The sequence below is a fragment of the Serratia sp. ME47 genome, from assembly GCF_903970925.1.
GTDB classification, from domain to species: Bacteria; Pseudomonadota; Gammaproteobacteria; order Enterobacterales; family Enterobacteriaceae; genus Serratia; species Serratia ureilytica.
On the sequence record NZ_CAJCKE010000005.1, the window covers coordinates 56838 to 114508 of the forward strand.

At 56.1% G+C, this 57671-nt stretch carries 44 protein-coding genes and 1 tRNA gene (1 of these 45 only partly in view); 26 read left to right on the forward strand and 19 right to left on the reverse strand.

The annotated features are described in order from the left end of the window. Nucleotides 1-510, reverse strand: the 5' portion of a protein-coding gene (locus H7A77_RS07485; protein ID WP_129993841.1) for an RNase A-like domain-containing protein. The gene continues 315 nt to the left of window position 1, outside the view; only the first 510 of its 825 coding nucleotides appear in the window; its start codon is at nt 508-510; its stop codon lies beyond the left edge, outside the window. 513 nt (nt 511-1023) lie between these two features. Between H7A77_RS07485 and H7A77_RS07490 the strand changes: the two genes are divergently transcribed. Continuing rightward, a complete protein-coding gene (locus H7A77_RS07490) occupies nt 1024-1332 on the forward strand; it encodes a hypothetical protein (RefSeq protein ID WP_129993842.1) in 309 nt (102 codons plus the stop codon). A 223-nt stretch (nt 1333-1555) separates the two neighbouring features. Further along, a complete protein-coding gene (locus H7A77_RS07495) occupies nt 1556-2680 on the forward strand; it encodes an HNH endonuclease (protein WP_370528310.1) in 1125 nt (374 codons plus the stop codon). 61 nt (nt 2681-2741) lie between these two features. On the opposite strand, the gene H7A77_RS07500 is transcribed toward H7A77_RS07495, so the two are convergent. From H7A77_RS07500 to H7A77_RS07520, 5 genes are all read right to left on the reverse strand, one after another. After that, nucleotides 2742-4028, reverse strand: a complete 1287-nt coding sequence (locus H7A77_RS07500) for an McrC family protein (RefSeq protein WP_182074003.1) — start codon at nt 4026-4028, stop codon at nt 2742-2744. Next, nucleotides 4021-6087: an McrB family protein gene (locus tag H7A77_RS07505; protein WP_182074004.1), complete on the reverse strand. Its 2067-nt coding sequence runs from the start codon at nt 6085-6087 to the stop codon at nt 4021-4023. The genes H7A77_RS07500 and H7A77_RS07505 overlap by 8 nt, the downstream gene beginning before the upstream one ends. A 71-nt stretch (nt 6088-6158) precedes the next feature. Beyond that, nucleotides 6159-9407, reverse strand: a complete 3249-nt coding sequence (locus H7A77_RS07510) for a type I restriction endonuclease subunit R (RefSeq protein ID WP_182074005.1) — start codon at nt 9405-9407, stop codon at nt 6159-6161. Then, nucleotides 9404-10750 carry a restriction endonuclease subunit S gene (locus H7A77_RS07515; RefSeq protein ID WP_182074006.1) on the reverse strand — a complete coding sequence of 449 codons (1347 nt, stop codon included), beginning with the start codon at nt 10748-10750 and terminating at the stop codon, nt 9404-9406. The genes H7A77_RS07510 and H7A77_RS07515 overlap by 4 nt, the downstream gene beginning before the upstream one ends. Further along, nucleotides 10750-13113, reverse strand: coding sequence for a class I SAM-dependent DNA methyltransferase (locus H7A77_RS07520; protein ID WP_182074007.1), 2364 nt, complete (start codon nt 13111-13113; stop codon nt 10750-10752). Before H7A77_RS07520 ends, H7A77_RS07515 begins: the two co-directional genes overlap by 1 nt. Before the next feature lie 455 nt (nt 13114-13568). On the opposite strand from H7A77_RS07520, the gene zorA2 reads away from it, so the two are divergent. Genes zorA2 through zorE form a run of 3 tightly spaced genes read left to right on the forward strand, consistent with a single transcriptional unit; the run spans nt 13569 to nt 17032 of the window. Beyond that, nucleotides 13569-15221 (forward strand): type II Zorya anti-phage system protein ZorA2, encoded by a 1653-nt coding sequence (gene zorA2, locus H7A77_RS07525; protein ID WP_182074008.1) that lies wholly within the window; start codon nt 13569-13571, stop codon nt 15219-15221. Nucleotides 15222-15227: 6 nt separating this feature from the next. Further along, complete coding sequence (gene zorB2 / locus H7A77_RS07530; RefSeq protein ID WP_182074009.1) at nt 15228-15935, forward strand: type II Zorya anti-phage system protein ZorB2; 708 nt, start codon at nt 15228-15230, stop codon at nt 15933-15935. Between the two features lie 5 nt (nt 15936-15940). After that, complete coding sequence (gene zorE, locus H7A77_RS07535; protein WP_182074010.1) at nt 15941-17032, forward strand: type II Zorya anti-phage system protein ZorE; 1092 nt, start codon at nt 15941-15943, stop codon at nt 17030-17032. A gap of 303 nt (nt 17033-17335) precedes the next feature. Here zorE and H7A77_RS07540 read toward each other — a convergent pair whose 3' ends face one another. From H7A77_RS07540 to lptF, 7 genes are all read right to left on the reverse strand, one after another. Further along, nucleotides 17336-17716, reverse strand: a complete 381-nt coding sequence (locus H7A77_RS07540) for a putative T6SS immunity periplasmic lipoprotein (RefSeq protein ID WP_182074011.1) — start codon at nt 17714-17716, stop codon at nt 17336-17338. Nucleotides 17717-17810: 94 nt separating this feature from the next. Then, nucleotides 17811-18191 (reverse strand): putative T6SS immunity periplasmic lipoprotein, encoded by a 381-nt coding sequence (locus H7A77_RS07545; protein ID WP_182074012.1) that lies wholly within the window; start codon nt 18189-18191, stop codon nt 17811-17813. Further along, on the reverse strand, nt 18188-18712 hold the full coding sequence (locus H7A77_RS07550; protein ID WP_182074013.1) for a type IV secretion protein Rhs: 525 nt from the start codon (nt 18710-18712) through the stop codon (nt 18188-18190). The genes H7A77_RS07545 and H7A77_RS07550 overlap by 4 nt, the downstream gene beginning before the upstream one ends. 214 nt (nt 18713-18926) lie before the next feature. After that, nucleotides 18927-19011 (reverse strand) — tRNA-Leu (locus tag H7A77_RS07555). Nucleotides 19012-20003: 992 nt separating this feature from the next. Continuing rightward, on the reverse strand, nt 20004-20723 hold the full coding sequence (locus tag H7A77_RS07560; protein ID WP_033641699.1) for a LuxR family transcriptional regulator: 720 nt from the start codon (nt 20721-20723) through the stop codon (nt 20004-20006). A gap of 151 nt (nt 20724-20874) precedes the next feature. Beyond that, entirely contained in the window at nt 20875-21945 is a 1071-nt protein-coding gene (gene lptG / locus H7A77_RS07565) for an LPS export ABC transporter permease LptG (protein WP_033641698.1), read from the reverse strand. Beyond that, entirely contained in the window at nt 21945-23039 is a 1095-nt protein-coding gene (gene lptF / locus H7A77_RS07570) for an LPS export ABC transporter permease LptF (protein WP_033641697.1), read from the reverse strand. The genes lptG and lptF overlap by 1 nt, the downstream gene beginning before the upstream one ends. A gap of 282 nt (nt 23040-23321) precedes the next feature. On the opposite strand from lptF, the gene pepA reads away from it, so the two are divergent. The 5 genes from pepA to H7A77_RS07595 all read left to right on the forward strand — a co-directional run bounded on the left by pepA (nt 23322) and on the right by H7A77_RS07595 (nt 30792). Beyond that, a complete protein-coding gene (pepA, locus tag H7A77_RS07575) occupies nt 23322-24833 on the forward strand; it encodes a leucyl aminopeptidase (protein WP_004933352.1) in 1512 nt (503 codons plus the stop codon). Between the two features lie 84 nt (nt 24834-24917). Then, nucleotides 24918-25367, forward strand: a complete 450-nt coding sequence (locus H7A77_RS07580) for a DNA polymerase III subunit chi (RefSeq protein ID WP_025305119.1) — start codon at nt 24918-24920, stop codon at nt 25365-25367. A 12-nt stretch (nt 25368-25379) separates the two neighbouring features. Continuing rightward, nucleotides 25380-28256: a valine--tRNA ligase gene (locus H7A77_RS07585; protein WP_170852959.1), complete on the forward strand. Its 2877-nt coding sequence runs from the start codon at nt 25380-25382 to the stop codon at nt 28254-28256. Nucleotides 28257-28456: 200 nt separating this feature from the next. Next, entirely contained in the window at nt 28457-28960 is a 504-nt protein-coding gene (locus H7A77_RS07590) for a GNAT family N-acetyltransferase (protein ID WP_033636872.1), read from the forward strand. A 224-nt stretch (nt 28961-29184) separates the two neighbouring features. Next, nucleotides 29185-30792, forward strand: a complete 1608-nt coding sequence (locus H7A77_RS07595) for a GMC family oxidoreductase (RefSeq protein ID WP_182074014.1) — start codon at nt 29185-29187, stop codon at nt 30790-30792. Nucleotides 30793-30807: 15 nt separating this feature from the next. On the opposite strand, the gene miaE is transcribed toward H7A77_RS07595, so the two are convergent. Both miaE and rraB read right to left on the reverse strand, forming a co-directional pair. Next, a complete protein-coding gene (gene miaE, locus H7A77_RS07600; RefSeq protein ID WP_042783574.1) occupies nt 30808-31572 on the reverse strand; it encodes a tRNA isopentenyl-2-thiomethyl-A-37 hydroxylase MiaE in 765 nt (254 codons plus the stop codon). A 179-nt stretch (nt 31573-31751) separates the two neighbouring features. Beyond that, on the reverse strand, nt 31752-32177 hold the full coding sequence (rraB, locus tag H7A77_RS07605; protein WP_025305115.1) for a ribonuclease E inhibitor RraB: 426 nt from the start codon (nt 32175-32177) through the stop codon (nt 31752-31754). A gap of 162 nt (nt 32178-32339) precedes the next feature. On the opposite strand from rraB, the gene argF reads away from it, so the two are divergent. The 9 genes from argF to H7A77_RS07650 all read left to right on the forward strand — a co-directional run bounded on the left by argF (nt 32340) and on the right by H7A77_RS07650 (nt 41586). Beyond that, nucleotides 32340-33359, forward strand: a complete 1020-nt coding sequence (gene argF / locus H7A77_RS07610; protein ID WP_182074015.1) for an ornithine carbamoyltransferase — start codon at nt 32340-32342, stop codon at nt 33357-33359. Between the two features lie 198 nt (nt 33360-33557). Further along, complete coding sequence (locus tag H7A77_RS07615) at nt 33558-35126, forward strand: ABC transporter substrate-binding protein (protein WP_182074016.1); 1569 nt, start codon at nt 33558-33560, stop codon at nt 35124-35126. A gap of 289 nt (nt 35127-35415) precedes the next feature. After that, nucleotides 35416-36351, forward strand: a complete 936-nt coding sequence (pyrB, locus tag H7A77_RS07620) for an aspartate carbamoyltransferase (protein ID WP_004933375.1) — start codon at nt 35416-35418, stop codon at nt 36349-36351. Nucleotides 36352-36363: 12 nt separating this feature from the next. Next, on the forward strand, nt 36364-36828 hold the full coding sequence (gene pyrI / locus H7A77_RS07625; RefSeq protein ID WP_033641690.1) for an aspartate carbamoyltransferase regulatory subunit: 465 nt from the start codon (nt 36364-36366) through the stop codon (nt 36826-36828). A gap of 159 nt (nt 36829-36987) precedes the next feature. Continuing rightward, complete coding sequence (gene ridA, locus H7A77_RS07630) at nt 36988-37374, forward strand: 2-iminobutanoate/2-iminopropanoate deaminase (protein ID WP_033651447.1); 387 nt, start codon at nt 36988-36990, stop codon at nt 37372-37374. Between the two features lie 260 nt (nt 37375-37634). Continuing rightward, nucleotides 37635-39071, forward strand: a complete 1437-nt coding sequence (locus H7A77_RS07635; protein ID WP_004933380.1) for a circularly permuted type 2 ATP-grasp protein — start codon at nt 37635-37637, stop codon at nt 39069-39071. Then, nucleotides 39065-39991 carry an alpha-E domain-containing protein gene (locus H7A77_RS07640; RefSeq protein ID WP_004933382.1) on the forward strand — a complete coding sequence of 309 codons (927 nt, stop codon included), beginning with the start codon at nt 39065-39067 and terminating at the stop codon, nt 39989-39991. Before H7A77_RS07635 ends, H7A77_RS07640 begins: the two co-directional genes overlap by 7 nt. Then, nucleotides 39988-40782: a transglutaminase family protein gene (locus H7A77_RS07645; protein ID WP_004933384.1), complete on the forward strand. Its 795-nt coding sequence runs from the start codon at nt 39988-39990 to the stop codon at nt 40780-40782. The genes H7A77_RS07640 and H7A77_RS07645 overlap by 4 nt, the downstream gene beginning before the upstream one ends. A 75-nt stretch (nt 40783-40857) precedes the next feature. Further along, on the forward strand, nt 40858-41586 hold the full coding sequence (locus H7A77_RS07650) for a proteasome-type protease (RefSeq protein WP_015376453.1): 729 nt from the start codon (nt 40858-40860) through the stop codon (nt 41584-41586). Between the two features lie 29 nt (nt 41587-41615). Here the strand turns inward: H7A77_RS07650 and H7A77_RS07655 are convergent, their stop codons facing one another. Together H7A77_RS07655 and mgtA are read right to left on the reverse strand one after the other, a co-directional pair. Further along, nucleotides 41616-44006 carry a beta-N-acetylhexosaminidase gene (locus tag H7A77_RS07655; protein WP_182074017.1) on the reverse strand — a complete coding sequence of 797 codons (2391 nt, stop codon included), beginning with the start codon at nt 44004-44006 and terminating at the stop codon, nt 41616-41618. A gap of 211 nt (nt 44007-44217) precedes the next feature. Next, nucleotides 44218-46926: a magnesium-translocating P-type ATPase gene (mgtA, locus tag H7A77_RS07660; RefSeq protein ID WP_182074018.1), complete on the reverse strand. Its 2709-nt coding sequence runs from the start codon at nt 46924-46926 to the stop codon at nt 44218-44220. Nucleotides 46927-47350: 424 nt separating this feature from the next. Between mgtA and treR the strand changes: the two genes are divergently transcribed. The 3 genes from treR (at nt 47351) to treC (ending at nt 51583) form a co-directional block, all read left to right on the forward strand. Further along, nucleotides 47351-48298 (forward strand): trehalose operon repressor TreR, encoded by a 948-nt coding sequence (treR, locus tag H7A77_RS07665; protein ID WP_182074019.1) that lies wholly within the window; start codon nt 47351-47353, stop codon nt 48296-48298. Nucleotides 48299-48435: 137 nt separating this feature from the next. Continuing rightward, on the forward strand, nt 48436-49851 hold the full coding sequence (gene treB / locus H7A77_RS07670) for a PTS trehalose transporter subunit IIBC (RefSeq protein WP_033651452.1): 1416 nt from the start codon (nt 48436-48438) through the stop codon (nt 49849-49851). 67 nt (nt 49852-49918) lie between these two features. Further along, nucleotides 49919-51583, forward strand: coding sequence for an alpha,alpha-phosphotrehalase (gene treC, locus H7A77_RS07675; RefSeq protein ID WP_182074020.1), 1665 nt, complete (start codon nt 49919-49921; stop codon nt 51581-51583). Between the two features lie 28 nt (nt 51584-51611). Here the strand turns inward: treC and H7A77_RS07680 are convergent, their stop codons facing one another. After that, nucleotides 51612-52136 (reverse strand): NAD(P)H-dependent oxidoreductase, encoded by a 525-nt coding sequence (locus H7A77_RS07680; protein WP_042783555.1) that lies wholly within the window; start codon nt 52134-52136, stop codon nt 51612-51614. Between the two features lie 104 nt (nt 52137-52240). Between H7A77_RS07680 and H7A77_RS07685 the strand changes: the two genes are divergently transcribed. The 4 genes from H7A77_RS07685 (at nt 52241) to H7A77_RS07700 (ending at nt 57007) form a co-directional block, all read left to right on the forward strand. After that, entirely contained in the window at nt 52241-53155 is a 915-nt protein-coding gene (locus H7A77_RS07685; protein WP_108680106.1) for a LysR family transcriptional regulator, read from the forward strand. A gap of 244 nt (nt 53156-53399) precedes the next feature. Next, nucleotides 53400-55538: an anaerobic ribonucleoside-triphosphate reductase gene (gene nrdD / locus H7A77_RS07690; RefSeq protein WP_147838189.1), complete on the forward strand. Its 2139-nt coding sequence runs from the start codon at nt 53400-53402 to the stop codon at nt 55536-55538. A 167-nt stretch (nt 55539-55705) separates the two neighbouring features. Beyond that, a complete protein-coding gene (gene nrdG, locus H7A77_RS07695; RefSeq protein WP_147838190.1) occupies nt 55706-56170 on the forward strand; it encodes an anaerobic ribonucleoside-triphosphate reductase-activating protein in 465 nt (154 codons plus the stop codon). Nucleotides 56171-56422: 252 nt separating this feature from the next. Next, nucleotides 56423-57007: a helix-turn-helix domain-containing protein gene (locus H7A77_RS07700; RefSeq protein ID WP_147838191.1), complete on the forward strand. Its 585-nt coding sequence runs from the start codon at nt 56423-56425 to the stop codon at nt 57005-57007. A 19-nt stretch (nt 57008-57026) separates the two neighbouring features. Here the strand turns inward: H7A77_RS07700 and H7A77_RS07705 are convergent, their stop codons facing one another. Then, on the reverse strand, nt 57027-57470 hold the full coding sequence (locus H7A77_RS07705; RefSeq protein ID WP_147838192.1) for an acetyltransferase: 444 nt from the start codon (nt 57468-57470) through the stop codon (nt 57027-57029). Nucleotides 57471-57671: the final 201 nt, after the last annotated feature.

Sequence of the window (57671 nt, forward strand, 5' to 3'; positions counted from 1 at the left end):
CACCCCAACATGGCGTTTAATGGTATGCCCACCCGGTTTCATCCCCGTAGGGGACTCATGCTCAACCAGCTTTACCCGCCCCATGCGCACGGATACGACTCTGGCAGCGCCAACCGCTCCGGCAAAGACAAAAGGCACAGCAATATCGACCGTTAAACCGACGTTATAGGCCGTTTCCCGATCGGCACCCAATGCTTGCGCCAATAAAACGGCAGACTGATAAGTATCGGTAGTTGTTGGATGCCCGGTAATCATCTGATTGGAAGCGGCTTTGATGCTGTCCAGGCTATGCGTTCCCACCACCACGCACCCGACCTTGGTGATAAACGTCGGATCCGGCGCATAACACAACACCCCGGCCCCCATCAGCTCAACGACACCACCGGCAAGCCCCAAACCGCCAAGCAGACGGTTACTGAGCGTTTCACCTTCAGTGACGCTTTCATCAGATAGCACCGCCGCAAGCTGAACCGGCGACAGGGCAATGCGCAACTCATCTTCATTCGCCATGTTCGTTCATCCGTGAATTAGCAAAGCCGTATGATTAACATAAGCTCTAGAAAGGATAAATACTGGAACGGTTTACGCTTCGCAGCGTGAATAGAGGATTACTGTGCATAACATTCATTTAGGGAATGGAATGACATGAATTATATTCGCTACATTAGGCAACATTACAAATATAAAAGGCCACCATAAATAACTGCGAGCTGCATTCCAATCCTAAAAGCAAATAAACTGTAATTCTATACAGGTTATTTTTTCCTTTTACTGATAACGTTATAGTTTTTCCGCTGCGGCAAAATCCGCAGCCGGAGTTAGCGTTCCGAATCTGACATACTACCGCTGTATTATGTAATAATGCAGCAGCTTTAGTTCACTCCAAATAATGGTGGCTCAGGCGGGGGCTTCGCAAGAAGCGCCGGTTCGTATGTCCCGGTGACGCTAACCCCGTCTGGGCTACCACCCGAGTTTAGCGTCTCTGGTGATAGTCATTAACTAATGACATACGGAGATGCACCTATGACAAAGGTTCCCACTACAGAATCCGTTGCAAGCACCCTTACCCTTTACCGTCAACTGTTTAACCACCTCGATCTCAGCGCTTTCAATCCCTCAGAACTCTTAGACCTGGCCGCCCTCTCTGCCGAACAGGCGGAAGGTCTGTGCCACGGCCTGATGCTATTCGGCCATTTACTGCAAAAGCACCCACAGCTGGATACCGAAGGCTGGGAGCAGCTGAACCGCTATCTCAACGCTACAGCACATCTGGTTCCGGCTTTGTGTAACCTGTATGGGCGTGCGTTGCGGGAGATGGAAGCCTGCGGCTAACGTAAATGGCAATCAGGGCGATGCTCATCGCCCTTCCCAACCACGATTTCCAATAGATCTGACTGACATATCACAACAAAAACATTCATCAAGGTAGGCATTTCCTCCCCTACCTGGCATAGTTAACGCATTCGGTAAATCGATGAGTTAACTGCTGGGTATTGATGCATACTGCTCTCGTCAGCAAGCACATTGCTCAGAGCCAACTCGGCAATGTGAGGGAGTGGTTTTGGCAACTGCAATAGAAGCGTTATCTTCAAAAGAATCCGTTTTAAAAGCCATCGAAGAATATAAAAAACTTGGCCGAGATGAATTCTTAAAACAACATAAAATAAAACGATTTAAAAAATCCACCCTTATTTATAATGGCGAGAAGTACGACATCCGAGGCATTGCCGCTAGAGCATACAGTGAGCAACATGGCTATCCGTTTAAGGGAATCAACGCCGATAGCGGAACGGAAAAAGCCATTCAATTTCTCAAGGACCTCGGTTTTGAGATCGCCGAAACACCGCATCCTTTTGACTATTTAACCGAAGGCAAACTCTACACACGCAAAGCGCTTATCGAGCTCTACGGCGGACAGCTACAAGGCGGTATCTGGACACCGCGGGAATTCCCGGTGATCTTTATCTTCACCGGAGAAAGCGGCGAAACCTACGGCTACAAAGATGGATGGACAGCCGAAGGCAGCTTCTCTTATACGGGAGAAGGCCAAAAAGGCGATATGGAATTTATTCGAGGTAATAAATCCATCCGCGACCATAAAAAAGATGGCAAAGACATCTTCCTGTTCGAAGACAACAAGAAAGAAAAAGGCGTTCGCTATCTTGGCATGTTCGAGTGCGATTCTTGGGATCATATTCAGTGCTTAGACTTAGAAAATAACATGCGGCAAGGCATTACCTTTAACCTGTTCAAAGTCTCGTCACTGCACGCGGTTGAAGAAGATGCAGACACCGATGAAGCTGATACGCAGACAGAGACGCTCGAGCAGTTACGCAAGAAGGCATTGCAGTCCTCACAGCAATCAGGCCAGCGCCAACAAAGCGACAGCAAGAAATCCTGGTTCAAACGCAGCGAAGACGTAAAAAAATACGTACTCAAGCGCGCTAATGGCATCTGCGAAGCCTGCGATCAGCCGGCACCGTTCAAGAAAAGGAACGGCGATCCCTACCTTGAACCCCATCACACAAAACGCCTCGCCGATGAAGGCCCCGATCACCCGCAGTGGGTTGGCGCCATCTGCCCCACTTGCCATCGCCGGATTCATAGTGGGGTGGATGGGAAAGAGGTGAACAAGAAGCTGATGGTGAAGTTGGAATTGAAAGAGGCTACATATAAGTAGCGAGTATTATTACAGTACCTCTAGGACCGAAACACTCTCTGTAGCCTTTTAAAAGATAATCCTAGATAAAGGGATTATCTTTTCCCCACATCATTTTCTGCCCACTCTTTGCAGAGATCTGATACGGAACAACCCATAACCTGAGTGTGTCTGAAAATGCGAAATGCTGGTGTATTGGGTGATTGAAGTCATCGTGCGCAGGATAAATTAAATACATATCTCCTGAGCCACCAAGATACTTTTGGCCATAGGCAAACATTTGGTAGAGATCGGATTGAGCAATGCCATAGAGAGGTTTTTCCTGCGAGTTGTTATTAATCAGCTTCCATTTGGTATCTAGCACCATTTTGGTACTGACCGGATGACGTGATTGAATCAACAAATCTGGGCGCAGCTTAAAACAGTCTCTCTCACCATGTTTAACCAACGAATAGCTTGCAGCCTGCGGCTTCACCTTGAAACCATCCGGCAATTCGTCAGCAAGCGTTGACGCGACAAAGGACTCAAATACCGCCTCCATCGGGAACAAGAGTGACAACGCTTTAGCATCGCCCTGTAGAGCGCTGGGGCTCATACCCTGCAATATCAACTGCGCCCACGCCAAAGGCTCATGGTAATGAGCCATACCGCGTTCCAAACGCAAACTCGATATGTCACCTTTTATATCTCTACTCGACGGGATACCATCAAAAGCAAAGCGTAATTCCTGTAACCAACGTTGATTATCAGAGGACAGGCTCAGGTTACCCAACTGATAAAGTGCAGAATGTAATAGCCTATTGGCCGCACAATCAGGTAAATAATCATCGTAATCAAGATAGAATTTATGACGGTTCACTACGTTATGGCGTAACTGCGCTGACAGCATCAACTTGCCCTTCATAAAGGGCAAGTTAGCCTGTTCTTTCACGTAATCTGACCGCAGTCCCTGCTTAAGTAGCTGGCTAACGCTATGCAAAAACTGGTTGATAAAGATCTCCAGTAAAGGCATTCGTTGCGCATGAACTGAAGCCTGCTGGGTTTGAATATGCCTAAATCCAGACAGATGACTTAGCATAATCAGTAGCGTTTCGCGCGCTTGCCCCAACGTAAGGTTTTTGCCTATCTTGGGCAGGATCTCCAGTTGCAGGCCATAGGGGGTATAGAGTATCCCTGCGTAATTCTGTACCTGTAGCAATCGGCGCCCAGAACGTGAGGTGAGTTTAAGCAGCTGGCTTCCTTTCTCACTGGTTAGGCTAAGCGATTCTAAATAGTCAAAAACCTCAGGAGGAAGAGGAACAGCGCCAACCGGCGACTCTTTTTCAACGCCTAACAGGTCATACTCAAAAACAGAGATCACCTTACCCATTTTGTACAGCCTGAGTGGCTTCTTCAGGTTGATAGATCGCACGGTAAGCCTGTGGCAAATCCCAGACTTCATGCTCAAACGCTTTCAGTTCGTAGGCGGTTGATTGCTGATCGTGGCGCCGTAAACCATGATCGGCACCAAAAAGAATCTCCAGATCGTCGCTTTGCTCCATCACGAATTGGAGGCTGTCGTTTTGTTTCTGATTATCCGCCAATACCAAACGGATTTTGTTCCAGTCGTCAAAGAAGTATTCCTGCAATAAGGGGATGATCTTCTTCTGGAAGGCCGCTTTCAGCTGTTTAAATGCCAAGTCTTCATCCTTCGCATCACAGGCTTTTTTAACTGGCATAAAGAAGGCATGCCCTAAGGTATGCTCACGATCGTAGAGCGCCTCAATTCGGCTATTAATCTTCTCTAACAAAGACTCAAGCTCAATGCCCTTTACTTTCGCTCCGCTGAGCAATGAAAGATCCGGCATCATCTCAACAAAGTCGAACCGGCGACGCAATGCGGTATCCATCAGCGCTAACGAACGGTCCGCGGTGTTCATGGCACCAATAATGTCTACGTTGCCAGGAACGCTGAATACTTGGCCGCTGTAAGACAGCTGCAAACTCATTGCATTGCTCATCCCAGCCCGCTTGTCGGTTTCTATAAGAGAAATCAGCTCGCCGAAAATTTTGGAGATATTGCCACGATTGATCTCATCAATAAAAATGGCATAGCGATGCGCCGGATCGGCCTTGGCCCGCTGGCATAACCGCATGAAAATACCCGGCTCTATGGGGTAAGAAATATTCCCATTGTCATCTGCGCGAGCTCGCATCCCTTCAATAAACTCTTCGTAACCATAGGATTGGTGGAAGGTGACTGCGGCAAATCGCTGAATAGCCTCTGCGGTTTGTGGGCCTCGTTTTAACTCATCATAAAGCGAGATAAGGTCTTCCACTTGTTCTAGCTGCGGCTTAACCAGGAACCACTCACTCTCTGCCGTTTTATTGAAAATCGCGGGCTCACGGCGGCCTTTATATTCGACCGTAGTAGACTCTGGCACGGTAAAGGATTGCAGCGTTGCCCACGCAGTTTGCGATAGATTACTGCTGCGGCCATTCAATAGAGCTTTACGCTGGAACCAAGGGTGCTCAATCAGCAAACGAACTTTGGCTTTTCTATTAAGATCTAACAAAACTAACGCAGTCACCTGCATCCAGTTCAGCGTTTCGAGACGAGAATCTAACCAAGCATCATAGTCAGCGGAGGCCGCTTGGGTGGTGTACTCCTTCATCTTTTGCTGCAAGACGAAAGTCTTTCCGGTGCCCGGTGGACCAAAGTAGATAGCGTTCACAGGTGAGTGCTGCGGTATCTGCGGGCTCACGACTTTATGGCTTTCTACGGCAAGATGGTTAGCCACTTCCTGTTGCTTTTGTTCGCCATCGCGCTCACGTAGCAATTCGTAAAGATGCCAGATTGCCATGTTGGCATAGTAAGGGTCCGCATCTGGTAACCGTGCGTTAATCGCATTCTTCAGTTCATGGTTTTTTTGCAGCCAATTTCCGGTAAGCGTGAGCGCCAGGGAAAATCGATCATTCAGAAACGTCGCCGTTTTGGTGAATGCATTCTCGTCCACCGTACTGGTGCAGGTTGCCGGTGTAAACGCCGCAAAGACACGATTCCGCAAACTCCAATACATTCGCTTGAGCTGCCCGCTCTCCTTGGCTTGCTGCAAAGCGGCTTCTACATATTGGTAAGTTTGTTCATCAGGCTGGCGACGAATGCGCTCGGTCAGCTCTCTGAACAACGGCAGGCTTTGTTGGAATTCAGCCAACGATGGAACACCCTGCCGAATACTGGCAATCCCGTTATCACGCTCGTACCAAAGCCGTTTAACCAGATCATCCGTTTCGGGCTCAGAAAATGTCGGCGTTTGCTGAAGTGACGCCGTGAATTCACGGTAACGACGATCCCACTCTGAATGCGAATAGTCTTTATATTCGGCCAGAGAACCGATCACTTCATCGAGAGTCAGCTTGCCTGCTTCAATATCGGCAACGATATCCATCACGAAATTCCTATACTGTGACATTTTAGGGGGAAGCCCCCTATAACAACAAAGCCAAAGCGGCTCCCGTTTTAAGCACCTTTGAGCATATCAAACACCACACGGGCGAACCCCCTGGCGAGTTCAGGGTTGGACAGATACTGCACCATCATCTCATGCTGGGCTTCATTGCTGTCCATCACTGCATCATCGATCGCTTTCGGGAAATCACCCAGCATCGCCTGTTCACGCGTATTGTTAGCGATCTGCGTCATCACCGCCTGGTTTTCCGACAGTTTGTCACGCACGGTAAAGGCGTAGTTGATCATGTCTTTATCGCTAAGATTATCCGTAACAAACAGATCATTCAGGCGCGCCAGAATATTGGACAGAAACTCTTCTTTCTTGTCCTTTGGCTTCGCTGTACCCATATCGTTACCCGGTGTGATTTGGTATTCTTCCGCATCTTCCCGCAGCTTCAGATGTTGTTCATGAAGCTTCGACAAGCGGTAATGGCTCATATCCACATTACTTAAATCAATCTCATCGTCTTCAATACGCTGTTCATGCAGCAACGGGCGAAGATGCCGTGCGAACAGGCTCAGCTTCTCAAGGCTCTTGTCATCGTAATCTACGATCTGCGACATAAACTCATAAAAACGAACGAAGCTACCGAGATCTTTTTTGAAGATATCCAGCTTGTCTTTTTCCTGTTTGCACGTCTTGAAACTGTTTTCTGCATTAGTTATCAGCACCACATCGCCGGTCTTCTTGGTGCGTTCAAACATTTCTTTAGCCAACACATAGGCATCAATCGCTGAGGTATAACGGTGCTTCCAGCGTTCAACCGCCGGCTTGCAGATATTGCTTATCGCAGCATTGGATTTGTTCTTGGTGAAGAACGCCTCGCAGAATTGCTCCACTTCGTTCCACAGGAAAATGCCGCTGGTGCGAAGTTTTTCGAACAGCTCAAAGACTAACTGCGGATCGCTGACATCAGTCAGTTCTGCCGTTTGGTAGTAAGGCTGAAATGCCGCCAGAATGTCATCCGGCTCATTATAGAAATCGAGTACAAAGGTTCCCGACTCTTTTTTCCCTGGGTAAGTGCGGTTGAGCCGTGAAAGTGTCTGGACGCATTCCACGCCGCCCAGCGCTTTATCCACATACATGGCGCATAGCTTGGGTTGGTCAAAACCGGTCTGGAACTTATTCGCGACCAACATCACCTGGTAATCATCAGTCTCAAACGCTTTGCGCATGTCCCTGCCTTTCAACCCAGGGTTCATGTTGATTTCAGTAAACTTTTGGTTCAGTAACGCAAGGCTATTGTGGTCACTTTCATAGAATTCCACTTCACCGGAAAATGCCACCATGGCATTGATCTTCGGATAGTTGTTTTCAGCGATGTATTTATCAAAGGCCAGTTTGTAACGCACCGCGGCTTTACGAGAGCTGGTGACTACCATCGCCTTAGCCTGCCCCCCCAACAGATGCATCACATGTTTACGGTAGTGCTCAACAATCACCTTTACCTTCTGCGAAACATTATGCTCATGCAACGCAACCCACTGATTCAGTTTGACCTTTGCTTTATTGCTGTCGACTTCCCGATCGGGATCGTCCAGCTTCTGCAGAAGCTTATAGGCCACCTTATAGTTGGTGTAATTCTTCAGGACATCGAGAATGAAGCCCTCTTCAATCGCCTGGCGCATGGAGTAAACGTGAAATGCTTCCGGCTTATTGGTTTTTGATGCAGGTTCAAATGGGTTAGGACGACGGCCAAACAGCTCTAACGTTTTGGCTTTTGGCGTGGCGGTAAAAGCATAGTAGTTGAGATTGTTGCTGCCTTTACGTGCGGCGACGGTGGCATCGAGAATATCTTCCGAGGTCATCACCGCATCGTCATCCGTCTCCTCCGTCATCAATACTTCTTTCAACTGACGCGCCGTGGAACCGCTCTGAGAAGAGTGCGCTTCATCAGCAATCACCGCATATTTACGCTGCTTCAGGCTGACGCTGTTTTCAATCGCCTTCAGCACATGCGGGAAGGTTTGAATGGTAACGATAATAATTGGCTGCGAGTTTTCCAGCGCACTAGCCAGCTTCTCTGACTTTGAGCCGTCACCTTCTTTATTGTTGATACGGCCGACCACGCCATCCTGATGCTCAAACTGGTAGATGGTGTCTTGGAGCTGATCGTCCAGCACGGTACGGTCCGTCACCACAATTACCGAGTGGAACTGCTTCTCACCTTGCTCATCATGCAGCCGAGAAAGTTGGTGGGCGGCCCAGGCAATGGAGTTAGATTTACCGGAACCCGCGCTGTGCTGAATCAAGTACTTATTGCCAGTGCCCTCTTCCGCCGCAGCGATAATCAGTTTGTTCACGACATCCCACTGATGATAACGCGGGAAAATCAGACTCTCTTTCTTACCCTTGAGGCCATTCCACTCTTCTTTCTCTTCGATTTGCAGATGCACAAAGCTAGCAAGAATTTTCAGCAGATTGTCCGGGAGCAGCACCTCATTCCACAGGTAGCGAGTGGCGTAATCGTTCGCATCTTCTGGGATGTCGTTCCCCGCACCGCCGTCATGAGTACCTTTGTTAAATGGCAGGAAGAAGGTTTTATCACCGTCGAGTTTGGTCGCCATAAACACTTCGTACTGACTGACGGCAAAGTGCACCAGTGCCCCGCGTTTAAAAGTAAGCAGCGGCTCCGGCTTGTTGGTAACGGGATCCTTTGGCAAACGCGTTTTCTTATATTGCGTAATAGCGTTTTGCACTGCCTGCTTAAACTCAGACTTCAGCTCCAACGTTGCTACCGGCAAACCGTTGACGAACAGCACCAGATCGATACGCCATTTTTTCGCTTTTGCACCCGCTTCTTCAAATGCCGCTTTCGAAGCGTGTGGGCTATACACCAGTTCCGGCACAATACGGCAGATATTCTGCTGATAACGGGCGAGCGTTTCCGGATTGAGGCTATGCTCAGGCTTAAACTGACACAGGGAAAACCGGGCGTTATGGCTTTTGATCCCGTGCCGCAATACGCCGAGGGTGCCGTAGGTCCGCGACAGCATATCGGTAGCGTTGATATCCGCTTTTCTAAGCTGAGCGACCAACGCATCGAGGAAGTGACGTTCGGTATCGGTAGGATAAATCTTTGAAAACTTTTCCCACTCCTGCGGCTGCGTGGTTTGCACAAAGGTCAGCGCATCCTGCGAATATAGCGCACGTTCACGATCGTAGCCGTCGCCTTTGCCAACAATCCAACCCGTTTCGACCATCTGAGCAATCATTTCATTTTGGAAAATCAGCTCTTTGGTGGTGTCCATACTCATGCGGTGGTCTCCTGTGGCTCCTCAGCGTCTTGCATATCAGATGCAACCCAGTCACGTACGTCGATTTTACCGGTGACAGCAGCGGAGATAAGGGCGGTGAGGCGTTCTTGGAGAAGTAATATCTGATTTTCTGATTTATTTAGCAACGAATCAAATTCAATTTCCTTCTGATAAAGAACACTCGCGATTTTTATTTGCTCATCTTTAGGAGGGAAAACAATCCATATTTTCTTTGTCTTTTCTTGATTCATAATCCCAATAGTAGATGCATTCGATGATTGTTTCATTTGCTCTACTTGGTTCAGTAAAGAATATGTAAGATACTTATGCTCAACAATTTCACTAGGTGTAATTATATTAATTTGCTGATTACATGAGAATTCATGATCTACAAATGCAACTTTTCCCAGAGTTGCTCCAATGCCTATAACAACTATCGAATTTTTGGGATAAATTTTCGCATCACCATTACTTACCGCCTGAGTAGTGATTTTCTTCTTAGCATTTCGCAGAATTAATGAATCATTGAAATCTCCAGGGGAAAGCCAATCGATACCGTCACCATCAGTAAACGATTCTGAGTTTTTTGGTGTGCTACCTGTCCCAATAAATGTGGCAATATACTTAATTGTTGAAACGGTCCAATGCTCCGGCACCTCCCCCAACCACTCAATACCAGAATCTTTCATCCGCACATTAGAGTTTAACCCTTTGGTGACGGCATGGCTAATCACTGCTTGACGCTTTTCCTTCAGCAGTTCAATCAGTTGCTGTTGCTTCTCGATCAGGTTATCGATTTTTGCGGTTTCATGATCGAGGAAAGCAGATATATTTAGCTGCTCTTCTTTCGGTGGCAGTAGTAGTGGTAATCTTCTAAAATCCTCAAACTTCATAGATTGCCTCAAACCACCTCCCATACCATAAAAAACCTTTGTTGTATCGTAAGAATGAAGCAATCGGTACAAAAAGTAAAAATTAATTTCATTTTTTGCTTTCAGTTTCAAATATGCAGATGTAATGATCCCTTTCTGTTTTACTAAACCGACACGTAAACTTTTTTTATCATTTTGCAGATCAGTTAGTCTTAAAATAACATCCCCATACTCAATAATCTGATATGTATTAAAAGACTCAGGAAGCAGACCAATATTTGTCTCTACATCCCGCGGAATAATGCTTCCATAACTTAATGAGAGTACATTATTCTCTGCACCACCAACATTCTTCTTAGCTAATGCCTCGCATAAAGCAAACGTAGGTTTCACTTGCCAATGGGAAGGTATTGAATCAATCCACTCAACCCCAGAATCCTTATACTCTGGATACGCCTTATACTTAGCCATCAGGAATGCACCTCCTGCAGCAGCTTCATAATCTCGGCGCTAACGGCGTCGAGATCGGCATCAATCTCGGATAGCGGGCGCGGCGGCTGATAAACGTAGAAATGTCGGTTAAACGGAATTTCATAACCGACAATGCCAATTTCACCGTCTTTCGCATCACGCTTATCGGCATTAATCCAGGCATCGGCCACGTGCGGCAACACTTCTGCTGTGAAGTAACTCTCAATCAGTTTACTGGTGGAAACAGCGGGATTTAACGGTACGTTCTCGTTGTCACGCAGCTCGCCGTCCTGCTCGAACTCCACCACCTTACCTTTGTACTCAAATGCGCCGTACAGCGGCTGGGCGGCCTCTTTCAGAACCTTTTTTACCACCGGCTCAGCATCTGGATTCTTAGTGGTAATTGCATCGATAAACTGTTTGTTCTCTTTGGCATCCAGCTTCACGCCAGCCGTTTTGATTGCCCCTTTCAGGGTCAGCTGGAACTGGTTGAAATCGTTGCTCACCAGCGTTTTTCCACCTGCCTGAGCGCCTAACGCTGTCTGGATTTGCTGAGCTTTAGCCATCAATGCACGTTGTGCCAACCACAACTTGCTGTCGAGCAGATCTTTAATCTGCTTCTCCTTCAGCTCGGCAAATTCTGCTTTGATAATCGTTCGGGCTTCTGCTTCGATATCGGAGAAATCGCCATAGTTACCTTCCTGCCACTGGGCAGCGAACTCTTCATACAGGCGTTCCATCGGGGCGTTAAACGGCTTCGGTGCAAAGCGCAGCGTGGCAATCGCTTCATCGGTGACTTGCGCAGACAAACGCAGTGGGCGCTCGATAGTTAGCCTACGATAGCCAAAATCGGTGCTGTTAAAGATTTTGCTGGCGAAGGTTTTCGGCGCTTCGGTTTTAGCGCTGATAGATTGGCGCCCACGGTTGGATTTTTGTTCTGCCGCTTTTTCCATCCCAAGTTCTTCAAGCGGAGTGGTATCCACCACCTCAAAATCACCAAAGGTACGGGTGATAAGCTTGATATCGTCTTCGCCCATCAGATTACGTTTAGAACCCAGCGATTTTCGCATCTTGCCACACAGGTTAGTGCCATCAATCAGTTGCACTTTACCTTTACGCGCTCGCGCTTTCTTGTTCGACAAAATCCAGACGTAGGTCGCAATGCCGGTGTTGTAGAACATATCGGTAGGCAATGCGACGATCCCTTCCAGCAAATCGGCTTCCAGAATATAACGGCGAATCTCACTCTCACCACTGCCTGCCCCGCCGGTAAACAGCGGTGAGCCGTTGAGGATGATCCCGATACGCCCACCATTGTTTACGCTACCATCCACATTGTGGCTGTCGCGCATTTTGCTGATCAGATGCATCAGAAACAGCAGCGAACCATCAGAGACACGCGGTAGGCCTGGGCCAAAGCGCCCGTTAAATCCTTTCTGCTGATGTTCGTCGTTAATCTCACCTTCAATCTTTTTCCAATCCACGCCAAAGGGGGGATTTGAAAGCATATAGTCGAACTGCTCCTGCGGAAGCTGATCGTTAGAAAGCGTATTGCCCAACTTGATACGGCTGACATCCTGGCCTTTGATCAGCATATCGGCTTTACAGATAGCGTAAGATTCGGGGTTCAGCTCCTGGCCAAAGGCACGCATCACGGCTTTGGGATTCAGTTCGTGCACGTATTCCATACCCGATGAGAGGAAGCCTCCTGTACCGGCGGTAGGGTCGTAAATGGTACGGATAATGCCTTCTTTAGAGAGTGCCTCATCATCTTCCATAAACACCAACGAGGTGGTTAAACGCACGATATCGCGTGGGGTAAAGTGCTCCCCTGCCGTCTCGTTAGAACTCTCTGCAAAACGACGGATTAACTCCTCAAACACCAAGCCCATATCATGGTTAGAAATCGCTTTAGGGCTCAGGTCGGTGGTGGCAAATTTCTTAACGACTTTGTATAGCAGGTTGGCATCTTCCAGCAGGCCAACAAACTCACTGAATTTAAAGTGTTCAAAGATTTCACGCGCATCTTTAGAGAACGACTGCACGTAGTTCTCTAGGTTGGCCTTGATGTCGTTCTGCCCCATCTTGCCGAGATCCATCGGCGACGTGTTGAAGAAAGACAGCCCTTTGGTCGCACGCAACAGAAACTTCTCTCGCCCTTCTTCCGGTAGAGGACTGGCCTTCAGTTTCTCCGCCTCTGCCAGCACCGCTTCTTTGGTGTCCGCCAGCACACACTCAAGGCGACGCAACAGTGTAAACGGCAGGATCACCCGCCCGTACTGAGATTGTTTAAAATCACCGCGAAGCAGATCGGCAACCGCCCAGATGAAAGCAGCCGTTTGAGAGAAATTTGTGTTAGCCATATCAATAACCTGAAAGGGAACGTGTAAAGATGGGTAGATTATACATGAATCAATACTGCTTGCTGTGACATCGGTGCGCCGTGATTTTCACCCGTCAGCAGGGGACAAGCCATACAAGCATGCAAACGCGTTCCGATATGCTGTCTGCGCTTTACGCTTTTATAGGATCGCATCGATTATTTCATTACAGTTTTTATTATTCCAATGGGAATAAATTACATTGGGTATTATGTCAATGTTTAGTTCAAAGTGGATTATTGCTTGCTACCAATGCAACAGGGTATCTGGGGCCACAGAAACACGACAAAGCCCGATCAATTTTATTTATTATTATATTCATTTTGTTACAATGCCTGCAAAATCAAGTTTAACAGCAGCACTTCAACAAGGATTTCGTTCTGTTGCAAAGAACTAGATTGATTTAACAATTAGGATTAGACAACGTAGGATTACACATGTTAGCGCCGCTTTTTGAACATTTGTTCCGTTCTATTGACTCGATGCTTGTCACTGATGTTTTTATCTTGGCAATTATTTTAACTTTTATTTCTGCTTGGTGGTGTGATCACAGAAATATTCACAGTAAATTTAGAGAGTATGCTCCAACGCTAATGGGAGCATTAGGTATATTGGGTACATTCACTGGTATAATAATTGGGTTGCTCAACTTTAATACAGAAAGTATTGATACTAGTATTCCACTTCTATTAGGTGGTTTAAAAACAGCATTTATCACCAGTATTATAGGGATGTTCTTCGCTATTTTATTTAACGCACTTGATGCTTTTTTCTTCGCAAACAAACGAGATAATTTAACAGATAGTGTGCCTGAAACCATAACACCCGAACATATTCATCACGAATTAAAAGAAAACAACCAATACTTGGAAAAGCTGATTTCAGGTTTGAGTGGCAATGAAGAAGGGTCCTTAGTCGCTCAGGTAAAACTATTACGCAATGAGATAAATGATGCTTCTCGTGCACAACTCTCTCATCACACTGAGTTTAGCAATAAGCTCTGGGAACAATTAAAACAGTTTGCTGATTTAATGGCCAAGGGTGCAACTGAACAGATAATTGATGCACTTAAACAAGTTATTATCGATTTTAATAATAATTTAACCGAACAGTTTGGTGAAAATTTTAAAGCTCTTGATGCTTCGGTAAAAAAACTTGTCGATTGGCAGGATAATTACAAGAACCAAATTGAGAATATGAGTGAACAATATCAACAAAGTGTCGACTCTTTAGTTGAAACCCGCGAAGCTGTTGCAGGTATCTGGGAAGAATGTAAAGAAATTCCACTTGCAATGGCTGCATTACACGATGTGTTGAAAGTTAATCAACATCAAATCAACGAGCTATCTCAACATCTTGATGCCTTTGTTTTGTTACGTGATAAAGCTACAGATGCAGTTCCCGTTATCCATGAAAAATTGGATGAGGTAGGAGAATTGCTCAAAGCAGGGGCATTGAGTGTCAGTTCATCTCTGGGCCAAACAGGGACTGAATTACTCGCCAATGCGAATGCTATGCGAATTGCTCTTGATGAAGGCTCTGAAGGGTTCAGGCAGTCGGTTACACAGACTCAGCAAGCATTTGCATCAATGGCTCATGATGTAAGTAACTCTTCTGAAACTTTAACCTCAACACTAGGTGAAACTATTACCGAAATGAAACAAAGTGGTGATGACTTCCTCAAATCTCTGGAGGCACACTCTAAAGAACTGCATCGTAATATGGAAAAAAATACAACCGATGTGGTCGAGCTCTTTAGTAAAACCGGCGATAAATTTAATCAACAATTATCTAGTAATGCAGAAAATATGTTTGGAGCGATGCAATCGTCCTTTGACAAAGCAAGTGCTGGTTTAACTTCACAGGTTAAAGAGTCTGTTGAACGCTTTGGTGGTGCAATTAACGAACAGCTACATGCTTTTGAACAAGCGACTGAGCGTGAAATGAATAGGGAAATGCAATCTCTGGGGAATGCTCTCCTGTCAATCAGCCAAGGATTTGTCAAGAACTACGACCATTTGATAAAAGAGTATCAAAGTGTTCTTGGGCAGCTGCAGCCATTAATTAACTCAAGACAACACCGCGGGTAATAATTAATGGATAAAATAATTGGTAAACAAATACCCAGCCAGAATCAGGACAATGAACACTGGGTTTCAATGTCAGATCTAATGGCAGGACTGATGATGGTATTTATGTTTATATCCATCGCTTATATGCATTATGTCCGTATTGAAAAAGAAAAAATAAAAGAAGTTGCAGTCGCCTATGAACAGGCCCAGCAACAGCTTTATAATGCATTAAATATTGAGTTCTCCAATGATCTACCTGATTGGGATGCGGAAATAGATAAACAAACTCTCGAAGTAAGATTTAAATCACCGGATGTTCTTTTTGGTTTGGGTAGTTCGGAATTGAAGCCAAAGTTTAAAGAGATTCTTAACAATTTCTTCCCTCGGTACTTGAAGGTACTAGATCAGTATAAAGAACATATCACTGAGGTTCGAATTGAGGGGCATACCAGTACAGATTGGACAGGGGCGGCTAACCAAGATCAAGCCTATTTTAATAATATGGAATTGTCTCAAGGACGCACCCGAGCTGTATTGCAATACGTACACAGTTTGAAAGAATCCTCTGCACACCAAAAGTGGGTGAAAAGTAAGTTTTCAGCAGTGGGGTATTCGTCTTCACATCCAATTCTTAATGCAATGGGTAAAGAAGACCAAAGCCGCTCACGTCGAGTGACGTTTAAAGTCATTACAAATGCCGAATTGCAAATTCGTCGCATAATTCAGGAGTAGCATCAATGAAGATAAAGATTGATCTCACTGAGTTGATAGCATTAGGAAAAAAAATGCTCCCTTCTGGAGCTGATTTTTTCCTAGATGAAGAAAGTATTATTTTTGACCCCATTGACCTTGAATTATCTGAAGGGAAAGAAGTTAGCATTGACGATCTTGACCCTGGAAGTGGATTAATATCTTATCGTGGTCGCCAAGTACTTTTATATATCCGTGATCATACTGCCTGCTATGATGCTGCAGTTGAAAATGCTGAGAAAGGTAAACGTTTCCACATCGCGTGGTGTCGAACCCTTGATAATATGAGGAAGAAAAATAGATTTGAGCGTTACCACGCAACAAATCGTGTTGATGGATTATTCGAGATTGATGATGGTTTAGGTCGTAGCCAAGAGGTAGATCTAAGAGTTTGTATGAATTGCCTAGAGCGGTTAAATTACAAAGGTAGCATTGACAAAAATCAAAAAAGAATAATTTTCAAATCATTCTCAATGAGTGATTTTTTTTCTCATTACAGCACTTGCTTTCTTTATATGCCAAAAGGCATCTATGAGAAATCAAATAGTGGATATACTAAAAATTGGAAAGAAATATCTCGCTCAACACGAGAGGATGCTGATTATCACTGTAGTGACTGTGGTGTAAATATGAGATCAGCACGCCATCTATGTGATGTGCATCATAAAAATGGGGTAAAATATGATAACTCACCTCAGAATTTATGTGTTTTATGCAGAGATTGCCATCGAAAGCAGCCATTCCACTCTGGAATTTTCGTTAAACGTAATGAAATGGCTGCTATTCAAACTTTACGTTCCCAGCAAGGTTTATTAAAATCACAAAGCTGGTCGGAGATTTATGCGTTGGTCGATCCTTCCGTAAAAGGGGATATCGAGATAATGGAATTTAAGGGATACCCTATGCCAACTCTAGGATTTGATTTAAAGAACAAAAATAATGAGGTAGTAGCTATCGTTGATGCGGCATGGCCACTATTGAAAATAGCAGTAAGCCTTGATTCTGTAGAGGTCGAAGGCTGGGAGATATTTTCTGTCGGAGAGTTAGTACATCAAATTCAATCTGGTAGAGTGTTCTAATTCCATTTAGATTACAAAAACTCATAGATGAGTAAAAATCAATCATGTAATCCCATTCCGATGATTGAATGGTTGACAATCATTCCCAACGGACCAAGTAAATTACACCTTGGTCCTAATATATCAGCCTCTTCAAATCGGCATGCTAGCATCTATAAAAAATCACTTGTAAGGCTAAATCCTTAAGCAACGATAACATCATTGATAACTGGTTTTTATTACTTTGCACATTATCACTTTCATAGCAATCTAGTGATACATTTATTACCAAGGAATTGAGTTGTTAATCTGTCATATCTAAGCCTAATTAAATTTCAACATAACCTCTTCACCCCGTTTCCATACGATAAACCTGGCCTCATAAGGATACAAAGGCGTATTGACAATAACACTGTACCCTTCTCCGGGAATAAAATCATACTCATCGACTCCAGGAACACACCTCCCCGGTTCCAACGCTACAGGCGTGTTTGCATATGATTTTTCATAGACATAATCATCGTTGCCATACTTCCATATGGCTACCTTGAGAATGGACTCCTCTCTTTCCATGTCATTCTTATCGACAAAAACGCAGATCTTGCTGCCGACAGGCGTTGCTTTTGCCGGGCGTAAATTGACTTTATCCCCCATAGGGCAGCCAGAAATAAAAAGAGGAATAAAGAGTAAGAGGAATTTTTTCATAGAGGGAATCCTGCTCTTCCAGTTACAGGTTGAATTCCTATAGAATTAATAAATTACTCTCATGGCAATAATTAGTTAAAAACATCATTAAGCTCTAATCGGGCTTCAGCATCATGTTCTTACCTTTATTCCACACAACAAAACTGGTCCGATATGAATTCAGCGGTGTTCTTACCAACACGCTGTATCCTTCACCGGCGATAAAATTAAACTCACCGATACCTGGAACACACTTGTTGGCCTCCAACGTTACCGGATTGTAGGCATATGACTTTTCATAAACATAGTCATCCCCTCCCTGTCTCCAGATGGCGATATTCAGTATGGATTCATTTTTTACGATATCGTTCTCATTAAAAAAGACGCAGACTTTACCGTCTACGATCTTACTTTGTACTTGATAGAGATTAAACCTGTCACCCGTTGGGCAACCCGAGATAAAAAGAGGAAGAAGAAGGAATAAATATTTTCTCATAATGGCAGCCCTGCGCTTCTGATTATGGGGTGAAATTGTGACAATGTCCTTCTGTCCACTATCCCGATGAGTTTCCTGTTTGGCAAGCGGAAGAAGGTATTCGCCCCATATCTCTTGAGAATGAAATAGTCCGCAATTATCGATGCCTGCTGTTCCATGCTATAGTGGCGCAGCAAAGGTTTATCAAGCCGATATTGATAACTTACCGCCCAACTGAGAAGCCCACGGGTGCGTACCCACATGCCCTTTTGGTGCTGCCAAACGTGTGCCATCTCATGAATGAAAAGATGCTGAGCTTCAGGATCCTGGTTCGCATAATCTCTTTCATAAAGTGACCTACGAAAGTACAACTCCCCATTCGGGCTCATCGCCGTGTACTGATTCTGTAGCCCAAACGGCAGGTAGCTGTCGCAGTGAACCAACACGCTCTGATAGAAAATGGTGCTGCCAAACACCGAGCGTGCCAGATTGACTTCGCCCGGCGTTAACGCCCGCGTGCTCCCTTCCTGTTGTGGCTCCATCCTGGAACTCCTTGATCCGAAAGAGTTCAATGGAACGTCATTTTAGTCTTTAAGGTCAATCAGATAGGCCTTAGGAAAGCATCAGGAAGATCCGGTTTTTACTGAAATGGGAAATGCGTCAATACAGAGTGAAAATAGGCAGGTAGTGGTGGCAGGCAGATTCCAGGCACAAAAAAACCACCTTTCGGTGGCTTCTTGTTCGCGCGGTACTTAATGGTGCCGAAGGCCGGACTCGAACCGGCACGTATCTCTACGGTTGATTTTGAATCAACTGCGTCTACCGATTTCGCCACTTCGGCACTGAAGTAGTATGCGGAAAACGGGTGAATTATACCTTCCCGCGACCAGCACGCAACACTTATCCGTTGTTCAATGAGTTAAGTGTCGAAAAAACCGCCGCCACGCGCGTTTGTCCGCCCCGTCTTCTCGCTCCACGCCCTTCACAACCCTGTTAATGGTGAGCAGGCTGTTGCAACGAGCATCCAGGATAAAGCGCCACACTCACGCAATACCATCCGATTCCAGGTTCCAACGTCGTTGCACAGAGCAATGATGGCTCTTGTGTCGTACGTCATTCACTCCCACGAGCCAGAACCGCTCACCGCGTTAGCGAGATACGTTCAGGAACCCGCCACGCAGCAGGTCGCAACCCGCCTCCCCCATCGCCACTGTCTCACCCTGCGCCTGGCAAAAACAAAATAATCCCCAGCCGCAATGGCAATGCTGCAAATAATTGCACGCCAATGTGTCAGCGAATAAAGAATGAGGTTGCGCAACATTCCGAGAACACTATTTTTTCATTAATGAATATCAGATGGGAAATAAAGAAGCGGAATGCTGCCTTCAGGGGAGAGACGCTATTTCGGTTAGATGGGGGGGGTATCTAAAATCACCAGAAAATAGCGTACATACGTAACAAAATAGCAACTCAAGGCGTAAAAACCAGCAGAGAACACTTGCCTCTGCGGAGTTAATAGCTTTAAGATGATGTAAGAAAATTTTCCCTGGTGTTGGCCAATATTGGCAGCCTGACCTACGCGGTCAGGTTTTTTTTTATATTTTTTATCAAAACATTACCTGGAAAGTGTATCGCCTTAAGGGGTGAGAAACTAGTTAGACTAAAGTACAGTCCCTTACTAGACCTTTATCAGTTCATGCAGGTTATTATTTCACATCGTAGAAATCAGGGCCGGTGCTGTATTGCTTCCCTCTCGTGAGCCGCCACGCTGCCCACTCAATACCGATTAACGCCCGTCATTTCCCGGTTCGAAAGCTGCCGTGAGCGAGCAGCCTATCCATCCACCGGTTTAATCAGCCGCAGCTCCATCCCCAGACGCACGGCATGTCGGGCATTCGTGACCCCCAATTTTTTGACGACGTTGGACATATGGTACTTGATGGTGCCGGTCTTTATGCCCAGGATCATCGCCGTTTCCTGGTAGGTTTTACCCACGCTGGCCCAATAGAGGATTTCGTTTTCCCTGTCGGTAAAGCGGGCGTTGCCCTCCAGCGCTGCGGCGTTTTTATCTGACGGTGGGGCCAGCGCCAGATACGACTCATGGATTGAGGCCAGCAATACCGAGATTTCACCTTTACGTTCGATGAGCGCCGGGATGATTTCCGCTTTCTGTTCTGCGCTGAAGGCAAAGGAAAGCGTGACGAGATTGTTGTTGTAATCGTGCAATACGAAGGTATAGCCGTGCGTCACGCCAAACTCGCGGGCCTGCTCGAACAGTTCGGGAAAATGCAGCCCTGAGTCGGCCATGATTTGCTCGTCCCAGGCGAAGGGGGTCAGGCGGTTACGGGCGGTAATCACCACTGGATCAATGTACTGCAACCCCTGCTCTTGATACTTGTTGACCCATTCAGTCGGGTAGTTGGTGACGCCAAAAATACAGGAAATGTCTTTTTTGGATAACACCACATACGCCCACAGGAGCTCGCCCAACTCCCCCAACGCCGCTTCCAGGCGCTTGCCGATGATATTGCTGAGATTGTATTCGTCTTCCATTGACTGCCCGCTCCCTCTATCCGCATGCCGCAGGGTTGACTATAGCACGACGAAAAGCGACAGGTCGGGGGAGTGGTTCACCGGGGGCATACAGCACTCACAAAAAAGGCGCGGCCCCGCGGCCACGCCTTTTCCCATACCGCTCGCCCCGCTACTTGCGTTTGAGCAGCATATACACGCTGATCAGCAGGAACAGCATGCTCGGCAGCAGCGCCCCCAGTACCGGCGGCATGCTGTAAACCATGCTCAGCGGGCCGAAGATCTGATCCAGTACATAGAACAGGAAGCCGAAGCTGATGCCGGTCACCACGCGGATGCCCATCGGCACGCTGCGCAGCGGGCCGAAGATGAACGACAGCGCCATCAGCATCATCACCGCCACCGACAGCGGCGAGAAGATTTTTCGCCACATGTTGAGCTGGTATTTGTTGGATTCCTGGCCGCTCTGCTTCAGGTACTTCACGTAGTTGTGCAGCCCGCTGATGGAGAGCGAATCCGAATCCAGCGCCACCACGCCCAGCTTGTCCGGGGTCAGGTTGGTTTTCCATTCGCCGGTCAGCGTCTGGGTGCCGGTCACCTGTTTCGGGTTGGTCAGATCCGAGGTGTCCACCTGCGAAAGCTGCCACAGGCCGTTCTCGAAGCTGGCGGTGGCGGCATAGCGCACCGTCTCCAGGCGACGCTGATCGTTGAAGTGGTAGATGTTGACGCCGGAGAGTTCTTTATCGCCGGAGACGCGCTCGATGTAGATGAAGTCGTTGCCGTCCTTCGCCCACAGCCCGCTCTTGGTGGAGAGCAGCGAGCCGCCGTACATCTGCTGGGCGCGGTAGTTGCGCGCCATCTGCTCGCCCTGCGGCGCCACCCACTCGCCGATCGCCATGGTCAGCAGCACCAGCGGAATGGCGGTTTTCATCACCGAGCCGGCGATCTGCAGGCGGGTGAAGCCGGAAGCCTGCATCACCACCAGTTCGCTGCGCGTCGCCAGCTGGCCCAGGCCGAGCAGCGCACCGAGCAGCGCCGCCATCGGGAAGAAGATCTCGATGTCTTTCGGCACGCTCAGCAGGGTGTACATGCCGGCGCTCAGCGCGGTGTATTCGCCCTGGCCGACCTTGCGCAGCTGATCGACGAACTTGATGATGCCGGACAGCGACACCAGCATGAACAGCGTCATGATGATGGTGTTGAAAATCGTTTTACCGATATAACGGTCTAATACGCCAAACATCAGGCCGCTCCTCTCAGGCGTGCGCGCAGCTTGCGCATCGGCACGGTATCCCACAGGTTCAGCGCCAGCGCCAGCGCGAAGTAAACGCCGTTAACCAGCCACAGCCACAGCATCGGATCCAGTTTGCCCTTGCCGGCGTTGGAGCGCAGCGAGGTCTGCAGCAGGAAGAAGATCAGGTACAGCAGGATGGCCGGCAGCATGCTCAGCACGCGCCCCTGACGCGGGTTCACCACGCTGAGCGGCACCACCAGCAGCGCCATCAGCGCCACCGACACCACCAGCGTCAGGCGCCAGTGGAATTCGGCGCGCGCGTCCGGATCGTCGGATTCCCACAGCGTCTGCATCGACATCTGTTCGGATTCGGTGTTGTCCGCCGCCACTGTGCGGTGGCCAATCACCGCCTTGTAATCGGTGAAGTCGGTAATGCGGAAGTCGCGCAGCAGCGCGGTGCCTTCAAAGCGGGTGCCCTTGTCGAGCGTCACTACCTGCGAGCCGTCTTTCTGCTGCACGATGTTGCCGTGCTCGGCCACCACCACCGACGGGCGTTGGTTGCCGTTCGGCCGCAGCTGCGCCAGGAACACGTCGTTGAAGGTGCTGCCCTTCACGTTGCCGATAAACAGCACCGCGTTGCCGTCCTGCGAGGGTTTGAACTGCCCTTCCGCCAGCCCGGCGATGCTCGGGTTGGCCTTGGCTTCGTTCACCACCACGTCCTGATAGCGCGAGGCCCAGGGGCCGGCCCAAAATACGTTCACCGCCGCGATCGCAGAGGTGAGCAGCGCCAGGATCATGGCGGCGATAATCAGGGTGCGTTTGCCCAGCCCGCAGGCGTGCATGACGGTGATTTCGCTCTCGGTATACAACCGCCCAAGCGTCATCAGCAAGCCGAGAAACAGGCTCAAGGGCAGGATGAGCTGCGCCATTTTAGGCACGCCCAACGCGAGCAGAGAGAGTACTAAGTTTGTCGGGATATTGCCGTCCACCGCGTCGCCCAACACCCTGACCAAATTCTGACAAAAGAAGATCAGAAGCAGGATGAACAGGATGGCGATTTGGCTCTTGAGCGTTTCCCGTACCAGATATCTTATGATGATCACGCTTATTACGCCTGTGAAAACTTGTCTTTTTGCAGGAAAATCGATAATTTCATCGTTAATCCGCCATTTATTCTCATCATATGGCAACCTTCACAGCTAAAATAGTATTACAACATCAAGCCGTTTGGGTGTCCTATAGGAACTTGCTTATAGTCGCCAAAACAGAGCAATTTATGCCGTTCAGGTTAACATAATCCGTTAACTCAAATGGCAGGAGATCGTTACGGAGTCGGTTATTCTAGCCGTAGCGTCCGCCTTTGTCTTTAAGATTCAGGAGAGTGCATGGAGTTCAGTGTAAAAAGCGGTAGCCCGGAAAAACAGCGCAGTGCCTGTATTGTAGTCGGCGTTTTCGAACCGCGCCGCCTGTCCCCTATCGCAGAACAACTCGACAAAATCAGTGATGGTTATATCAGCGCATTGCTGCGCCGTGGCGAACTGGAAGGCAAGGTCGGGCAGACGCTGCTACTGCACCATGTGCCCAACATTCTCTCCGAGCGCATCCTGCTGATCGGCTGCGGCAAAGAGCGCGAGCTCGATGAGCGCCAATACAAGCAGGTGATCCAGAAAACCATCAATACCCTCAACGACACCGGCTCGATGGAAGCGGTCTGCTTCCTGACCGAACTGCACGTGAAAGGCCGCAACACCTACTGGAAAGTGCGTCAGGCGGTGGAAACCGCCAAAGAGACGCTCTACACCTTCGATCAGCTGAAAAGCAACAAGGTGGAGCCGCGTCGTCCGCTGCGCAAAATGGTGTTCAACGTGCCGACCCGCCGTGAGCTCACCAGCGGCGAGCGCGCCATCCAGCACGGCCTGGCGGTGGCTTCCGGCATCAAGGCGGCCAAAGATCTCGGCAACATGCCGCCGAACATCTGTAACGCCGGCTACCTGGCCTCGCAGGCCCGCCAACTGGCGGACGCCTTCAGCACTAACATCACCACTCGCGTCATCGGCGAACAGCAGATGAAAGAGCTGGGCATGAACGCCTATCTGGCGGTCGGCGCCGGTTCGCAGAACGAATCATTGATGTCGGTGATGGAATATAAGGGCAACCCAAATCCGGACGCTAAGCCGATCGTGCTGGTAGGCAAAGGGCTGACCTTCGACTCCGGCGGCATCTCGATCAAACCGGCCGACGGCATGGACGAGATGAAATACGACATGTGCGGCGCGGCGACCGTGTACGGCGTGATGCGCGTGGTGGCGGAGCTGAACCTGCCGCTGAACGTGATCGGCGTGCTGGCCGGCTGTGAAAACATGCCGGGCGGCCGGGCGTATCGTCCGGGCGACGTGCTGACCACCATGTCCGGCCAGACCGTCGAGGTGCTGAACACCGACGCCGAAGGCCGTCTGGTGCTGTGCGACACCCTGACCTACGTCGAGCGCTTCGAGCCGGAGCTGGTGATCGACATCGCCACCCTGACCGGCGCCTGCGTGATCGCCTTGGGCCACCACATCACCGGCCTGATGTCGAACCACAACCCGCTGGCGCACGAGCTGCTGGGCGCTTCCGAGCAGGCCGGCGACCGCGCCTGGCGCCTGCCAATGGCCGACGAGTACTACGAGCAGTTGGACTCCAACTTCGCCGACATGGCGAACATCGGTGGCCGCCCTGGCGGCGCCATCACCGCCGCCTGCTTCCTGTCGCGCTTCACCCGCAAGTACACCTGGGCGCACCTGGATATCGCCGGCACCGCCTGGCGCTCCGGTAAAGCCAAGGGCGCGACCGGCCGCCCGGTGGCGCTGCTGTCGCAGTTCCTATTGAACCGCGCAGGCCTGAACGGCGACGATTAAATCTGAGCGGTAATTCAGGTATAATCCCAAGGGGCACAGCATGCTGTGCCCCTACATTTTTTTATCGGCAGCGGTGGATCCTTAATGAAACAGGCGACGTTTTATTTGCTCGACAACGCGGAACCGTCAGGCGCGCTCAGCGCCCATGAGGCCGTGGCCTGCGCCGTTGCCGCCAGCGGCTTCCGTTCCGGCAAGCGGGTGCTGATCGCCTGCGAGAGTCAGGAGCAGGCCCAGCGGCTGGACGAAGCGCTGTGGCAGCGCGAGCCGCATGAATTCGTGCCGCACAACCTGGCCGGCGAAGGGCCGCACTACGGCGCGCCGGTGGAACTGTGCTGGCCCGGCAAGCGCGGCAATGCCCCGCGCGATCTGCTGATCGCCCTGCTGCCGCAGTTTGCCGATTTTGCTACCGCTTTCCATGAAGTGGTAGACTTCGTTCCTTACGAAGACACTCTGAAACAGTTGGCGCGCGACCGTTACAAGGCCTATCGCAGCGTCGGCTTCCATTTGACCACGGCTACGCCGCCAACTCACTGAATACGATAAAGAATGGAAAAGACAAACAGTCAGCTCGACACCGCATACGACCCAAAACAGATCGAACAGAAGCTGTACGATCACTGGGAGAGTCAGGGTTACTTCAAGCCGAACGGCGACACCAGCCAGGAAAGCTTCTGCATCATGATCCCGCCGCCGAACGTCACCGGCAGCCTGCACATGGGCCACGCGTTCCAGCAGACCATCATGGACACCATGATTCGCTATCAGCGCATGCAGGGTAAAAACACCCTGTGGCAGGCGGGCACCGACCACGCCGGCATCGCCACCCAAATGGTGGTGGAGCGCAAGATCGCTGCGGAAGAAGGTAAAACCCGCCACGACTACGGCCGTGACGCGTTCATCGACAAAATCTGGCAGTGGAAGGCGGAATCCGGCGGCACCATCACCCGTCAGATGCGCCGTCTGGGCAACTCCGTGGACTGGGAGCGCGAGCGCTTCACCATGGACGAAGGCCTGTCGAACGCGGTGCGCGAAGTGTTTGTCCGTCTGCACAAAGAAGACCTGATCTACCGCGGCAAGCGCCTGGTGAACTGGGATCCGAAGCTGCGCACCGCCATCTCCGATCTGGAAGTGGAAAACCGCGAATCCAAAGGCTCCATGTGGCACCTGCGCTACCCGCTGGCCGACGGCGCGAAAACCGCCGAGGGCAAAGACTACCTGGTGGTCGCCACCACCCGTCCGGAAACCGTGCTGGGCGATACCGGCGTGGCGGTCAACCCGGAAGATCCGCGCTATAAAGACCTGATCGGCAAAGAGATCATTCTGCCGCTGGTCGGCCGCCGCATCCGCATCGTCGGCGACGAACACGCCGATATGGAAAAAGGCACCGGCTGCGTGAAGATCACCCCGGCGCACGATTTCAACGACTACGAAGTCGGCAAACGCCATGGCCTGCCGATGATCAACATTCTGACTTTCGACGGCGACATCCGTCAGGAAGCGGAAGTGTTCAACACCCTGGGCGAAGTCTGCACCGACTACTGCAACGAGATCCCGGCCGAGTTCCGCGGCCTGGAGCGTTTCGCGGCGCGTAAAGCGGTGGTTGCCGCCTTCGATCAGTTGGGCCTGCTGGACGAGATCAAACCGCACGACCTGACGGTGCCTTACGGCGACCGCGGCGGCGTGGTGATCGAGCCGATGCTGACCGACCAATGGTACGTGCGCACCGCGCCGCTGGCCAAAGTGGCGGTGGAAGCGGTCGAACAGGGCGACATCCAGTTCGTGCCGAAGCAGTACGAAAACATGTACTTCAGCTGGATGCGCGACATCCAGGACTGGTGCATCTCGCGTCAGCTGTGGTGGGGCCACCGCATCCCGGCCTGGTACGACGTGAACGGCAAAGTCTACGTGGGCCGCAGCGAAGAAGAAGTGCGCAGCGAGAACAACCTGGGCGCCGACGTGGTGCTGACCCAGGACGAAGACGTGCTGGACACCTGGTTCTCGTCCGGCCTGTGGACCTTCTCTACCCTGGGCTGGCCGGAGCAGACCGAGGCGCTGAAAACCTTCCACCCGACCAGCGTGATGGTCAGCGGCTTCGACATCATCTTCTTCTGGATCGCGCGCATGATCATGCTGACCATGCACTTCATCAAGGATGAAAACGGCAAGCCGCAGGTGCCGTTCAAGACCGTCTACATGACTGGCCTTATCCGCGACGACGAAGGCCAGAAGATGTCCAAGTCCAAAGGCAACGTGATCGATCCGCTGGACATGGTCGACGGCATCTCGCTGGAAGATCTGCTGGAAAAACGCACCGGCAACATGATGCAGCCGCAGCTGGCGGAGAAAATCCGCAAGCGCACCGAGAAACAGTTCCCGAACGGCATCGAGCCGCACGGCACCGACGCCCTGCGCTTCACCCTGGCGGCGCTGGCCTCGACCGGCCGCGACATCAACTGGGACATGAAGCGCCTGGAAGGCTACCGCAACTTCTGTAACAAGCTGTGGAACGCCAGCCGCTTCGTGCTGATGAACACCGAAGCGCACGACTGCGGCTTCAACGGCGGCGAGAAAGTGCTGTCGCTGGCGGATCGCTGGATCCTGGCCGAATTCAACCGCACGGTGAAAGCCTACCGCGAAGCGCTGGACACCTACCGCTTCGATCTGGCGGCCAACATCCTGTACGAATTCACCTGGAACCAGTTCTGCGACTGGTATCTGGAGCTGACCAAGCCGGTGGTGAGCAACGGCAGCGAAGCGGAACAGCGCGGCACCCGCCACACGCTGATCACCGTGCTGGAAGCGCTGCTGCGCCTGGCGCACCCGATCATTCCGTTCATCACCGAAACCATCTGGCAGCGCGTGAAGCCGCTGACCGGCACGACCGCAGACACCATCATGCTGCAGCCGTTCCCGGCCTACGACGCCGCGCTGGAAGACGAGCAGGCGCTGAACGATCTGGAGTGGATCAAGCAAACCATCATCGCCGTGCGCAACATCCGCGCCGAGATGAACATCGCGCCAAGCAAAGCGCTCGACGTGCTGCTGCGCAACTGCAGCGCCGACGCCCAGCGCCGCGTGCAGGAGAACCAGAGCTTTATCGCCCGTCTGGCGCGCCTGGAATCCATCGCGCTGCTGCCGGCCGGTGAGAAAGGCCCGGTCTCCGTCACCAAGCTGGTGGACGGCGCCGAGCTGCTGATCCCGATGGCCGGTTTCATCGACAAGGACGCCGAGATCGCGCGTCTGGCGAAAGAGATGGGCAAACTGGATGCGGAAATCGCCGCGATCGAAGGGAAGCTGGCGAACGAAGGCTTCGTGGCGCGCGCGCCGGAAGCGGTGGTCGCCAAAGAACGCGATCGCCTGGCGGCCTGCAAAGAAGGCAAAGTGAAGCTGCAGGAACAGCAGGCGACCATCGCCGCGCTGTAATCCGCCGGCTCACGCCAACGCCTGAAAAACAGCGGGGTCTTCCCCGCTGTTTTTTTATCGCCGTTGCATCCGGGCCGGGTTAGATGTTATTACAAGATATTACTGCTGCAGGGACGCCGCCGGGAAATAACCCCCGGCGCGTTTCGTGCTGCGATAAAAACGAAAAACGAACGTGGTCTCTTTCAATGGCGAGTGTAAACATGACAACAGCAACCCCGGCGCGCCTGCTGGTGCGCCCCATCACGGCGGAAGACAATGCCGCCATTGCTCACGTCATTCGCGAAGTCTCCGCCGAGCACGGCCTGACGGCGGATAAAGGCTATACCGTCTCCGATCCCAATCTGGACGCCCTGTATCAGCTCTACAGCCTGCCGCGCAGCGCTTACTGGGTGATCGAGGTGGACGGCCAGGTCGCCGGCGGCGGCGGCATCGCGCCGCTGCAGGGCGGCGCAGACGATATTTGCGAATTGCAGAAGATGTATTTCCTGCCGGTATTGCGCGGCAAGGGATTGGCGAAACGCCTGGCGCTGCAGGCGCTGGATTTCGCCCGCCGGCACGGCTTCCGCTGTTGTTACCTCGAGACCACCGCCAGCCTGACGCAGGCCGTCGCGCTGTACGAACACCTGGGCTTTGAACACATCGACCACGCGATGGGCGCCACCGGCCACGTCGATTGCGAAGTCACCATGCTGAAAACGCTGTAACCGTCCCGCCTCTCCATCAGGGCGCAGCTTGCTGCGCCATTTTATTAATATCGCAATCAATCAGTAAAACTCGCTATAACGCCGTTTTTCAAGCAGATAAACTGACGTTAAAAACCGCGATGTAAATTTAATGTGAAGTTCGTTAATGAATTAACGATCGCAAATTGACCGCTTGCGCCCCCGCGCTACTCTGCCAGTATCCCAATCGCGCACGGAGAGCTGTCATGTCGGAACATACCTTTGATTACATCATCGTCGGCGCCGGTTCCGCCGGCTGCGTGCTGGCGGCGCAGCTGATCCGCCGCACCCAGGCGCGGGTGCTGCTGCTGGAAGCCGGCGGCGACGACAATAACCTGTTTATCAAGATGCCGGCCGGCGTGGCCAAGATCATCGCCAAAAAGAGCTGGCCCTACGAAACGGAACCGGAACCGCACGCCAATAACCGCCGCATGCAGATCGCGCAGGGCAAAGTGCTGGGCGGCAGCAGCTCGGTCAACGGCATGATCTACCTGCGCGGCCAGCCGCAAGATTACGACGACTGGGCCGAGCGCTATGGCTGCGCCGGCTGGAGCTACCGGGAGGTGCTGCCCTACTTCAAACGCGCCGAGGCCAACGAAAGCCTGTCCGACGACTACCACGGCGCCGACGGGCTGCTGCCGGTCAGCGAAAACCGCTATCGCCATCCGCTGAGCATGGCGTTTATCCGCGCCGGCCAGGAGTTGAACCTGCCCTATCGCAACGACTTCAACGGCGACAGCCAGCACGGCGTCGGTTTCTACCAAACCACCACCCGCAACGGCGAACGCGCCAGCACCGCCCGCACCTACCTGAAGGCGGTGCGCGACGAACGGCGGCTGGTGGTGAAACTGAACGCCCTGGCGCACCGGCTGACCTTCGAGGGCAACGTCGCCACCGGTGTGGTTTACAGCCAGAACGGCGGCGCGGAAGTGACCGCGCGCGCCACCAAAGAAGTGATCGTCAGCGCCGGCGCGGTCGGTTCGCCGAAGCTGCTGATGTTGTCCGGCATCGGCCCGCGCGACCACCTGCAGCAGCTGGGCATCGAGGTGCGGGCGGATCTGCCGGTGGGTAAAAACTTCCACGACCACCTGCACATGTCGATCAACGTCAGCACCCGCGAGCCGATCAGCCTGTTCGGCGCCGATCGCGGCCTGCAGGCGCTGAGCCACGGTGCGCAGTGGCTGGCGTTTCGCAGCGGCGTGCTTTCGTCCAACGTGCTGGAAGGCGCCGCCTTCACCGACAGCCGGGGCGATGGCCGCACGGACGTACAGATCCACTTCCTGCCGATGCTCGACAGCTGGGACGACGTGCCCGGCGAGCCGCTGCCGAACATTCACGGCTTCACGCTCAAGGTCGGCTACCTGCAGCCGAAGGCGCGCGGCGAAGTGCTGCTGCGCAGCAGCAACCCGCGCGATCCGGTCAAGCTGCACGCCAACTACCTCGGCCACCCGGACGATCTGGCCGGCAGCGTGCGCGCGGTGAAGTTCGGTCTGGATTTCCTGCAAACCGCGGCGCTGAAGCCGCTGATCAAGGATCTGCTGATGCCGCAGCCGGAGTGGACGCGCGACGACGCACAGCTGGAAGCCTTCGTGCGCAACTTCTGCAAGACGGTGTATCACCCGGTGGGCAGCTGCCGCATGGGGCCGTCGCCGCAGGACGCGGTGACCGATCCGCAGCTGCGGGTGCACGGTTTTGAACGGCTGCGGGTGATCGACGGCTCAGTGATGCCGCAGCTCACCAGCGGCAATACCAATGCGCCGACCATTATGCTGGCGGAAAAGGCGGTGGATTTATTGCTGGGCGCGCCGCAGTAAGGACGCGCCTCAACGTCAGGCGGCGACGGGCACGCCGCTGTGAAAACGCAGCTCGCTGTCCGGCGACAGGATCAGTTCAGCCTCGAGGCGGCCGAAATGCGCCACCCGTTCGCTGATGTCGCCGCCGGCGATCTGTTCCGCCAGCGTCAGGTAGTCCTGATAGTGGCGCGCTTCGGATCGCAGCAGCGAGACGTAAAAGCGGTTCAGCTCATCGTCCAGGTGCGGCGCCAGTTTGGCGAAGCGTTCGCAGGATCGCGCTTCGATGTAGGCGCCGCAGATCAGTTTGTCGATCAGCGTCGCCGGATCGTGAGTGCGGATCTCGCGGATCATCCCCTTGGCGTAGCGGCTGGCGGTGATCTTGCGATACGGGATCCCGCGCGCCTGCATGATCTCCAGCACCTGCGAGAAATGATGCAGCTCTTCCTTGATCAGCAGCACCATGCGATCCGCCAGATCCTGGCCGTAGGCCGAGCCGTTTTTCGGCAGGATCTTGCGGGTGAACTGGCCCTGGCGGAACAATGTGTCGGGCGCGCCCTGCGCTTCGTGCAGAAACGCCTCGTAGGGCCGCAGCAGCGCCAACAGCGCGTCGCCGCTCTCTTTGTCCGCCACGTAGCGGCGGATCAGCCACATGCCGGTCTGCGCGGCTTTCAGCTCACACACCAGGTGGTCGGTCAGCAACAGCTGCAGGTTTTCCGGACGGCGCGCGGCGTCGATCCAGGCGTCGGGAGTTTCACAGTGCAGGAAGCTTAAAATCGGGGCTAGCAGGGATTGGTATGTCATGGCGTCATTGCCCTATGTATTTCAAGTTGCAGCCAGGCGGCCAGCTCACTCATCCCCAGGAGCTTACTCAGGTAAGTGACTGGGGTGAGAGAGTGCAGCCAACAACGCTGCAGCTTGAAAGACGACGGGGATATCAGGGGCCGGCGAGAGCCGGCCCACAGGCATTAATCGGAAAGGAATTAGTGGCGTTTGCCGTCGTCGTCTTCGTCGATGTAGTCGCCGTCTTCGTCATCCTCACCGTCTTCACCGTTCGGATCTTCAAAGTAGGTGCCCCAGCCGTCGTAGTTGACGCCGCAGCGCTCCGCCAGCGCCACCAGCTGCTCGACCTGAGCGTCGATCAGCTCGGCGTTCAGGCCGACTTCGCTGATCACGTCGCAGCACATCACCATCGAACCGTCTTCCACTTCCAGCTCTTCGGCGTCGGTCACTTCGTAGCCCAGCTTGAAGGCTTCAACGGCGGCCTGCTCCAGAACCTCAAATTTCTCGGCGGACAGATGGTGCTCGATGGTGTAGAGCGCGTCCGGATCGCTGCCGTCTTCCAGCAGCTCTTCGATGATCAGGCGGGTCTCTTCACGTTGTTCTTCCAGCAATTCGCGGTTTGCCATGCCTATATCCTCAAGTCAAATGGCCTTCATTCCTTCTATTTTCACACACCGCCGACATTGCTTCCACGATAAACGTGAAAGATTTCCTCACCGGGGTTGAAATTGAATATTCATACATATAAAGTGAATTTTAATTCAATTAAGCAATCAGGGAATCGGACTATGAGCACCGGCAATGCGTTCTACCAACGTCACTTTCTGAGGTTAATGGATTTCACCCCCGCCGAGCTGCAGGCGCTGCTGCGGCTTTCGGCCGATCTGAAGCAGGCCAAGAAGCAGGGGCGGGAACAGCGCCGGCTGCAGGGCAAAAACATTGCGCTCATCTTCGAAAAAGACTCGACCCGCACGCGATGCTCTTTCGAAGTTGCCGCATTCGATCAGGGCGCGCAGGTCACGTACCTCGGCCCGAGCGGCAGCCAGATCGGCCATAAAGAGTCGATGAAAGACACCGCCCGGGTGCTGGGCCGCCTGTACGACGGTATTCAGTACCGCGGCTACGGCCAGGCGCTGGTGGAAACCCTGGCGGAACACGCCGGCGTGCCGGTGTGGAACGGCCTGACCGACGAGTTCCACCCTACCCAATTGCTGGCGGATCTGCTCACCGTGCAGGAACACCTGCCGGGCAAGGCGCTGAACGAAGTGAAGCTGGCGTACGTCGGCGACGCGCGCAACAACATGGGCAACACGCTGCTGGAAGCCGCCGCGCTGGCGGGCATGGATCTGCGGCTGGTGGCGCCGAAGGCCTGTTGGCCGCAGCCGGAACTGGTGGCCGAATGCCAGGCGCTGGCGCAGCAAACCGGCGCGAAACTCACCCTGACCGAAGACATCGTCGAAGGGGTGCAAGACGCCGATTTCCTCTACACCGACGTGTGGGTGTCGATGGGCGAACCGAAGGAGACCTGGCAGGAGCGTATCGCGCTGCTGCGGCCGTATCAGGTCAACATGGCGATGCTGAAACTGACCGGCAACCCGAACGTGAAGTTCCTGCACTGCCTGCCGGCGTTCCATGACGACCAAACCACGCTCGGCAAGCAGATGGCGCAGCAGTACGACCTGCACGGCGGCATGGAAGTGACCGACGAGGTGTTCGAGTCGGCGCACAGCGTGGTGTTCGATCAGGCGGAAAACCGGCTGCACACCATCAAAGCGGTGCTGGTCGCCACGCTGAGCGAAACCCTCTGACAATCCCCCCCCCCTCCGCCCTGGCGCCCCCGGCCAGGGCGGCTAATATATTCCAGGAATATCAAATAGCGCATTGGCCTTTGCCCGCCGCGGACAAAGGTTCTACCGTGACAGGCCGACGGCGCCCGCGCCGTAAAAACCAACGATAACAAACCGTTCTCAGCGCCGCCTTGCGGCGCCTTCAGGGGATACACATCGATGAAAGCCAAACTCTTGCCGCTGTTCCTGCTCGCCGCCCTGCCCGCCGCCGCGTTAGCCGCCACGCCGCCGAATACGCTGGTGGTGGTGCAATCGCTGGATGACATCATCAGCCTCGATCCGGCGGAAGCCAACGAACTCTCCAGCATCCAGACGGTGCCCAGCCTGTACCAGCGCTTGGTGCAGGCGGATCGCGACGATCCGGCCAAGGTGGCGCCGGTGCTGGCGGAAAGCTGGCAGAGCGATGCGGCGGCCAAAACGCTGACGGTAAAACTGCGGCCGCAGGCGTCGTTCGCCTCCGGCAACCCGCTGACCGCCGACGACGTGATCTTCTCCTACAGCCGCGCGGTGAAAATGAACAAGTCGCCGGCGTTCATCCTCAACGTGCTCGGCTGGCAGCCGGACAACATCGACGCGCAGCTGAAGGAGATCGACGACCATACCGTGCAGCTGCGCTGGACGGCGGACGTCAGCCCGGCGGTGGCGCTGAATATCCTCTCGACGCCGATCGCCTCGATCGTCGACAGCAAAGCGGCGCTGGCCAACGTCAAAGACGGCGACTTCGGCAACGCCTGGCTGAAAATGCACTCCGCCGGCAGCGGCCCGTTCAAGATGCGCGTCTATCAGCCGCATCAGGCGATCGTGCTGGACGCCAACCCCACGACGCCGGGCGACAAGCCGCAGCTGAAAAACATCATCATCAAGAACGTGCCGGATCCGGCCACCCGCCGCCTGCTGGTCCAGCAGGGCGACGCCGATATCGCCCGCGAACTGGGCGCCGACCAGACCGACACGCTGAAGAACCAGCCGGGGGTTAAGGTGCTGGAGATCCCGTCCGCCGAGCAAAACTACCTGGTATTCAACACCGGCAACGGCGCCAATCCGCTGCTGAACAACCCGGCCTTCTGGGAGGCGGCGCGCTATCTGGTGGATTATCAGGGCATCACGAAGGATCTGCTGAAGGGACAATACTTCGTGCACCAGAGCTTCCTGCCGGTCGGGCTGCCGGGCGCGCTGGAGACCAACCCGTTCCGCTACGATCCGGCCAAGGCGAAAGCCATCCTGGCCAAGGCGGGCATCACCCACGCCGCCTTTACGCTGGACGTAGAGAACAAGCCGCCGTTCATCACCATCGCGCAGGCGCTGCAGGGCAGCTTCGCCGCCGCCGGCGTGAAGGTCGAGCTGCTGCCGGCCGCGGGCAGCCAGGTTTACTCCCGCGTGCGCGCCAGGCAGCATCAGGCGGCAATCCGCCTGTGGATCCCGGATTACTTCGACGCTCACTCCAACGCCAGCGCCTTTGCCTACAACGACGGCAAGAGCAGCACGGTGGCCGGGCTGAACGGCTGGCAGATCCCGCAGTTGAATAAGCAGACGCTGGCGGCGCTGGCCGAAGCCGATCCGGCCAAGCGCCGCGCGCTGTACACCGCCATGCAGCAGGAGCTGCAGCGCAGTTCGCCGTACGTATTTATCGATCAGGCCAAAACCGAAGTGGTGCTGCGCGACAACGTCAAAGGCTACCAGCAGGGGCTGAACGCCGACATGGTCTACTACGATCGCGTCAGCAAATAGCCCGCAGGCGGCCATCGCCGGCCAATCGATTGCGGGGCGGCAAAAAACGGCGTTTTAACGCTTGCAGTGGCGAAAAGCGCGAGTATAATGCGCCACAATTTGCCAGGAGAAAGCATGAAAAACGACGTTTGTTTTGTTAGCCGCAATCGACAAAACCGACTGCCTATCGGCGGCCAGCTGCCGTTGTTTCTCCTGTTGCTAAACCGATCGTTTCAAGCCCCTCATTGAGGGGCTTTTTTTTGCCTTAAAAAGTCCCGCGCCACGGGCACGCGTCGAGGAGGAGTGAAAAATGGCCAACCCGCTGTATCACAAACACATCATCTCTATTAACGATCTCAGCCGCGAGGATCTGGAGCTGGTGCTGCGCACCGCCGCCGGTCTGAAAGCCAACCCGCAGCCGGAGTTGTTGAAACACAAGGTGATCGCCAGCTGCTTCTTTGAAGCCTCGACCCGTACCCGCCTGTCGTTCGAAACCTCGATGCACCGCCTCGGCGCCTCGGTGGTCGGTTTCGCCGACGGCAGCAACACCTCGCTTGGCAAGAAAGGCGAAACCCTGGCCGACACCATCTCGGTGATCAGCACCTACGTGGACGCCATCGTGATGCGCCATCCACAGGAAGGCGCGGCGCGCATGGCCTCGGAGTTCTCCGGCAACGTGCCGGTGCTCAACGCCGGCGACGGCGCCAACCAGCACCCGACCCAGACCCTGCTGGATCTGTTCACCATCCAGGAAACCCAGGGGCGCCTGAGCAACCTCAGCATCGCTATGGTCGGCGATCTAAAGTACGGCCGCACCGTGCACTCGCTCACCCAGGCGCTGGCCAAATTCGAAGGCAACCGTTTCTACTTCATCGCCCCGGACGCGCTGGCGATGCCGGCCTACATCCTGAAAATGCTGGAAGAGAAAGGCATCGAGTACAGCCTGCACGGCAGCATTGAAGAAGTGGTGCCGGAGCTGGATATTCTCTACATGACCCGGGTGCAGAAAGAGCGCCTCGATCCGTCCGAGTACGCCAACGTGAAGGCGCAGTTCGTGCTGCGCGCCGCAGATCTGGCCGGCGCGCGCGCCAACCTCAAGGTGCTGCACCCGCTGCCGCGCATCGACGAGATCGCCACCGACGTGGATAAAACGCCGCACGCTTACTACTTCCAGCAGGCGGGCAACGGCATCTTCGCCCGTCAGGCGCTGCTGGCGCTGGTGCTCAACGCAGATTTGGCTCTTTAAGGGGGAACCGCCATGACTCACGACAACAAACTGCAGGTCGAAGCGATCAAATGCGGCACGGTGATCGACCACATTCCGGCGCAGATTGGTTTCAAGCTGCTGACGCTGTTCAAGCTGACCGCCACCGACCAGCGCATCACCATCGGCCTGAACCTGCCCTCCAACGAGCTGGGCCGCAAGGATCTGATCAAGATAGAGAACACCTTCCTGACCGAGCAGCAGGCCAACCAGTTGGCGATGTACGCGCCGAAGGCCACGGTAAACCGCATCGACAACTATGAAGTGGTGCGCAAGCTGACCCTCAGCCTGCCGGACCACATCGACGGCGTGCTGACCTGCCCGAACGGCAACTGCATCAGCCGCAGCGAGCCGGTGGCGTCGAGCTTCAGCGTCAAATCGCGCGACGGTGAAGTACACCTGAAGTGCCGCTACTGCGAAAAAGAGTTCGAGCATCAGGTGGTGCTGCAGGCGGACTAATCCCGGCATGGGCGCCGGGAGATGGCGCTGTTATTCTCCCGGTGACGCCCTATAATGGGTCCTCTGAAAATCACTCTACCCACGTTGCTACCCACCGAATTTTACGCTGCGGCCGACCGCGCGGCGGCGTGAAAGACAACGGGTTTATCAGGAGAAAACATGTCACGTAACATCAGCACTGAACTCGCCCCGGCAGCCATTGGTCCTTACGTGCAGGGCGTTGATCTGGGCAGCATGATCATCACTTCCGGCCAGATCCCGGTCGATCCGAAAACCGGCGCCGTCGCCGACGACGTCGCCGCTCAAGCGCGCCAGTCGCTGGAAAACGTCAAAGCGATCGTCGAAGCCGCCGGCCTGACCGTTGCCGACATCGTGAAAACCACCGTGTTCGTGAAAGACCTGAACGACTTCGCCACCGTCAACGCCGCGTACGAAGCCTTCTTCACCGAGCACAGCGCGCCGTTCCCGGCCCGTTCCTGCGTGGAAGTGGCGCGTCTGCCGAAAGACGTGAAGATCGAAATCGAAGCCATCGCCGTGCGTCGTTAATCGACGGTCACGCGCATCACGGCCAGTGCAGACTGGCCGTTTTTATTTCTGCTCTGCCCCGACAGCCTGCCGTCCCTGCGCCTTTAGCGCTCACCGCCGCCGCCTTTTCGCCCTATATTAAGGCGTCGTCACGCCAGACCTGCACCGCGAACGGGCGTTTTTCGCCGCGGCAGCCTCGCTCTGCGCCATTTTCGCCCGTTATCGCCTTGGCACGTTTTATGCTCGATTGATTGACAGCCTGCAATGTCGACGAGGTGACGATGCTGAATATCAATCTTTCCGCTTCACCGTTTTTTGATGAGATGCTTCTGGCTGAGGGAAAACACCGTGGCCACTACGACGCCTACTGGCAATGGCTGCAGCAGGCCGATCACCAGGCCGTGCAACGCAAGCGGGAAGAGGCTGCGCTGCTGTTTCACCGGGTGGGCATCACCTTCAACGTCTACGGCGACGATGACGGCGCCGAGCGGTTGATCCCGTTCGACAGCGTGCCGCGCATTATTCCGGCCGCCGAATGGGCGATGCTCGATCGCGGCATTCGCCAGCGCGTACAGGCGCTCAATGCCTTCCTGCATGACATTTACCACCAGCAGCATATTCTGAAGGCCGGCCTCATTCCGGCGGAGCAGGTGCTGGCCAACGATCAGTATCAACCCTGTATGCAAGGCGTTGATCTGCATCGCGATATCTATGCGCATATCGTCGGCGTGGACATGGTCCGCAACAGCGACGGCCAATACTACGTGCTGGAAGATAACTTGCGCACCCCGTCCGGCGTCTCTTACATGCTGGAAAACCGCAAAATGATGATGCGTCTCTATCCGGAACTGTTCGCCCGGCAACGCATCGCGCCGGTGGAGCGCTACCCGTCGCACCTGCTGCAAACGCTGCGCGAAAGCTCGCCCATCAACGATCCCACCGTGGTGGTGCTGACGCCGGGCCGCTTCAACAGCGCCTATTTTGAGCACAGTTTCCTGGCGCAGCAGATGGGGGTGGAGCTGGTCGAAAGCGCCGATCTGTTCGTCAAGGACGGCGCGGTCTTCATGCGCACCACCGCCGGGCCGTGCAAAGTGGACGTGATCTATCGTCGGGTGGACGACGCCTTCCTCGATCCGCTGGCGTTTCGGCCGGACTCGATGCTCGGCGTACCGGGGCTGCTGTCGGTGTATCGCGCCGGCAATGTGGTGCTGGCCAACGCCATCGGCACCGGCGTGGCCGACGACAAATCGATCTACCCCTACGTGCCGGATATGGTGCGCTTCTACCTGCAAGAGGAACCGATCCTCAACAACGTGCCAACCTGGCAGTGCCGACATAAAAACGAACTGTCGTATGTGCTGGCCAACCTCGAACAGATGGTCGTGAAAGAGGTGCACGGCGCCGGCGGCTACGGCATGTTGATCGGCCCCACGGCGAGCAAGGACGAGCTCGCCCGCTTCCGCGCTCTGCTGCTGTCTCGCCCGCAGAATTACATTGCGCAAAACACGCTGGCGCTGTCCACCTGCCCGACCTTCGTCAACGATGGTCTGGCGCCGCGGCATATCGATCTGCGGCCGTTCGCCCTCAGCGGCGCGGAGATCCGCCTGGTACCCGGCGGCCTGACCCGGGTGGCGTTGGCGGAAGGTTCGCTGGTGGTGAACTCGTCGCAGGGCGGCGGCACCAAGGACACCTGGGTATTGGAGGACGACCTATGCTGAGCCGCACCGCCAGTGAACTCTATTGGATGGCCCGCTATCTGGAGCGGGCGGAAAGCATCGCCCGGGTGCTGGACGTCACCAACAAGCTGTCGATGATGCCGATCCGCGACGGCGGCGATCAGGATCTGCAGGTGCCGCTCAACCTGACCGGCACCGGCCAGCTGTATGCCGCCGCCTACCCGGAACTGACGATGCCCAATCTGGTCAGTTTCTTCGCGCTCGACAACCGTAACCACAGCAGCATCTTCAGCTGCCTGCAAATGGGCTGGAACAACGCCCACGCGGTGCGCGGCAGCCTGTCATCCGAAGTCTGGGAGTGCATCAACGCCACCTGGATAGAGATGAAACTGATCCGCCGCCAGGGCATCGGCTCGGTGGGCGCCGATGCCTTCTTCGACTGGGTGAAGGAGCGCGCCCATCTGTTTCGCGGCGCCATGTTCGGCACGCTGCTGCGCAGCGACGCCATGCGCTTTATCCGTCTCGGCACCCTGCTGGAGCGGGCCGACGGCACCGCCCGTCTGCTGGAGGTGAAGAACACGCTGATGGACATCGACGGCGACCCGGTGCGCGAATATTACCGCATGGACACGCTGCTGCGGGCGGTGAGCGCGCGCGAAGCCTACCACAGCATCTACAAGCAGCCGTTGAGCCGCGAGACCATCGCCGAACTGATGATTCTGCGCAATGAAATCCCGCGTTCACTGCTGGCCTGCGTCGGCGACATGGTGCAGCAATTGGAACTGATCGGCGGCGGCGCCAACCAACCGCGACGTCTGGCGCACACCCTGCATGCCGAGCTGCGCTTCAGCAGCATGAAGGACCTGAACAAGATCGGCCTGGGCGAGTGGTTGAGCGCCTTTCTCGGCCAGGTGAACGGCATCGCCGAAAGCATCCATCACACTTATCTGGAGGCGCAATGAAACTGAATATTGAGCACAACACCCATTATCGCTACGCCCAGCCGGTGCAGCGCAGCACCCAATATCTGCGGTTGACGCCGCAGGATTCGCCGCATCAGCGCATCCTCTCCTGGCAACTGTCGTTGCCGGATGACGCGGTGCGCACCACCGACGCCTTCGGCAACGTACTGCACGTGCTGACGCTTGATGAACCGCATCAGGCCATCACCATTCGGGTGCTCGGGGAAGTGGAGATTGAAGACGGCGTCGAAGATCGGGCGCTCGGGCACCTGTCGCCGCTGGTATTTCTGCGCCATAGCCCGCTGACCCAACCCGATGACGCCATTCAGGCCTTCGCCCTGCGTTATCATCAACCGCAGGCGGTGCTGAGCGGCCTGGAACATCTGATGGGCGAACTGCTGCTGAAAATGCCTTACAGCCCTGGCTCCACGCGCGTGACCGACAGCGCCGCCGAGGCTTTCGCCGCCGGCAGCGGCGTGTGTCAGGATCATACGCATGTCTTCCTGAGCTGCTGCCGCAGCCTGAACATCCCGGCGCGCTACGTCAGCGGCTACCTGTACAGCGAAGACTCGACCCATGTCGCCACCCATGCCTGGGCGGAAGTGTGGGTGGAGGAACGCTGGCACAGCTTCGACGTGACCAACAATACGCGCATGCCGAATCAGCACCTTAAGCTGGCGGTCGGCATCGATTATCTGGACGCCTGCCCGGTGCGCGGCATGCGATTGGGCGGCGGCTGCGAAGACATGAGCGCCATCGCCGCCGTACAAATGATGCCAACCGGCCAGTAGCCGCTTGCCGATGGAAAACGTTTCGGGCACGCTGCGCGTTGGCGGCGTGCCGGTCTTGTTTTGAGGGATTGTAGTATGACCTACTGTGTGGCCATGCGTTTGTCGTCCGGGCTGGTCTTTGCGTCCGATTCGCGCACCAACGCCGGGGTGGACCATATTTCCACCTTCCGCAAACTGCACGTGTTCCAACAGGACGGCGATCGCACGCTGGTGCTGCAAAGCGCCGGCAACCTGGCGACCACCCAGAGCATCATCAGTTTGCTGTTGCACCGCAGCAAGGACGCCGAACGCCCCAACCTGCTCAACGCTCCCAGCCTCTACGACGCCGCCACGCTGGTGGGGGAAACGGTGCGCGAGGTGATCCAGCGCGACAGCGAGGCGCAGCAAAGCGGCAGCACCACCGATTTCAGCTGCAACCTGCTGCTCGGCGGCCAAATTAGCGGGGAAGAGATGCGGCTGTTCCATATCTACCCGCAAGGCAACTTTATCGAAGCCACCCGCGACACGCCCTATTTTCAGATAGGCGAAAGCAAATACGGCAAACCGATCATCGACCGGGTGCTGCACTACGACACGCCGCTGGAACAAGCGATGCAATGCGCGCTGATTTCACTGGATTCGACCCTGCGCAGCAACCTGTCCGTCGGGCTGCCGCTCGACGTGATGATCTACCCGCGCGACAGCTTCAGCCATGCCCGGCAATACCGCATTACCGAAGACCATCCGTACTTCAGCGCCATCCGTAAAGGCTGGGGCGAAGGGCTGGTCAGCATTTTTACCCAGTTGCCGCCGCTGCAGCTGTAGGGATCCGGGCTCACACGAGCCCGTCCGCCTCATTGCACCTGCAACCCCCGCAGCAACGCCTCCAGCGGGTACACCGCCGCAATCACCACTTCGTCTCGCGTCTGCGCCGCCGCATCCAGCCGGCGCTGCGCTTGTTCTGCCTCGGTTCGGCTCAGCGGTTTATCCTGCTGATACCGCTCCAGCAGCGTTAACCCCAATGCGGCCAGGGCATCGACGTCCTGCGCCACCGGCGCCAGCTCCCGCAGCGTGCGGTTGCCCGCGATCGCCGTCTGCAGCGCCGCGCCGTTCGCCTGCCAGCGCTGCAGCCGTTCGCGCAGCGCCTGCGCCGCCGCCTTATCGCGCTTATCCTTCAGCAGAGCCGCGACCTGCGCATGCATGTCGCGCACCGCCTCGCTCTCCGGCGGCAGCGCATCGGCAAAGCGGTTCAGCGGTTCGAACTGGTGATAGTTGCCGGCCTGGAACTTCAGGTGCTGGCGGGTGTAATACTGCGCCGGTTCCACCGCCTCGGCCAGGATCTGCAGCGGCATGATCTGCACGCTGTTGCTCAGCCGGGTGAATTCGCGCGCCGTTTCCGCGTGCTGCTGCAGGCCGACCGACACCACCGACCAGGCGTCGATCGCCGCCAGCCGCCGGTACATGTTGCTTTCGTCGGTGACGTCCTGCGCCGACCACAGCCGCTCCGCTACCGCAAAGGCGCGCGGCCACAGCTTGAGATCGATCAGCGGCGCACGCACGTTTTCCGCCCACAGCGCCGCTTCCCCGCCGAGGATCTTGGCCTGCCCCTTCTCATCCGGCACCACCGGCATCTTGCCCGCCGGCGCCGCCGCCAGTTTCTCGCCCTGGGTGGGGTAACGCACGTTGCCGACCAGCGTATAGCCGCTGAGCTTGTCCTGTTGCAGCGTAAACACCGGCCGCGTGTCGCCCATCCAGGTATCGACGCGGAACGTCACCTGCTGCGGCGTGCGCCAGACGATATCGTGCACCGCGCGGCGCGATTTGCCGTTGAAATCGATAAAGCCGCGCCAGCCCTGCTTGCCCTCGATTAACGTGAAACTGCCCTCCACCGCGCTGCCCTTCAGGCGCGGCATGCTGAAACGCCAGCTTTGCGCCTGCTCGCCGGGTTGCACCGCCGTTTCGACCCCCAGCGGCTGCGGCAGAATTTCATTGCGGTAGTGATAGGCGGTGCTTTGCGGCTGATCGAGATAGAAACCGGTGGAGAGAATGCCCTGATAGCCATCCTGCGCGCTGGCACCCAGCGAGTCTTGCCCCTGCCAGGACTGAATGACGATCGAACGCGGCAGCGACGGATGATAGATCTCGTCCCAGCCGACCATCTGCCGCTGGTGCTTCTCGAGGACTTTTTCCAGCTTCTGGTTGAAGTAGGCCTGCAGCGCATGGGTATCCGCCAGCCCGTTCTGCTGCATAAACGCCTGAATCGACGGCGACGCTCGCCACTGGCTGGCGTCCACTTCGTCGCCGCCGATGTGCAGATAAGGATCGGGGAAAATCGCCGCCAGCTCGCCGACGATCGTATCGACAAACTGATACACCTCGTCGCGGGTCGGATCGAGCGTCGGCTTATGCACGCCCCACTCGCGCTCCATGCGATACGGCCCCGGCGCGCTCATCAGGTCGGGATAGGCCACCGCGATGCTGGAGGCGTGCCCCGGCATGTCGATCTCCGGCACCACGCGAATGCCGCGCGCCGTGGCGTAAGCCACCACCTGCCGCATTTGCTCACGGGTGTAGAACTGGCCGTCGCTGGCCTGCTGCTGCAATTTGGGGTAATGCTCGGAGGCAAAGCGCCAGCCCTGATCGTCAGTCAGGTGCCAGTGGAATACGTTGAGCTTGGCCGCCGCCATGCCGTCGAGCTGGCGCAGAATGTCCGGCAGCGGCAGGAAATGGCGCGCCGAATCCAGCAGCACGCCGCGCCACGGAAAACGCGGCACGTCGCGAATATCCACCAATGGCAGGAAAGTGTTTTGCCCATCGGTCTGCAGCAGCTGCAGCAGGGTCTCCATGCCGCGCAGCGCGCCGAAGCGGGTGTTGGCGGTCAGCGTGGCGCCCTGCGGCGTGACCGCCAGCCGGTAACTCTCATCGCTGCCCGGCAGCGGCTGCGCCGCCACCCGATCCTTGATCACCACCTTGATCGCCGCGCCGTTTGCTTCTTCCCTCGGCGCCAGCGTCCAGCCGGTCTGCAGTTCGATGCGCTGGCGCCAGCGCGGCAGCGCGTCACCCAAATCATCGCCCTGGAGGCTTAACGACAGCCGGTGATCCAAAATCAGTTTGCCCGCCGGTTGCGTCACTTCCACCTGCTGCGGCCAGGGCATCAGCGGCAAATCACCCGCCGGCTGCGCCAGCGCGCCGCAAGAAAACCATAACGATGAAGCCAGTAGCGTATAACGGAAAGGTCTGTGCATCGGAAATTCCTCAGAGGAAAAAAACAAAATATCCCCAATGAATTTCAAACCACCGCTAGGCGATAAACAACAACGCGGTGGCTTGAAAGGCGCAGGGGAAAACAGCCAACGCTGTAGATAAAGACTCAGCACAGAACAGATGTCCAACCGTTGCGGTGAAAAAGCGGACGGGATCACAGTTGCCCCCTCCCGGCCGGAGGGGGCGAACGGGTTATTGCCAGCCGTAGCGGCGCACGAACCAGCCTTTCACGCACTGGGTCAGCACCATGTAACCGGCGAGGATCAGCACCAGCCACGGGAAGTAACCGAGCGGCAACGCCTGCAGCTGCAGGAAGCCGGCCAGCGGCGAGAACACCAGGCCGATGCCGGTGGCGATCACCGCCAGCGTCATGATGCACAGCGGCCAGGACGGGCGGCTCTGGATAAACGGAATTTTGCGCGTGCGGATCATGTGCACGATCAGCGTCTGTGACAGCAGCCCTTCCACAAACCAGCCGGACTGGAACAGCGTCTGCATTTCCGGCGTGTTGGCCTTGAATACCCACCACATCAGGCTGAAGGTCAGCACGTCGAAGATCGAACTGATCGGCCCAAAGAACACCATAAACCGCCCTAAATCGGCGGAGTTCCAGCGCTGCGGCTGGGTGATCTGATCGTCGTCGACGTTATCGAACGGGATGGCGATCTGCGAGATGTCGTACATCAGGTTCTGAATCAACAGATGCAGCGGCAACATCGGCAGAAACGGCAGGAAGGCGCTGGCGATCAGCACGCTGAACACGTTGCCGAAGTTGGAGCTGGCGGTCATCTTGATGTATTTCAGCATGTTGGCGAAGGTGCGGCGCCCTTCGATCACCCCCTGCTCCAGCACCATCAGGCTTTTTTCCAGCAGGATGATGTCCGCCGCTTCCTTGGCGATGTCCACCGCCGAATCGACGGAGATGCCGATATCGGCCGCGCGCAGCGCCGGCGCGTCATTGATGCCGTCGCCCATAAAGCCCACCACGTGCCCCTGGCGGCGCAGCAGTTTGACGATGCGCTCCTTGTGCAGCGGCGTCAACTTGGCGAACACCGTGGTGCGCGCCGCCGCCTGCGCCAGCTGCTCGTCGTCCATCTGCTCGATCTCGCTGCCGCGCAGCAAATGATCGGCCTCGAGCCCGACGTCATGGCACACTTTGGCGGCCACCAGCTCGTTGTCGCCGGTGAGGATCTTCACCGTGACGCCGTTCTGTTTCAGCGCCGCCAGCGCCGGCGCGGTGCTTTCCTTCGGCGGATCGAGGAAGGCGACGTAGCCTTCGAGGATCAGATCCGACTCGTCCGCCACGCCGTATTCATGGGTTTGCGCCGGCAGGATCTTGTTGGCCACCGCCACCACCCGCAGCCCCTGCTGGTTGAGATCGTCGGTGATGCGGCGGATCCTCGCCAGCAGCGCCTCGCTCAGCGGGATCACCTCGTCTTCGTGGCGCACGTGGCTGCAAATCGCCAGCATCTCTTCCAGCGCGCCCTTGCACACCAGCTCGTGATACTCGTTGTCTTTGGCCACCACCACCGACATGCGGCGGCGCACGAAGTCGAACGGGATCTCATCCACCTTGCGGTAGTTTTGCAGCGCCTGCGGCTGCTGATTTTGCTCCGCGCAGCTCAGCACCGCCACGTCGAGCAGGTTTTTCAGCCCAGTCTGGTAGAAGCTGTTCAGCCAGGCGTAGCGCAGCACCCGCTCGCTGCCGGCGCCGAACGCATCGGTGTGGCGCTCCAGCACGATCTTGTCCTGGGTCAGGGTGCCGGTCTTGTCGGTGCACAGAATGTCCATCGCGCCGAAGTTCTGGATGGCGTCCAGCCGTTTGACGATCACCTTCTGACGCGACAGCTTCACCGCCCCTTTGGCCAGCGTCGAGGTGACGATCATCGGCAGCATCTCCGGCGTCAGCCCGACCGCCACCGAAAGCGCGAACAGCGCCGCCTCCCACCAGTCGCCCTTGGTGTAGCCGTTGATCAGCAGCACGATCGGCGTCATCACCAGCATAAAACGGATCAGCAGCCAGCTGACCTTGCTGATGCCGCTCTGGAAGGCGTTCGGCTGCTCATCCTGGCTGGTGACGCGCTGCGCCAGCTGGCCGAAATAGGTGCCGCCGCCGGTGCCGATCACCATCGCCAGCGCGGTGCCGCTGACCACGTTGGTGCCCATGAAGCACAGGTTCTGGCAGTCGAGCGGATCGGCCGCCGGCAACTGCGGCGCGGCGGATTTTTCCACCGGCAGCGATTCGCCGGTCAGCGCCGCCTGGCTGATGAACAGATCCTTGGCCGACAGCACGCGCAGATCCGCCGGGATCATGTCGCCGGCCGCCAGTTTGATGATATCGCCCGGCACCAGCTGCGCGATCGGCAGCTCCACGTGCTCGCTCCTGCCGGTGAGCGCATCGCTGCGGATCACCGTGGCGGTGTTGCTCACCATGGCCTTCAGCGCGTCGGCCGCCCGGTTGGATCGCGCCTCCTGGATGAAATTCAGCAGCGTGGAGATCAGCACCATCAGCGCGATCACCAAGGCGCCGGTGAGATCCTCGGTGGCGTAAGAGATCATGCCGAGCGCGGTCAGCAGCAGGTTGAACGGGTTGCGGTAGCAGTGCCAGAGGTGTTGCCACCAGGCCTCTTTCTGCTGATCGTCGATGACGTTCTCGCCGCAGCGCTGGCGCACCTGTTCCGCCTCATGGGCGGTGATGCCTTCCGGGTGGCTGTGAAAACGCTCAAAGAGCTGCATCGTTTCTGCGGCGGCGCATTCCAGCCGCTGCTGCGCCAGGCCGGCCGGCATGTCGCGCGCAGCGCCGCCGACGCTGTCCAGCAGGCTGTCGCGGCGCACCAAACGGCGCGGGAGGCCGCGGGCGAACAGGCCCAGCAGCTGACGGGGGAGTTTTTTCAGTTTCATGGGTCGCACCTCGTCGCCCGGTGCCTCACGGCAGCGGGTAAACGGGGATCGTCATCGGCCGGGCGGATGGCGGGTGCGCCAAAAAGCCTCTGCCAACGCAGATCCTTATTCTTTTTTTCAGCAGCAGGAGCGAACGACGAAGCGCGCGCTACCGGTTACCGTGATGTACTTCACCGGTAAAACAGCAGCGCCAGGCGGAGAGGTTTTACCGGAGAACCGAGTGAGTGTCTAAAGCAGTCGGGTCGGGGTCCATATGGGGAATAACCTCCGGTAAAGGGAAAAACAGAGCGGCAGGAGCGGCCGTTCATCGCAATGTCACAATCCCGTTTTGCATCAAGATCCGCGTCGGAAAATGAGCTATGCTGACGGGCATTGTTTTACAGGCCTTTATGTTACGCCTGTCCACCTCAACGAAAAGTAAACCATGCAAAACCGGCTGACCATCAAGGACATCGCGCGCCTGAGCGGCGTAGGCAAATCCACCGTCTCACGCGTGCTGAACAATGAAGGCAGCGTGAGCCCGCAAACCCGTGAACGGGTGGAAGCGGTGATCCGTCAGCAAGGGTTTACCCCCTCCAAGTCGGCGCGCGCCATGCGCGGCCAAAGCGACAAAGTGGTGGGCATCATCGTTTCCCGTCTCGACTCGCCGTCGGAAAACCAGGCGGTGCGCACCATGCTGCCGCTGCTGTATCAGCAAGGCTTCGATCCGATCGTGATGGAGAGCCAGTTCGAAACCCGCCTGGTGCAGGAGCATCTGCACGTACTGCATCAGCGCAACGTCGACGGCGTGATCCTGTTCGGCTTCACCGGCCTGACCGCGGCGATGCTCAAGCCGTGGCAGGAAAAAATGGTGGTGATGGTGCGCGAATACGACGGCTTCTCGTCCGTCTGCTACGACGACGCCGGCGCGGTGAACCTGTTGATGGATCGCCTGTATCAGCAAGGGCATCGGCATATCGGCTATCTGGGGGTGCAGCTCAGCGACGCCACCACCGGCCAGCGCCGCTATCAGGCCTATCTCGACGCCTGTGAACGCCTCACGCTCACGCCGCGCGCCACGCTGGGCGAACTGAGCTACCAGAGCGGTTTCCAGCACGCCGCCGAAGTGATTGACGCGCACACCAGCGCGCTGATTTGCGCCTCCGACAGCATCGCCCTGGGGGCGATCAAATACCTGCAACAACAGCCGACGCGCGCCATCCAGGTATGCGCCATCGGCAACACCCCGCTGCTCAGCTTCCTGTTCCCCGACACCCTGTCGGTGGAGTTCGGCTACGGCAGCGCCGGCCTGCTGGCCGCGCAGCAGTTGCTGTCGCAGCTCAGCGGCGAGCAGGGGATCCGCCGCCTGGTGGTGCCCAGCAAACTTTCCTGACGATCTGCTTAGAAGTTGACCATTTTTTGTCATTTTGTGATCCTCGCCCCAAACCGGGAACGTTCCCATTTCATTCAAAATGCTGAGTGGCTAAGCTTTGATCATTACTCAGTCAACACCTCTGCAGGTATCCCATAATGAGCAAAGTAAAACAGCAGGATATTGATCGCCTGATTGTTTTGGTCGGCGGCCGCGAGAACATCGCCACCGTCAGCCATTGCATTACCCGGCTGCGTTTCGTCCTCAACGATCCCAATAAGGCGAAACCGAAAGAGATCGAAGAGCTGCCGATGGTCAAGGGTTGCTTCACCAACGCCGGGCAGTTCCAGGTGGTGATCGGCACCGACGTCGGCGACTACTATCAGGCGCTGATCGCCAGCACCGGCGTCAACGAAGCCGACAAAGAACAGGCCAAGGTCGCCGCGCGCCAGAACATGACCTGGACCGAGCGCACCATCTCCCACTTCGCCGAGATCTTCTTCCCGCTGCTGCCGGCGCTGATCAGCGGCGGTCTGATCCTCGGCTTCCGCAACGTGATCGGCGACATCCCGATGTCCGGCGGCCAAACGCTGGCGCAGATGCACCCGGCGTGGAAAACCGTTTACGACTTCCTGTGGCTGCTCGGTGAAGCGATCTTCATGTTCCTGCCGGTGGCCATCTGCTGGTCGACGGTGAAAAAGATGGGCGGCACCCCGGTGCTCGGCATCGTGCTGGGCGTCACCCTGGTGTCGCCGCAGCTGATGAACTCCTATCTGCTCGGCCAGCAAACGCCGGAAGTGTGGAACTTCGGCTGGTTCGTGATCCAGAAAGTGGGCTATCAGGCGCAGGTGATCCCGTCGATCCTGGCGGGCATGGCGCTGGGCTGGATCGAAACCCGGCTGAAAAAGATCGTTCCCGACTATCTCTATCTGGTGGTGGTGCCGGTGGTCTCGCTGCTGCTGGCGGTGTTCCTGGCGCACGCGCTGATCGGGCCGTTCGGCCGCATGATCGGCGACGGCGTCGCCTGGGCGGTGAAATCGGTGATGACCGGCAGCTTCGCGCCGGTGGGCGCCGCGCTGTTCGGCTTCCTGTATGCGCCGCTGGTGATCACCGGCGTGCACCAGACCACGCTGGCTATCGACATGCAGATGATCCAGAGCATGGGCGGCACCCCGGTGTGGCCGCTGATTGCGCTGTCCAACATCGCGCAGGCCTCGGCGGTGCTCGGCATCATCATCATCAGCCGCAAGGCCAACGAGCGTGAAATCTCGGTGCCGGCGGCGATCTCCGCCTACCTCGGCGTGACCGAACCGGCGATGTACGGCATCAACCTCAAATACCGCTTCCCCATGCTGTGCGCGATGATCGGCTCCGCGATCGCCGGCCTTATCTGCGGGCTGGACGGCGTGATGGCCAACGGCATCGGCGTCGGTGGCCTGCCGGGCATCCTGTCTATCAAGCCGCAGTTCTGGCTGATTTACTCGCTGGCGATTCTGGTGGCGATCGTCATCCCGCTGGTGCTGACCATCATGGTCTACAAACGCAAGGCCGCCCGCGGCGAGCTGCCGGTTTGATTGACGCAATATGAATGTAGGAGCCTGCTCGCGCAGGCTCGTTGTCACGATTCAAAGGTATTGAACTATGAGCAACCCAACCCCCTGGTGGCAGAACGGCGTCATCTACCAAATTTATCCGAAGAGTTTTCAGGACAGCACCGGCAACGGCTACGGCGATTTGGCCGGGGTGACCCGGCGGCTGGACTATCTGCAGGAACTGGGCGTGGACGCGATCTGGCTGACGCCGGTCTACGTATCGCCGCAGGTGGACAACGGCTATGACGTGGCGGACTACTGCGCCATCGATCCGGCTTACGGCACGATGGCGGACTTCGAGCAGTTGGTCGCCGCCGCCCACCAGCGCGGTATCCGCATCGTGATGGATATGGTGTTCAACCACACCTCGACCGAGCACCCGTGGTTCAAGGCCGCGCAGGATCGCCACAGCCCGTATCGTCAGTTCTACGTCTGGCGCGACGGCGAGGGTGAAACGCCGCCGAACAACTGGCGCTCCAAGTTCGGCGGCAACGCCTGGCAGTGGCACGCCGACAGCGGCCAGTACTACCTGCACCTGTTCGCCGCCGAGCAGGCGGATCTCAACTGGGAACACCCGCCGGTGCGCGAAGAGCTGAAGAAAGTGTGTCAGTTCTGGGCGGACAAAGGCGTCGACGGCCTGCGCCTCGACGTGATCAACCTGGTGTCCAAACAGCAGGACTTCCCGTCCGACAGCCAGGGCGACGGCCGCCGCTTCTACACCGACGGCCCGCGCATCCACGAGTTCCTGCAGGAGATGAGCCGCGACGTGTTTCAGCCGCGCGGCCTGATGACGGTGGGCGAGATGTCCTCCACCACGCTTGAGCATTGCCAGCGCTACGCGGCGCAGAGCGGCGAAGAGCTGTCGATGACCTTCAACTTCCATCACCTGAAGGTGGACTACGCCGGCGGTGAAAAATGGACGCGGGCGGCGCCGGATTACGTGGAACTGAAGCAGATCTTCCGCCACTGGCAGCAAGGGATGCATAACCGCGCCTGGAACGCGCTGTTCTGGTGCAACCACGATCAGCCGCGCATCGTGTCGCGCTTCGGCGATGAAGGCGCACTGCGGGTGCCGGCCGCCAAAATGCTGGCGATGGTGCTGCACGGCATGCAGGGCACGCCTTATATCTATCAGGGCGAAGAACTCGGCATGACCAACCCCGGCTTCCGCGCCATCGAGCAGTATCGCGACGTGGAAAGCCTGAACATGTACGCCGAACTGCGCGCCCAGGGCCGCAGCGACGCGGAGCTGCTGGCGATCCTGGCCGACAAATCGCGCGACAACGGCCGCACGCCGATGCAGTGGAGCGCCGCACCGCACGCCGGTTTCACCACCGGCACGCCGTGGATCGGCTGCGCCGAGAACTACCCGCAGATCAACGCCGACGCGGCACTGGCCGATCTCGACTCGGTGTTTTACGCCTATCGCCAGCTGATCACCCTGCGCAAGCAGTATCCGCTGCTGACCCACGGCGACTATCAGGATCTGGCGCCGGAACACCCGGCGCTGTGGTGCTATCAGCGCAGCTGGAACGGCCAGCGCCTGCTGGTGGCGGCCAACCTGAGCCGCGAACCGCTGGCCTGGGCGGCGGCGGGCGTGGAGCCTTCCGCGCAATGGCGCCCGCTGATGAGCAACTACGCCGATTCGGCGGACCAGCCGCAGGCGCTGACGCTGCGGCCGTTCGAAGCGGTGTGGTGGCTGCTCGAAGACTGACCCCGCAGGGCGCGGCGAACGCTGCGCCCTACCATTTCCCCAGCAGCGCCGCCACGCCGGCGGCCTCTTGCGCCAACTGCTCATCGCTCATGTCGCTCACGCCCTGCACCAGATGCGGCGGCAGATAATCCATGCCGGTCAGGTTGGCCATGGCGTGGAACGGCAACAGCAGATCCTGTACCGGGTAACGGTTGTATCCTTGCGCCGTATAAGCCTGCGCGTCGCCGCCGGTGCTCACCACCAACTGCAGCGGCTTGCCGTGCAGTTGGGTGCCTTCGCTGCCGTAGGCGAAACCGTAGGTTAATACCGCATCCTGCCATTCGCTGAGGATCGCCGGCGAGCTGTACCAGTAAAACGGGAACAGCATCACTACCGCATCATGGCTCTGCAGCAGCGCCTGTTCGCGCGCCACGTCGATGCGGTAATCCGGGTACGCGCGGATCAGTTCGTGAACGGTCACGTTGGGCAGCGGGCGTACGGCCTCGATCAGCGCCTTATTAATGCGCGACTCGTCGGGGGTTCGGTGGGCGGTTAACACTAAAATGCGTGACATAACGATTCCTCGGTCATAAGAAGATGAGGCATTTTTCCATTTCCGCCGCGGCGGGTGTAGGCTGTTAGAGGTCACTTCAATTTCAACTGAAAGTATCAACCACTATGTCGCTGCCCTTTGACGTACACCGCCTGTTGCCGGCCTTCCTCGCCGCCGCGCAGGCGCAAAATTTCTCCGCCGCCGCTCGCCAGCTGGGCGTGACGCCGGCGGCGGTCAGCAAAAACATCCGCGCGCTGGAAGAGAAGCTGGCGCTGCGGCTGTTTCAGCGCAACACCCACAACGTGCTGCTGACCGACGAGGGCAAAGCGCTGCTGGCGCAGATAGCGCCGCTGTGGCAGGCATTGGCGGCGACGCTGGAAAGCGCCGGCGGCGAACGGCAGGCGCCTGCCGGCGTGGTGCGCGTCACGATGATCCCCGGCTTCGGCCGCCGGATGCTGATGCCGTTGATCCCGCAATTTTTGGCGCGCTATCCGCAGATCGATCTCGATCTGTCGCTGGACGCCCGGGTGGTGAATCTGGTGGGCGAAGGTTTCGACGTCGGCATCGGCAGCCGGGTCGATCCCGACAGCCGGCTGGTGGCCCGCCCGCTCTACCCGATGCACATGGTGCTGGCGGCGTCGCCCGACTATCTGGCGCGGCGCGGTGAACCGCAAACGCCGCACGATCTGCTGCGGCACGACTGCCTGCTGCACCGCAACCCGGCCAACGGCCGCCACGTCAAATGGCAGCTGCGCCATCAGGGCGAAACGCTGGCGCTGGATCTGAACGGCCGGCTGGTGGCCAGCCGCCCGGAGATGCTGCTGGATGCGGCGCTGGCCGGGCTGGGCATCGTCAACCTGGCGCGCTGGTACGTCGAGAAACACTTCGAGCAGGGCACGCTGCGGCCGGTGCTGGCGGAATGCTGGCCGCGCCCGGTGCAGCTGTGGCTCTATTACGCTTCGGCGGATCTGCCGCCGCGGGTGCGCGTCTGGGTGGATTTTCTGCTGGAACATTTTCGCGATCGGCCGGCGGGCGATTGACGACTGTTCAGCTTGCGCACGCTCTTCCGTTTTCCTTGTTCTACATCAAAAGAATCGCGCCGATATCTATATATAGTGCATTAAGAATTGCGAACACCTATATATAGTAGTTATCCACAAAATCATCCACACGCCGCCACAGCCCTTGCGCGCTGCGGCTTTGCCCTGTGGATAAGCGAAATTTGACGGTTGCTCGCCACGCCAGGCGGGTATGAACGCTCCCTCGGGGAACAAGGAGTACAACGTGAAACCAGTAGTGATTAAGCGGGACGGTTGCCAGGTACCTTTTGACGAAGCGCGCATTGCGCAGGCCATCGAGCGCGCCGCGCTGGCGGTGGGCGTGGTCGATGCCGACTACTGCGCCACCGTCGCCCGCGTGGTCGCTCAGCGCATGGAGCAGCAGCCGCGCGTCGATATCCACGAGATCCAGCAGGCGGTGGAAAACCAGCTGATGGCCGGCGAATACAAACAGCTGGCGCGCGCCTATATCGAATACCGCCACGATCGCGACGTGGCGCGCGAGCTGCGCGGCCGCCTGAATCAGGAAATTCGCGGCCTGGTCGAGCAAAGCAACCGCGCGCTGCTGAACGAAAACGCCAACAAGGACAGCAAAGTGATCCCCACCCAGCGCGACCTGCTGGCGGGCATCGTCGCCAAACACTACGCCAAGCAGCACATCCTGCCGCGCGACGTGGTGCTGGCCCATGAACGCGGCGAAATTCACTACCACGATCTCGACTACTCGCCGTTCTTCCCGATGTTCAACTGCATGCTGATCGATCTGAAAGGCATGCTGACCAACGGTTTCAAGATGGGCAACGCCGAGATTGAGCCGCCGAAGTCGATCTCCACCGCCACCGCCGTGACCGCGCAGATCATCGCCCAGGTCGCCAGCCATATCTATGGCGGCACCACCATCAACCGCATCGATGAAATCCTGGCGCCGTTCGTCGACGAGAGCTTCCGCAAACACCTGCAGGTGGCGGAAGAATGGCAGATCCCGGACGCCAAAGGCTATGCCATGGCGCGCACCGAGAAAGAGTGTTACGACGCCTTCCAGTCGCTGGAGTACGAGGTCAACACCCTGCACACCGCCAACGGCCAGACGCCGTTCGTCACCTTCGGCTTCGGCCTCGGCACCAGTTGGGAATCGCGCCTGATCCAGCGCTCGATCCTGAAAAACCGCATCGCCGGGCTGGGCAAAAACCGCAAGACCGCCGTGTTCCCCAAACTGGTGTTCGCCATCCGCGATGGCCTCAACCACCAGTACGGCGACCCGAACTACGACATCAAGCAGCTGGCGCTGGAGTGCGCCAGCAAGCGCATGTACCCGGACATCCTCAACTACGATCAGGTGGTGAAAGTCACCGGCTCGTTCAAAACGCCGATGGGCTGCCGCAGCTTCCTCGGCACCTACGAGCAGGACGGCGAGCTGGTGCACGACGGCCGCAACAACATCGGCGTCATCAGCCTCAACCTGCCGCGCATCGCGCTGGAGGCGATGGGCGACGAGTCGCGCTTCTGGGCGCTGCTGGAACAGCGCCTGCAGCTGGCGAAAAAGGCCCTGATGACGCGCATCGCCCGGCTGGAAGGCATCAAGGCGCGGGTGGCGCCAATCTTGTACATGGAAGGCGCCTGCGGCGTGCGGCTCAAGGCCGACGACAACATCGCGGATATCTTCAAGAATGGCCGCGCCTCGATTTCGCTGGGCTACATCGGCCTGCACGAGACCATCAACGCGCTGTTCGGCGGCAAAAACCACGTGTATGACGACGAGGCGCTGCGCGCCAAAGCGGTGGCGATCGTCGCGCGGCTGCGCGCCGCCGTCGACGCCTGGAAAGACGAGACCGGCTACGGCTTCAGCCTCTACAGCACGCCGAGCGAAAACCTGTGCGATCGCTTCTGCCGGCTGGACACCGCCGATTTCGGCGTGGTGCCGGGCGTCACCGACAAGGGTTATTACACCAACAGCTTCCACCTCGACGTGGAGAAGAAGGTCAATCCGTACGACAAGCTGGACTTCGAAGCGCCCTACCCGCCGTTGGCCAGCGGCGGCTTCATCTGCTACGGCGAGTACCCGAACCTGCAGCACAACCTGAAGGCGCTGGAAGACGTGTGGGACTACAGCTACACCCGGGTGCCTTACTACGGCACCAACACGCCGATCGACGAGTGCTACGAATGCGGCTTCACCGGTGAATTCTCCTGCACCAGCAAAGGCTTCACCTGCCCGAAATGCGGCAACCACGACTCGGCCAAGGTCTCGGTCACCCGCCGGGTGTGCGGCTATCTCGGCAGCCCCGATGCCCGGCCGTTCAACGCCGGCAAGCAGGAAGAGGTGAAACGCCGGGTGAAACACCTCGGCAACGGGCAGCTCGGCTGAAAGCGCCGTGCAGCCTAGGCAGAAGCCTGTTCATCAGGCGTGATTGTCGCCGCCAGTTTGCCTTCGGCCAGCGCGCACCAACCGCAGCGTACACGCAGTACGTGAGGATTGGCAGCACTGCCCGGAGGCAAAATGGCCAGTAAAATAGCCTGATGGGCAGGCCTCACATGAATTATCACCAGTATTACCCAATCGACGTCGTCAACGGCCCCGGCACCCGCTGCACGCTGTTTGTCGCCGGCTGCGTGCACCAGTGCCCCGGCTGCTACAACAAAAGCACCTGGCGGCTCAACTCCGGCCAGCCGTTTACCCCGGAGTTGGAAGACCGCATCATCACCGATCTGAACGATACGCGCGTGCCGCGCCAGGGGCTGTCGCTCTCCGGCGGCGATCCGCTGCATCCGGCCAACGTGCCGAGCATCTTGCAACTGGTGAAACGGGTGCGCGCCGAGTGCCCCGGCAAGGATATCTGGCTGTGGACCGGCTACCGGCTGGCGGAGCTGGACGCACAGCAGATGCAGGTGGTGGACAAGATTAACGTGCTGATCGACGGCAAGTTCGTGCAGGATTTGAAAGACCCGGCGCTGATCTGGCGCGGCAGCAGCAACCAGGTGGTGCATAGGTTGCGATGAGCCAGCAACACACATATCGATAGGTATTCATCCAAACTCGACCTGACGCATCGGCAGCATGGCGCCAATCTGACAGGCGGCTCTGCGCCAAAAGCGGAGGTTAGGGTTGCAAACCTTGCTCTAATGACGCCGTAGGGACTACAGAGGTTATGATTGACTGAGAGAGTGACTGATTTTTCAAACTTGTAAAATCAGTGATTTCAGCCTCATTGCGGTAATGGCATAATCAGGCTGGCGAAAGTGAGGGTGAGAATGGATAAAACATCTAAAAATCAGATAGTAGACAGCGACATTGCGCGTTTATTACTTAAACATAGAAAGGCACGCAACTGGACGGTAGCAGAGCTTGCCCAACGGTCGGGCGTCAGTCAGGCCATGATCAGCAAGGTTGAGCGGGGAGCTTCCAGTCCCAGCGCCACGATCCTCGGCCGTTTAGCCAACGCCATGAATATCACGCTATCAAAACTTTTCGCAGAGCTTGAGCAACACCAGAACTCACTGGTGCTCTTTGCTCATCAGCAGCAGCATTGGACAGATGAAAAGTCGGGCATTACCCGCTGGTCTCTTTCCCCAGCGGGCGCATGCCCCGAACTTATCAAAGTTGAAATTCCTGCTCTGGGTCAACTTACGATACCCGCTTCCGCCAGTGAGCATCTTTCCGGCCAAACGCTGTTGGTGTTGAGTGGCAGCCTTGATTTTCGGGTCAATAATCAAACCCATCATTTACGCGCCGGTGACTGTTTTGCCCTGACCTTTGCCAGCGAGTACCAAATGAGCAATCCCGACAGTGAGCAGGGTTGTGCATACGTCGTTGCTTTTAGCCAAAAAAATCAATAAGGCGCCACTGCCACGACGGCTACACTCCCGCCGATCGGCTTAGGTGCAATAGGGGATAGGCCCTGCCTTGATTATCCAACTCGGAACGCCCTGAAACTTCAAAGCCCATATGTTGATAAAACCCGACGGCCTGTTGGTTTTGTTCATTCACATCGACGCTTAAATCAGGATGAAGCGCCAGCGCATGTGATATCAACTGCTTTCCGACGCCACGTCCGCGAGCTGCAGCATCGACAAAAAGCGCCTCCAGATGACCATCGTGTAAAAACATAAATCCCAGCGGATGGTCTTCCCGATCGGCGGCAACCCACACGGGGGTTTCAGAAAAAAAACCGACAACCTCTTTTTCGATCTCTTGTCGATCGTGCGCAGTGAGAAAGTCGTGCGTAGCATCTACAGAATTTTTCCAGATTTGTATAATTTCTGGCGCTTCAGATGGACGTGACATTCTGATTTTTAACATTCTTCTACCTTACCGTGGTCATTACTGGGTGTATTTACACACAAAATTAGTCCACGCAAATTTACTATAGTAAATTTAAATTCACAATAGTGCATTCGATATCATGTCATGATATCCGACAGGAGAAGCGTTAACTCACTGACGCCATTGGTCCGCTTTACCGGTTGTTAAACGTGGCCATTGCCGTCTCCTCCTTGAGAC

What these genes read in the sequence shown, in the direction of transcription:
- H7A77_RS07520 (WP_182074007.1), bottom strand. Translation starts at nt 13,113, where the DNA reads ATGGCTAACACAAATTTCTCTCAAACGGCTGCTTTCATCTGGGCGGTT.
- H7A77_RS07640 (WP_004933382.1), top strand. Translation starts at nt 39,065, where the DNA reads ATGCTGAGCCGCACCGCCAGTGAACTCTATTGGATGGCCCGCTATCTG.
- H7A77_RS07650 (WP_015376453.1), top strand. Translation starts at nt 40,858, where the DNA reads ATGACCTACTGTGTGGCCATGCGTTTGTCGTCCGGGCTGGTCTTTGCG.
- mgtA (WP_182074018.1), bottom strand. Translation starts at nt 46,926, where the DNA reads ATGAAACTGAAAAAACTCCCCCGTCAGCTGCTGGGCCTGTTCGCCCGC.
- H7A77_RS07590 (WP_033636872.1), top strand. Translation starts at nt 28,457, where the DNA reads ATGACAACAGCAACCCCGGCGCGCCTGCTGGTGCGCCCCATCACGGCG.
- treB (WP_033651452.1), top strand. Translation starts at nt 48,436, where the DNA reads ATGAGCAAAGTAAAACAGCAGGATATTGATCGCCTGATTGTTTTGGTC.
- H7A77_RS07595 (WP_182074014.1), top strand. Translation starts at nt 29,185, where the DNA reads ATGTCGGAACATACCTTTGATTACATCATCGTCGGCGCCGGTTCCGCC.
- H7A77_RS07615 (WP_182074016.1), top strand. Translation starts at nt 33,558, where the DNA reads ATGAAAGCCAAACTCTTGCCGCTGTTCCTGCTCGCCGCCCTGCCCGCC.
- H7A77_RS07580 (WP_025305119.1), top strand. Translation starts at nt 24,918, where the DNA reads ATGAAACAGGCGACGTTTTATTTGCTCGACAACGCGGAACCGTCAGGC.
- H7A77_RS07500 (WP_182074003.1), bottom strand. Translation starts at nt 4,028, where the DNA reads ATGGGTAAGGTGATCTCTGTTTTTGAGTATGACCTGTTAGGCGTTGAA.
- H7A77_RS07550 (WP_182074013.1), bottom strand. Translation starts at nt 18,712, where the DNA reads ATGGAGCCACAACAGGAAGGGAGCACGCGGGCGTTAACGCCGGGCGAA.
- treC (WP_182074020.1), top strand. Translation starts at nt 49,919, where the DNA reads ATGAGCAACCCAACCCCCTGGTGGCAGAACGGCGTCATCTACCAAATT.
- pyrI (WP_033641690.1), top strand. Translation starts at nt 36,364, where the DNA reads ATGACTCACGACAACAAACTGCAGGTCGAAGCGATCAAATGCGGCACG.
- argF (WP_182074015.1), top strand. Translation starts at nt 32,340, where the DNA reads ATGAGCACCGGCAATGCGTTCTACCAACGTCACTTTCTGAGGTTAATG.
- H7A77_RS07505 (WP_182074004.1), bottom strand. Translation starts at nt 6,087, where the DNA reads ATGGATATCGTTGCCGATATTGAAGCAGGCAAGCTGACTCTCGATGAA.
- H7A77_RS07645 (WP_004933384.1), top strand. Translation starts at nt 39,988, where the DNA reads ATGAAACTGAATATTGAGCACAACACCCATTATCGCTACGCCCAGCCG.
- H7A77_RS07680 (WP_042783555.1), bottom strand. Translation starts at nt 52,136, where the DNA reads ATGTCACGCATTTTAGTGTTAACCGCCCACCGAACCCCCGACGAGTCG.
- H7A77_RS07635 (WP_004933380.1), top strand. Translation starts at nt 37,635, where the DNA reads ATGCTGAATATCAATCTTTCCGCTTCACCGTTTTTTGATGAGATGCTT.
- H7A77_RS07685 (WP_108680106.1), top strand. Translation starts at nt 52,241, where the DNA reads ATGTCGCTGCCCTTTGACGTACACCGCCTGTTGCCGGCCTTCCTCGCC.
- H7A77_RS07705 (WP_147838192.1), bottom strand. Translation starts at nt 57,470, where the DNA reads ATGTTAAAAATCAGAATGTCACGTCCATCTGAAGCGCCAGAAATTATA.
- zorA2 (WP_182074008.1), top strand. Translation starts at nt 13,569, where the DNA reads ATGTTAGCGCCGCTTTTTGAACATTTGTTCCGTTCTATTGACTCGATG.
- zorB2 (WP_182074009.1), top strand. Translation starts at nt 15,228, where the DNA reads ATGGATAAAATAATTGGTAAACAAATACCCAGCCAGAATCAGGACAAT.
- pepA (WP_004933352.1), top strand. Translation starts at nt 23,322, where the DNA reads ATGGAGTTCAGTGTAAAAAGCGGTAGCCCGGAAAAACAGCGCAGTGCC.
- H7A77_RS07515 (WP_182074006.1), bottom strand. Translation starts at nt 10,750, where the DNA reads ATGGCTAAGTATAAGGCGTATCCAGAGTATAAGGATTCTGGGGTTGAG.
- nrdG (WP_147838190.1), top strand. Translation starts at nt 55,706, where the DNA reads ATGAATTATCACCAGTATTACCCAATCGACGTCGTCAACGGCCCCGGC.
- ridA (WP_033651447.1), top strand. Translation starts at nt 36,988, where the DNA reads ATGTCACGTAACATCAGCACTGAACTCGCCCCGGCAGCCATTGGTCCT.
- H7A77_RS07545 (WP_182074012.1), bottom strand. Translation starts at nt 18,191, where the DNA reads ATGAGAAAATATTTATTCCTTCTTCTTCCTCTTTTTATCTCGGGTTGC.
- pyrB (WP_004933375.1), top strand. Translation starts at nt 35,416, where the DNA reads ATGGCCAACCCGCTGTATCACAAACACATCATCTCTATTAACGATCTC.
- H7A77_RS07655 (WP_182074017.1), bottom strand. Translation starts at nt 44,006, where the DNA reads ATGCACAGACCTTTCCGTTATACGCTACTGGCTTCATCGTTATGGTTT.
- lptG (WP_033641698.1), bottom strand. Translation starts at nt 21,945, where the DNA reads ATGTTTGGCGTATTAGACCGTTATATCGGTAAAACGATTTTCAACACC.
- H7A77_RS07490 (WP_129993842.1), top strand. Translation starts at nt 1,024, where the DNA reads ATGACAAAGGTTCCCACTACAGAATCCGTTGCAAGCACCCTTACCCTT.
- zorE (WP_182074010.1), top strand. Translation starts at nt 15,941, where the DNA reads ATGAAGATAAAGATTGATCTCACTGAGTTGATAGCATTAGGAAAAAAA.
- H7A77_RS07510 (WP_182074005.1), bottom strand. Translation starts at nt 9,407, where the DNA reads ATGAGTATGGACACCACCAAAGAGCTGATTTTCCAAAATGAAATGATT.
- H7A77_RS07700 (WP_147838191.1), top strand. Translation starts at nt 56,423, where the DNA reads ATGGATAAAACATCTAAAAATCAGATAGTAGACAGCGACATTGCGCGT.
- H7A77_RS07585 (WP_170852959.1), top strand. Translation starts at nt 25,380, where the DNA reads ATGGAAAAGACAAACAGTCAGCTCGACACCGCATACGACCCAAAACAG.
- H7A77_RS07540 (WP_182074011.1), bottom strand. Translation starts at nt 17,716, where the DNA reads ATGAAAAAATTCCTCTTACTCTTTATTCCTCTTTTTATTTCTGGCTGC.
- treR (WP_182074019.1), top strand. Translation starts at nt 47,351, where the DNA reads ATGCAAAACCGGCTGACCATCAAGGACATCGCGCGCCTGAGCGGCGTA.
- miaE (WP_042783574.1), bottom strand. Translation starts at nt 31,572, where the DNA reads ATGACATACCAATCCCTGCTAGCCCCGATTTTAAGCTTCCTGCACTGT.
- H7A77_RS07560 (WP_033641699.1), bottom strand. Translation starts at nt 20,723, where the DNA reads ATGGAAGACGAATACAATCTCAGCAATATCATCGGCAAGCGCCTGGAA.
- rraB (WP_025305115.1), bottom strand. Translation starts at nt 32,177, where the DNA reads ATGGCAAACCGCGAATTGCTGGAAGAACAACGTGAAGAGACCCGCCTG.